Source organism: Enterobacter sp. P82 (assembly GCF_037053385.1).
Taxonomy (GTDB): Bacteria; Pseudomonadota; Gammaproteobacteria; order Enterobacterales; family Enterobacteriaceae; genus Enterobacter.
On record NZ_JBALHX010000003.1, the window covers coordinates 171,530 to 229,200 of the forward strand.

46 protein-coding genes and 3 tRNA genes (2 of these 49 running past the window's edge) are annotated in these 57,671 nt (G+C 53.8%); 17 read left to right on the top strand and 32 right to left on the bottom strand.

Annotated elements, in window-relative coordinates; translation table 11 throughout:
* Positions 1-705: the beginning of a GTP diphosphokinase gene (gene relA / locus WB237_RS16320; RefSeq protein WP_028016881.1), read on the bottom strand. Its footprint begins 1,527 nt before the window's first position; the window shows 705 of its 2,232 coding nt (coding positions 1-705); the start codon lies at positions 703-705; its stop codon lies off the left edge, out of view.
* A gap of 51 nt (positions 706-756) precedes the next feature.
* On the bottom strand, positions 757-2,055 hold the full coding sequence (rlmD, locus tag WB237_RS16325) for a 23S rRNA (uracil(1939)-C(5))-methyltransferase RlmD (protein ID WP_336214605.1): 1,299 nt from the start codon (positions 2,053-2,055) through the stop codon (positions 757-759).
* Between the two features lie 57 nt (positions 2,056-2,112).
* On the opposite strand from rlmD, the gene barA reads away from it, so the two are divergent.
* Positions 2,113-4,872 (top strand): two-component sensor histidine kinase BarA, encoded by a 2,760-nt coding sequence (gene barA / locus WB237_RS16330; RefSeq protein ID WP_028016883.1) that lies wholly within the window; start codon positions 2,113-2,115, stop codon positions 4,870-4,872.
* A 43-nt stretch (positions 4,873-4,915) separates the two neighbouring features.
* Here the strand turns inward: barA and WB237_RS16335 are convergent, their stop codons facing one another.
* The 8 genes from WB237_RS16335 to syd all read right to left on the bottom strand — a co-directional run bounded on the left by WB237_RS16335 (position 4,916) and on the right by syd (position 13,229).
* On the bottom strand, positions 4,916-6,055 hold the full coding sequence (locus tag WB237_RS16335) for a glycerate kinase (RefSeq protein ID WP_336214606.1): 1,140 nt from the start codon (positions 6,053-6,055) through the stop codon (positions 4,916-4,918).
* Between the two features lie 77 nt (positions 6,056-6,132).
* Positions 6,133-7,470: a glucarate dehydratase gene (gudD, locus tag WB237_RS16340; protein ID WP_336214607.1), complete on the bottom strand. Its 1,338-nt coding sequence runs from the start codon at positions 7,468-7,470 to the stop codon at positions 6,133-6,135.
* 15 nt (positions 7,471-7,485) lie between these two features.
* Positions 7,486-8,826, bottom strand: a complete 1,341-nt coding sequence (locus WB237_RS16345; RefSeq protein ID WP_336214814.1) for an enolase C-terminal domain-like protein — start codon at positions 8,824-8,826, stop codon at positions 7,486-7,488.
* Positions 8,826-10,181 (bottom strand): galactarate/glucarate/glycerate transporter GudP, encoded by a 1,356-nt coding sequence (gudP, locus tag WB237_RS16350; RefSeq protein ID WP_028016887.1) that lies wholly within the window; start codon positions 10,179-10,181, stop codon positions 8,826-8,828. The genes WB237_RS16345 and gudP overlap by 1 nt, the downstream gene beginning before the upstream one ends.
* A 295-nt stretch (positions 10,182-10,476) precedes the next feature.
* Positions 10,477-10,926, bottom strand: a complete 450-nt coding sequence (locus WB237_RS16355; protein WP_028016888.1) for a flavodoxin — start codon at positions 10,924-10,926, stop codon at positions 10,477-10,479.
* 24 nt (positions 10,927-10,950) lie between these two features.
* Positions 10,951-11,727 carry a tRNA pseudouridine(65) synthase TruC gene (gene truC / locus WB237_RS16360; protein WP_028016889.1) on the bottom strand — a complete coding sequence of 259 codons (777 nt, stop codon included), beginning with the start codon at positions 11,725-11,727 and terminating at the stop codon, positions 10,951-10,953.
* On the bottom strand, positions 11,724-12,053 hold the full coding sequence (locus WB237_RS16365) for a YqcC family protein (protein ID WP_336214608.1): 330 nt from the start codon (positions 12,051-12,053) through the stop codon (positions 11,724-11,726). The genes truC and WB237_RS16365 overlap by 4 nt, the downstream gene beginning before the upstream one ends.
* A gap of 630 nt (positions 12,054-12,683) precedes the next feature.
* Positions 12,684-13,229: a SecY-interacting protein gene (syd, locus tag WB237_RS16370; protein ID WP_336214609.1), complete on the bottom strand. Its 546-nt coding sequence runs from the start codon at positions 13,227-13,229 to the stop codon at positions 12,684-12,686.
* A 69-nt stretch (positions 13,230-13,298) separates the two neighbouring features.
* Between syd and queF the strand changes: the two genes are divergently transcribed.
* The 5 genes from queF to xni all read left to right on the top strand — a co-directional run bounded on the left by queF (position 13,299) and on the right by xni (position 19,725).
* Complete coding sequence (gene queF, locus WB237_RS16375; protein ID WP_336214610.1) at positions 13,299-14,141, top strand: NADPH-dependent 7-cyano-7-deazaguanine reductase QueF; 843 nt, start codon at positions 13,299-13,301, stop codon at positions 14,139-14,141.
* A 116-nt stretch (positions 14,142-14,257) separates the two neighbouring features.
* Positions 14,258-15,622, top strand: coding sequence for a nucleotide 5'-monophosphate nucleosidase PpnN (ppnN, locus tag WB237_RS16380; protein ID WP_336214611.1), 1,365 nt, complete (start codon positions 14,258-14,260; stop codon positions 15,620-15,622).
* Positions 15,623-16,136: 514 nt separating this feature from the next.
* Positions 16,137-17,426 (top strand): HAAAP family serine/threonine permease, encoded by a 1,290-nt coding sequence (locus tag WB237_RS16385; protein ID WP_336214612.1) that lies wholly within the window; start codon positions 16,137-16,139, stop codon positions 17,424-17,426.
* A gap of 63 nt (positions 17,427-17,489) precedes the next feature.
* Entirely contained in the window at positions 17,490-18,857 is a 1,368-nt protein-coding gene (gene sdaB / locus WB237_RS16390; RefSeq protein ID WP_114978599.1) for an L-serine ammonia-lyase II, read from the top strand.
* A 112-nt stretch (positions 18,858-18,969) separates the two neighbouring features.
* Positions 18,970-19,725 (top strand): flap endonuclease Xni, encoded by a 756-nt coding sequence (gene xni, locus WB237_RS16395; protein WP_336214613.1) that lies wholly within the window; start codon positions 18,970-18,972, stop codon positions 19,723-19,725.
* A gap of 60 nt (positions 19,726-19,785) precedes the next feature.
* On the opposite strand, the gene rlmM is transcribed toward xni, so the two are convergent.
* The 4 genes from rlmM to WB237_RS16415 all read right to left on the bottom strand — a co-directional run bounded on the left by rlmM (position 19,786) and on the right by WB237_RS16415 (position 22,806).
* Complete coding sequence (gene rlmM, locus WB237_RS16400) at positions 19,786-20,886, bottom strand: 23S rRNA (cytidine(2498)-2'-O)-methyltransferase RlmM (protein WP_336214614.1); 1,101 nt, start codon at positions 20,884-20,886, stop codon at positions 19,786-19,788.
* Positions 20,879-21,274, bottom strand: a complete 396-nt coding sequence (locus WB237_RS16405) for a DUF423 domain-containing protein (protein WP_028014272.1) — start codon at positions 21,272-21,274, stop codon at positions 20,879-20,881. Before WB237_RS16405 ends, rlmM begins: the two co-directional genes overlap by 8 nt.
* A 39-nt stretch (positions 21,275-21,313) precedes the next feature.
* Positions 21,314-22,231, bottom strand: coding sequence for a glycine cleavage system transcriptional regulator GcvA (gene gcvA, locus WB237_RS16410; RefSeq protein WP_028016898.1), 918 nt, complete (start codon positions 22,229-22,231; stop codon positions 21,314-21,316).
* A gap of 347 nt (positions 22,232-22,578) precedes the next feature.
* Positions 22,579-22,806 (bottom strand): YgdI/YgdR family lipoprotein, encoded by a 228-nt coding sequence (locus WB237_RS16415; protein ID WP_114978596.1) that lies wholly within the window; start codon positions 22,804-22,806, stop codon positions 22,579-22,581.
* A 192-nt stretch (positions 22,807-22,998) separates the two neighbouring features.
* On the opposite strand from WB237_RS16415, the gene csdA reads away from it, so the two are divergent.
* Both csdA and csdE read left to right on the top strand, forming a co-directional pair.
* Positions 22,999-24,204: a cysteine desulfurase CsdA gene (csdA, locus tag WB237_RS16420; protein ID WP_336214615.1), complete on the top strand. Its 1,206-nt coding sequence runs from the start codon at positions 22,999-23,001 to the stop codon at positions 24,202-24,204.
* A complete protein-coding gene (gene csdE / locus WB237_RS16425; RefSeq protein ID WP_336214616.1) occupies positions 24,204-24,650 on the top strand; it encodes a cysteine desulfurase sulfur acceptor subunit CsdE in 447 nt (148 codons plus the stop codon). Before csdA ends, csdE begins: the two co-directional genes overlap by 1 nt.
* Here the strand turns inward: csdE and tcdA are convergent.
* Together tcdA and mltA are read right to left on the bottom strand one after the other, a co-directional pair.
* Positions 24,641-25,447 carry a tRNA cyclic N6-threonylcarbamoyladenosine(37) synthase TcdA gene (tcdA, locus tag WB237_RS16430; RefSeq protein WP_336214617.1) on the bottom strand — a complete coding sequence of 269 codons (807 nt, stop codon included), beginning with the start codon at positions 25,445-25,447 and terminating at the stop codon, positions 24,641-24,643. The genes csdE and tcdA overlap by 10 nt on opposite strands.
* 76 nt (positions 25,448-25,523) lie before the next feature.
* Positions 25,524-26,621 carry a murein transglycosylase A gene (gene mltA / locus WB237_RS16435; RefSeq protein WP_336214618.1) on the bottom strand — a complete coding sequence of 366 codons (1,098 nt, stop codon included), beginning with the start codon at positions 26,619-26,621 and terminating at the stop codon, positions 25,524-25,526.
* Between the two features lie 208 nt (positions 26,622-26,829).
* On the opposite strand from mltA, the gene WB237_RS16440 reads away from it, so the two are divergent.
* The 3 genes from WB237_RS16440 to WB237_RS16450 all read left to right on the top strand — a co-directional run bounded on the left by WB237_RS16440 (position 26,830) and on the right by WB237_RS16450 (position 27,148).
* Positions 26,830-26,906: transfer RNA gene (locus WB237_RS16440), tRNA-Met, on the top strand.
* Positions 26,907-26,950: 44 nt separating this feature from the next.
* Positions 26,951-27,027: transfer RNA gene (locus WB237_RS16445), tRNA-Met, on the top strand.
* Between the two features lie 44 nt (positions 27,028-27,071).
* Positions 27,072-27,148 (top strand) — tRNA-Met (locus WB237_RS16450).
* Between the two features lie 89 nt (positions 27,149-27,237).
* On the opposite strand, the gene amiC is transcribed toward WB237_RS16450, so the two are convergent.
* Positions 27,238-28,491 carry an N-acetylmuramoyl-L-alanine amidase AmiC gene (gene amiC, locus WB237_RS16455; protein WP_028016904.1) on the bottom strand — a complete coding sequence of 418 codons (1,254 nt, stop codon included), beginning with the start codon at positions 28,489-28,491 and terminating at the stop codon, positions 27,238-27,240.
* Between the two features lie 227 nt (positions 28,492-28,718).
* On the opposite strand from amiC, the gene argA reads away from it, so the two are divergent.
* Positions 28,719-30,050, top strand: coding sequence for an amino-acid N-acetyltransferase (argA, locus tag WB237_RS16460; RefSeq protein ID WP_028016905.1), 1,332 nt, complete (start codon positions 28,719-28,721; stop codon positions 30,048-30,050).
* 34 nt (positions 30,051-30,084) lie between these two features.
* On the opposite strand, the gene recD is transcribed toward argA, so the two are convergent.
* From recD to rppH, 12 genes are all read right to left on the bottom strand, one after another.
* Positions 30,085-31,905 (bottom strand): exodeoxyribonuclease V subunit alpha, encoded by a 1,821-nt coding sequence (recD, locus tag WB237_RS16465; RefSeq protein ID WP_336214619.1) that lies wholly within the window; start codon positions 31,903-31,905, stop codon positions 30,085-30,087.
* The gene (recB, locus tag WB237_RS16470) at positions 31,902-35,444 is read right to left on the bottom strand and encodes an exodeoxyribonuclease V subunit beta (RefSeq protein WP_336214620.1); all 3,543 of its coding nucleotides are present in this window, start codon (positions 35,442-35,444) and stop codon (positions 31,902-31,904) included. Before recB ends, recD begins: the two co-directional genes overlap by 4 nt.
* The gene (gene ptrA, locus WB237_RS16475; RefSeq protein ID WP_336214621.1) at positions 35,441-38,323 is read right to left on the bottom strand and encodes a pitrilysin; all 2,883 of its coding nucleotides are present in this window, start codon (positions 38,321-38,323) and stop codon (positions 35,441-35,443) included. Before ptrA ends, recB begins: the two co-directional genes overlap by 4 nt.
* A 139-nt stretch (positions 38,324-38,462) precedes the next feature.
* Positions 38,463-41,837, bottom strand: a complete 3,375-nt coding sequence (recC, locus tag WB237_RS16480) for an exodeoxyribonuclease V subunit gamma (protein WP_336214622.1) — start codon at positions 41,835-41,837, stop codon at positions 38,463-38,465.
* A 12-nt stretch (positions 41,838-41,849) separates the two neighbouring features.
* The gene (locus tag WB237_RS16485; protein WP_336214623.1) at positions 41,850-42,173 is read right to left on the bottom strand and encodes a prepilin-type N-terminal cleavage/methylation domain-containing protein; all 324 of its coding nucleotides are present in this window, start codon (positions 42,171-42,173) and stop codon (positions 41,850-41,852) included.
* Complete coding sequence (locus tag WB237_RS16490; protein ID WP_336214624.1) at positions 42,158-42,559, bottom strand: DUF2509 family protein; 402 nt, start codon at positions 42,557-42,559, stop codon at positions 42,158-42,160. Before WB237_RS16490 ends, WB237_RS16485 begins: the two co-directional genes overlap by 16 nt.
* Positions 42,556-43,116: a prepilin peptidase-dependent protein gene (locus WB237_RS16495; protein ID WP_336214625.1), complete on the bottom strand. Its 561-nt coding sequence runs from the start codon at positions 43,114-43,116 to the stop codon at positions 42,556-42,558. Before WB237_RS16495 ends, WB237_RS16490 begins: the two co-directional genes overlap by 4 nt.
* Positions 43,107-43,571, bottom strand: a complete 465-nt coding sequence (locus WB237_RS16500) for a prepilin peptidase-dependent protein (RefSeq protein ID WP_336214816.1) — start codon at positions 43,569-43,571, stop codon at positions 43,107-43,109. Before WB237_RS16500 ends, WB237_RS16495 begins: the two co-directional genes overlap by 10 nt.
* Positions 43,572-43,755: 184 nt before the next feature.
* Positions 43,756-44,550 (bottom strand): thymidylate synthase, encoded by a 795-nt coding sequence (gene thyA / locus WB237_RS16505; RefSeq protein ID WP_014885081.1) that lies wholly within the window; start codon positions 44,548-44,550, stop codon positions 43,756-43,758.
* A 6-nt stretch (positions 44,551-44,556) separates the two neighbouring features.
* Positions 44,557-45,432 carry a prolipoprotein diacylglyceryl transferase gene (gene lgt / locus WB237_RS16510; RefSeq protein ID WP_114978582.1) on the bottom strand — a complete coding sequence of 292 codons (876 nt, stop codon included), beginning with the start codon at positions 45,430-45,432 and terminating at the stop codon, positions 44,557-44,559.
* Between the two features lie 193 nt (positions 45,433-45,625).
* A complete protein-coding gene (gene ptsP, locus WB237_RS16515; RefSeq protein WP_028016914.1) occupies positions 45,626-47,872 on the bottom strand; it encodes a phosphoenolpyruvate--protein phosphotransferase in 2,247 nt (748 codons plus the stop codon).
* Between the two features lie 12 nt (positions 47,873-47,884).
* Complete coding sequence (rppH, locus tag WB237_RS16520) at positions 47,885-48,415, bottom strand: RNA pyrophosphohydrolase (protein WP_013098553.1); 531 nt, start codon at positions 48,413-48,415, stop codon at positions 47,885-47,887.
* A 683-nt stretch (positions 48,416-49,098) separates the two neighbouring features.
* Here rppH and mutH point away from each other — a divergent pair.
* The 3 genes from mutH to WB237_RS16535 all read left to right on the top strand — a co-directional run bounded on the left by mutH (position 49,099) and on the right by WB237_RS16535 (position 51,311).
* Positions 49,099-49,791, top strand: coding sequence for a DNA mismatch repair endonuclease MutH (gene mutH / locus WB237_RS16525; protein ID WP_336214626.1), 693 nt, complete (start codon positions 49,099-49,101; stop codon positions 49,789-49,791).
* A 128-nt stretch (positions 49,792-49,919) separates the two neighbouring features.
* Positions 49,920-50,138 (top strand): YgdI/YgdR family lipoprotein, encoded by a 219-nt coding sequence (locus WB237_RS16530; protein ID WP_114978579.1) that lies wholly within the window; start codon positions 49,920-49,922, stop codon positions 50,136-50,138.
* A 132-nt stretch (positions 50,139-50,270) separates the two neighbouring features.
* Positions 50,271-51,311, top strand: coding sequence for an NADP(H)-dependent aldo-keto reductase (locus tag WB237_RS16535; RefSeq protein WP_336214627.1), 1,041 nt, complete (start codon positions 50,271-50,273; stop codon positions 51,309-51,311).
* Between the two features lie 47 nt (positions 51,312-51,358).
* Here the strand turns inward: WB237_RS16535 and lplT are convergent, their stop codons facing one another.
* Positions 51,359-52,552: a lysophospholipid transporter LplT gene (gene lplT / locus WB237_RS16540; protein ID WP_028016918.1), complete on the bottom strand. Its 1,194-nt coding sequence runs from the start codon at positions 52,550-52,552 to the stop codon at positions 51,359-51,361.
* The gene (gene aas / locus WB237_RS16545) at positions 52,545-54,704 is read right to left on the bottom strand and encodes a bifunctional acyl-ACP--phospholipid O-acyltransferase/long-chain-fatty-acid--ACP ligase (protein WP_336214628.1); all 2,160 of its coding nucleotides are present in this window, start codon (positions 54,702-54,704) and stop codon (positions 52,545-52,547) included. The genes lplT and aas overlap by 8 nt, the downstream gene beginning before the upstream one ends.
* A 425-nt stretch (positions 54,705-55,129) precedes the next feature.
* Here aas and galR point away from each other — a divergent pair, with 425 nt between their 5' ends.
* The gene (gene galR / locus WB237_RS16550) at positions 55,130-56,146 is read left to right on the top strand and encodes an HTH-type transcriptional regulator GalR (RefSeq protein WP_336214629.1); all 1,017 of its coding nucleotides are present in this window, start codon (positions 55,130-55,132) and stop codon (positions 56,144-56,146) included.
* On the opposite strand, the gene WB237_RS16555 is transcribed toward galR, so the two are convergent.
* Positions 56,107-56,592, bottom strand: coding sequence for a GNAT family N-acetyltransferase (locus WB237_RS16555; RefSeq protein ID WP_336214630.1), 486 nt, complete (start codon positions 56,590-56,592; stop codon positions 56,107-56,109). The two genes, galR and WB237_RS16555, sit on opposite strands and share 40 nt — an antisense overlap.
* Before the next feature lie 233 nt (positions 56,593-56,825).
* On the opposite strand from WB237_RS16555, the gene WB237_RS16560 reads away from it, so the two are divergent.
* Positions 56,826-57,671 carry the 5' portion of a LacI family DNA-binding transcriptional regulator gene (locus WB237_RS16560; protein ID WP_336214631.1) on the top strand. 192 nt of this gene lie beyond the right edge of the window, so the window shows 846 of its 1,038 coding nt (coding positions 1-846); the start codon lies at positions 56,826-56,828; its stop codon lies beyond the right edge, outside the window.

Below are 57,671 nucleotides of genomic sequence, written 5' to 3' on the forward strand. Positions count from 1 at the left end.
CCCGCTGACAAACTCCTCGATATAATGCTCGCGGTCGATACGGCGCTCATGCAGCAGTTTGGCAATGCGTTTATATTCCGCCGGGTGCAGGTAGCGGAAGCAATAATCTTCCAGTTCCCACTTCAGCTGACCAATCCCTAAACGGTTTGCGAGCGGCGCATAGATGTTTGTACACTCTTTGGCGGCCAGCACGCGCTCGTCTTCCGGTGCATCCTTCACTTCACGCAGATGGGCAATACGCTCGGCAAGTTTGATGACCACACAGCGGAAGTCATCCACCATGGCCAGCAGCATGCGGCGAACGTTATCGACCTGTTCTGAAGAGACAGAATCAGTGTGCGCAGCCTTAAGCTGGCGGATAGCCGCCATATCGCGTACGCCGTGGATCAGCGCCACGACCGATTTTCCGACGCTTTCGCGCAGCACGTCTTCAGTGACGACGTCCGCATCGGCAAGCGGGAACAGAAGCGCGGCCTGCAGCGTTTCGATGTCCATGTTCAGCATGGATAAGATTTCAACCATCTCCACGCCGCGCCATAAGAGAAGATCGGCATCCTGATGCCCCTGCGTGGTGCGCAGACAATAGGCCCAGGTTTCGGTTAAGCGTTCACACGACTGCTGGCTGGAAATTCCCAGACTTGCGATCCATTTTTGTGGGTCAAATTCCCCAGCTTTATTAAGATGTGCACTTCTTACCGCAACCATTGTCCTCTCCTTTAGGGACCAGGGCCTGTCGAAGTCGACAAGCCAAACAAATTAGATGTGCTCGAACAACACCATCGATTCCAGATGTCCAGTGTGCGGGAACATGTCCAGCATTGCCAGACGCCGAATCTGGTAACCCGCACTGATTAATGCCTCACTGTCACGGGCAAGCGTTGCCGGGTTACAGGAAACATAGACCACACGCTTCGGCGCGAGTTTAATAATATGTGCCATGACACCCGGTGCACCGGCACGAGCCGGGTCGAGTAATATTTTATCAAAGCCCTGCTTCGCCCACGGCTGTTGGGTGACATCTTCCTCAAGATTTTGATGAAAGAAGGTCACATTTTGCAAGCCGTTCTGCTCTGCGTTCTCCTGCCCTTTAGCCACCAGCGCCTCAACACCTTCCACGCCGACGACGCTCGCGGCTTTTTGCGCCAACGGCAGCGTGAAGTTACCCATTCCGCAGAACAGATCGAGCACCCGATCGCTTTTCTGAACATCCAGCCACGCCAGCGCTTTCTCAACCATCTGCTGGTTAACGCCATCATTTACCTGAATGAAATCCCGCGGGCTGAACGTTAAGCGTAGTCCGTTTGACGCATACCAGGGCGCGTCACCTGTAACCTGCTCAAGTATCTCGCTTTGTGGTGCCAGAAAAAGCGCCAGGTCGTGGGAATGCGAAAAGTGTTCCAGTTTTTCGCGATCTTTTTTCGACAGCGGCGCGGTGTGGCGCAAAACCATCAGCGGGCCATTATTTGCCATGACCAGTTCGACATGCCCAAGGTGGCGAACGCCATCCAGCCCGGAGAGACAAATGCGCACTTCTGGAAGCAATGCCTCAAGATGGGGCACCAAAACGGGGCAATGCTTCACATCAACGATATCGCTGGAGCCGGCTTTGCGAAACCCCATCTCCAGCCGCTCAGTTTTTGGTTGAAAGCTGAGACTCAGGCGCACACGGCGGCGATAACCCCACGGCTCATCGGCAATAATCTCACTAACGTCATGTTTAAGCAGACGCGCCAGGGCGCTACTTTTGCTTTTTTGCTGTAATTCTGTGCTCGCATGCTGTTGCTGACAACCTCCACAGACACCAAAATGCGGGCAACGAGGTTCCACACGCTCCGGGCTATCGTTGAGGCGACGCTTCACCTGTCCACGGGCGTACTGCCGTTTATCTTCTGTCAGCGTAATTTCTGCTCGTTCTGTTGGCAGTAAACCTGTTATAAACAGAGTCTTACCATTATGTCGAGCGACCCCCTGGCCAAAAGGATCCAGGTCCGTAGCTTCAACAGTGATGATTTGACGCGTCGTCACGCGTCGTTTTGCAGAGTAGAATTGCGCCATCGCCGAGATTTTTCTCACATAAACATAATTATCTTAATTGTCCCATAACGGAACGCCATGACCAACTACAGCCTGCGCGCGCGCATGATGATTTTGATCCTCGCCCCCACCGTTCTTATCGGTTTGCTGCTGAGTATCTTCTTTGTGGTGCATCGCTATAACGATTTGCAGCGTCAACTGGAAGGTGCTGGCGCCAGCATCATCGAACCGCTGGCCGTGTCCAGTGAGTATGGGATGAACCTGCAAAACCGCGAGTCCATTGGTCAGTTAATCAGCGTACTCCACCGTCGTCACTCGGACATTGTTCGTGCCATTTCCGTTTACGACGAACATAACCGTCTGTTTGTCACCTCTAATTTTCATCTCGATCCGGCGTCCCTGAAAATCCCTGACGGCACACCGTTCCCGCGCCAGCTCACAGTGCTTCGGCGCGGGGATATCATGATCCTGCGCACGCCGATCATTTCAGAAAGTTATTCACCCGATGAGTCTGCGCAATCTGACGCCAAATCCAGCAATAATATGCTGGGATATGTCGCACTGGAGCTGGATCTCAAGTCGGTACGGCTACAGCAGTACAAAGAAATTTTCATCTCTGGCGTGATGATGTTGTTCTGCATCGGTATTGCACTAATCTTCGGCTGGCGTCTGATGCGCGATGTGACGGGGCCCATCCGCAACATGGTCAACACGGTTGACCGTATTCGCCGGGGTCAGCTCGACAGCCGCGTTGAAGGGTTTATGCTGGGCGAGCTGGATATGCTGAAAAATGGCATCAACTCGATGGCGATGTCTCTGGCGGCGTATCACGAAGAGATGCAGCACAACGTTGACCAGGCCACGTCTGACCTGCGCGAAACGCTGGAACAGATGGAGATTCAGAACGTTGAGCTGGATCTGGCGAAAAAGCGTGCGCAGGAAGCAGCACGTATTAAATCTGAATTCCTTGCCAATATGTCACACGAGCTGCGTACACCGCTCAATGGTGTGATCGGCTTTACCCGCCTGACGCTGAAAAGCGAGCTTAACCCGACTCAGCGCGACCATCTGCACACTATCGAGCGCTCCGCTAACAACCTGTTAGCGATCATTAACGACGTGCTGGACTTCTCCAAGCTGGAAGCTGGCAAGCTTATTCTGGAAAGTATTCCGTTCCCGTTGCGGAGCACACTGGATGAAGTGGTCACGCTTCTCGCACACTCCTCGCACGATAAAGGGCTGGAGCTGACACTTAACATCAAGAACGATGTGCCGGATAACGTCATTGGCGACCCGCTACGTCTGCAGCAGGTTATTACTAACCTTGTCGGAAATGCCATTAAGTTCACCGAAAGCGGTAACATCGACATTCTGGTGGAAAAACGTTCTATCAGTAATAACAAGGTTCAGATTGAAGTGCAGATCCGCGATACCGGCATCGGTATCCCTGAGCGCGATCAGTCGCGGTTGTTCCAGGCGTTTCGTCAGGCAGACGCCAGTATCTCCCGCCGTCATGGCGGTACTGGTCTGGGGCTGGTGATCACGCAGAGACTGGTGAATGAGATGGGCGGAGATATCTCTTTCCACAGCCAGCCGAACCGCGGTTCAACCTTCTGGTTCCACATTAATCTGGACCTCAACCCGAACGTGCTGACCGATGGTCCGGTGACAGACTGCCTGAAAGGTAAGCGTCTTGCCTACGTCGAGCCTAACGCGGCGGCGGCGCAATGTGCGCTTGATATTTTAAGCACCACGCCGCTGGAAGTGGTCTACAGCCCAACCTTCTCAGCCCTTGCCGTTGAACACTACGACATTCTGCTGATGGGGATCCCGGTCACTTTCACCGGCGAACTGACCATGCAACAGGAACGGCTGGCGAAAGCCGCGTCAATGACCGACTATCTGCTGCTGGCGCTCCCTTGCCATGCCCAGCTCAATGCAGAAGAGTTGAAGAATGACGGAGCCGCCGCGTGTCTGCTAAAACCGCTCACCGCGACCCGACTGCTGCCAGCGTTGACGGAATATTGCCGTCTTAGCCAGAATGCCCTGCCACCGATTGACAATGAGCAAAAATTGCCGATGAGCGTGATGGCCGTGGATGATAACCCGGCCAACCTGAAGCTCATTGGCGTATTGCTTGAAGACCAGGTTCAGCATGTTGAACTGTGTACCAGTGGCACGCAGGCGGTTGAACAGGCTAAACAGATGCAGTTCGATTTAATTCTGATGGATATTCAAATGCCGGGTATGGATGGCATTCGGGCCTGTGAGCTGATCCATCAACTCCCGCATCAGCAGCAGACCCCGGTGATTGCGGTCACCGCGCATGCGATGGCCGGTCAGAAAGAGAAGCTACTGAGTGCCGGGATGAATGATTATCTGGCAAAACCTATCGACGAAGAGAAACTTCATAACCTGTTGTTACGCTATAAACCGGGGCATTCAGGCGGGACGTACACGCCATCTGCCGAGCCGGTTGAGATTAGCGTCAATCAGAACGCGACTTTTGACTGGCAGCTTGCGCTGCGCCAGGCAGCAGGAAAACCCGACTTAGCGCGCGAAATGTTGCAAATGCTGGTCGCGTTTCTACCGGAAATTCGCAATAAGGTTGAAGAGCAACTGGTGGGTGAAAACCCGGACGATCTGCTGGAAGCGATCCACAAGCTTCACGGTAGTTGTGGGTACAGCGGCGTGCCGCGGCTGAAAAATCTCTGCCAGTTGCTGGAGCAGCAACTGCGTGCCGGCACGCCAGAATCTGAGCTTGAACCGGAATTCCTGGAGCTGCTGGATGAGATGGATAATGTGACGCGGGAAGCGATGAAAGTGCTGGGAAGCTGAGGTAAAAGCCGGGTGGCAGTTTCGCCTTACCCGGCAATCACAGCTAAAATGCCTGCCCTATTTTCAGCGCCGCGGCGATATTCCTTGCGGCCATCTGGACATTTTCACTGGCATTTTCCAGCGCGTCTTCGAGTGAGCAGATGGTGTAGATCACGCTAAACACCGCATCAATGCCGTGTTCGTGTACCACGCCAACATCCGCCGTCAGACTCCCCGCAATACCGATGACAGGTTTGTTAAAGCGTTTGGCCACTTTCGCCACACCTACCGGGACTTTGCCGTGGATCGTCTGACTGTCGATGCGTCCTTCACCTGTAATCACCAAATCCGCATCGGCCACCTGCTCGGCCAGGTGTAGCGCATCGGTCACGATCTCAATCCCCTGGCGTAACTGCGCACCGCAAAAAGCATACAGCGCCGCCCCCATGCCGCCCGCTGCGCCACCGCCAGCAAGGTTCAACACATCAATATCCAGATCCCGGGCAATGACCCGCGCATACTGAGCAAGCGCGTTGTCCAGGGTGACAATCATCTCAGGTGTGGCCCCCTTTTGCGGACCAAATACGGCTGACGCACCATCCTTTCCGGTGAGCGGATTAGTTACATCACAGGCCACCTCAATCCGGCACTCCGCCAGACGTTTATCCAGCCTGCTCAGGTCTATACGCGCGAGTTTTCCCAACTCGCCCCCGCCCTGCCCAAGAGGCTCTTCACTCGCATCGAGCAATTTAGCGCCCAGCGCCTGCACCATCCCTGCACCGCCGTCATTGGTGGCACTCCCGCCAATGCCAATAATGATATGCTTAACGCCCGCATCCAGCGCATGACGGATAAGCTCACCTGTTCCCCAGGAGGTGGTTCTCAGAGGGTTACGCTGCGAAGGCGCAACCAGCTCCAGGCCGCTGGCCGCTGCCATTTCAATAAAGGCACTCTGCTTATCACCGGACAAACCATAAAACCCGTCCACGTGCTCGCCCAGCGGGCCGGTCACCGGAACATGCATAATGCTTCCCTGCGTTGCCGCGATCATCGCCTCAACCGTCCCTTCGCCACCATCTGCGACCGGCAGTTTGACGTAAACTGCCTCGGGGAAGATCTCGCGAAAACCACGCTCTATCGCTGTCGCAACCTCAAGCGCACTCAAACTTTCCTTATATGAGTCCGGTGCGATAACAATTTTCATAAGCCATCCTTACGCATCGTTGTTACGTTAAGCATACACCACGCAAATGACCAGCAATGGGAGCGTTCCCTGCACATTTATCGCACCATGCACGGACGTTTATTATCAAATGACCAGCCCGGGATGAGATACTGCATCGCCATCGCATCATCGCGCGCACCCAGGCCATGTTTCTGATACAGCTCGTGAGCTTTCATAACCTGATCCATATCCAGCTCAACACCTAACCCCGGTGTGGACGGCACCTGCACCATGCCCCCTTTGATCTCAAACGGCTCTTTGGTCAGGCGCTGATTGCCTTCCTGCCAGATCCAGTGCGTGTCGATCGCAGTGATCGTACCCGGTGCAGCAGCGGCAACGTGAGTGAACATTGCCAGCGACACATCGAAGTGGTTGTTGGAATGCGAGCCCCAGGTCAGGCCAAACTCATGACACATCTGCGCCACGCGCACTGAACCCTGCATCGTCCAGAAGTGCGGGTCAGCCAGCGGAATATCGACAGATTGCAGAGAAAGCGTATGCCCCATCTGGCGCCAGTCGGTTGCTATCATGTTTGTTGCCGTTGGCAAACCTGTTGCACGGCGGAATTCCGCCATCACTTCGCGGCCGGAGAAACCTTGTTCAGCCCCGCACGGATCTTCCGCATAGGCCAGCACGCCTTTCAGCTGTTTACCGATTCTGATCGCTTCATCAAGAGACCAGGCCCCATTTGGATCGAGCGTTACGCGCGCTTGCGGGAAACGTTTCGCCAGCGCAGAGATGGCTTCCGCCTCTTCTTCGCCCGCCAGCACGCCCCCCTTCAATTTGAAATCGTTGAAGCCGTACTTCTCATAAGCGGCTTCCGCCAAGCGCACTACCGCATCCGGGGTCATCGCCTCATCGTGGCGAAGTCGATACCAGTCGCATTGTTCATCTGGCTGACTTTGATACGGCAGAGGCGTCAGTTTGCGGTCGCCGACAAAGAACAGATAGCCCAGCATTTCCACTTCGCTGCGCTGCTGGCCATCGCCTAACAGTGACGCGACGTTAACGCCCAGGTGCTGGCCTAACAAGTCCAGCATTGCCGCTTCGATACCGGTCACCACATGGATAGTGGTACGAAGATCGAACGTTTGCAGCCCACGTCCAGCCGCATCGCGGTCAGCGAAAGTATTGCGCACGGTATTCAGCACATTTTTGTACTCGCCCAGCGTTTTACCGACTACTAATGGAATGGCATCTTCCAGCGTAGTACGGATCTTCTCCCCACCTGGAATTTCGCCTACACCGGTATGACCGGAGTTGTCTTTGATAATCACGATATTGCGGGTAAAGAATGGCGCATGCGCACCACTCAGGTTCATCAGCATGCTGTCATGGCCCGCAACCGGAATGATCTGCATGGTAGTGACTACGGGGGTAGAAAAAGTGCTCATCGTTCAATCCTTTTATCAGTGACGTCCGAAAACAGGGCGCTTACGGTCAAATGTCCAGCCGGGGATAAGATACTGCATCGGTCCTGCGTCGTTACGCGCACCACCAGGCAGTTTTTTATACGCCTCATGGGCTTTATGAACCTGATCCCAGTCAAGCTCTACACCCAGCCCAGGCGCATCCGGCACAGCAATTTTGCCGTTTTTGATCTCAAGCGGATTTTTGGTCAGGCGAGCTTCACCCTCCTGCCAAATCCAGTGGGTGTCGATAGCGGTGGGGTTACCCGGTACCGCCGCGCCAACGTGGGTAAACATCGCCAGCGAAATATCAAAGTGGTTGTTGGAGTGGCAGCCCCAGGTTAGCCCCCAGTCATCGCACAGTTGCGCGACACGTACTGCACCTGAAAGCGTCCAGAAATGTGGGTCTGCCAGCGGAATATCGACAGCGTTCAGCATCACAGCGTGACCCATTTCACGCCAGTTGGTGGCGATCATGTTCGTGGCGACTGGCAACCCGGTGGAACGACGGAACTCTGCCATCACTTCGCGACCCGAGAAGCCTTGTTCAGCTCCAACCGGATCTTCCGCGTAGGTCAGGACATCCCCCAACCCTTTGCACAGGGCGATCGCTTCGTCCAGCAACCATGCGCCGTTAGGGTCAACGGTGATACGCGCCTCCGGGAAGCGTTTTTTCAGCGCCCGGGCCGTTTCAATCTCCTGCTCACCTGACAGTACGCCGCCTTTAAGCTTGAAATCTTTAAAACCGTAACGATCCTGCGCCGCCTCAGCCAGCCGGACAACGCTTTCACCGGAGAGCGCTTCCTGATGACGCAGGTGATACCACTCGTGGCTGCCCGGCGAGTGAGCCAGATAAGGCAGGTCGGTTTTGTTGCGATCGCCAACATAAAACAGATAGCCGAGCACCGTCACCGCATCGCGCTGCTTGCCGGGCCCCAGCAATTCGCAGACCGGGACATGCAAGGTCTTGCCCAGTAAATCAAGCAGGGCGGCTTCCAGAGCGGCGACAGCATTGACGCGCAGTTCAAACGTCCACGCCCCTTTTCCGAAGGTATCAAAGTCTGCCGACTGATTTCCCTTATGTACCTGCTGGACCACCCTATTCAACCGGGCGATCTCCTGACCCATCACCCGAGGTATGGCATCGACCAGCGTCTGATAAATCACCTCTCCGCCGGGCGCTTCGCCCACGCCGGTATTCCCTGCGCTGTCTGTCAGCACAACGATATTACGGGTAAACCAGGCGTGATGTGCGCCGCCAATATTCAACAGCATACTGTCCTGCCCAGCCACCGGGATGACTTTCATCTCAGTGACGATTGGGCTTGATTGCGTTGTCATCATCCACGCTCCGCAACAGGTTTAAGTTCAACGCGTTTGATATCGCCCACCAGCACCAGATAGCTCAGTACCGCCACCAGAGCGTGAACCCCCACGTAAATCAGCGCACCGTTGAAAGAGCCCGTCGTGCCGACGATGTAGCCGATAGCGATGGGGGTGACAATCCCGGAGATGTTGCCGAACATGTTGAACAGACCGCCGCTCAGACCACTGATCTCTTTTGGCGCAGTATCTGCCATCACCGCCCAGCCCAGCGCACCGATCCCTTTACCGAAGAAAGCCATCGCCATGAAGCCGATAATCATCCACTCGGTATTTACGTAGTTACAGAACACCATGGTCATGGAGAGCAGCATGCCGAGCACAATCGGCGTTTTTCGCGCGATGTTCAGGGAACCGGTGCGGCGCATCAGCCAGTCGGAAATCACCCCGCCGAGCACACCCCCAACGAAGCCGCAGATTGCCGGAACAGAGGCGACAAACCCCGCTTTCAGAATCGACATACCACGCGCCTGCACCAGATAAACCGGGAACCAGGTGATAAAGAAGTAAGTTAAGGCGTTGATGCAATACTGGCCAAGATAGATCCCGATCATCATCCGCGAGCCGACAAGCTGTTTGATCTGCGCCCATTTCTGACTGAACGGGACTTTTGCTTTTGCTGATTTTTGATCCATGTTGATCAGCGCTCCGCCTTCGGCAATGTACTCCAGCTCTTTCTTGTTCACGCCGGGATGCTGATTAGGTTCGTGGATCACTTTCAGCCAGATGAAGCTGATGACGATCCCAAGCCCGCCCATGAAGAAGAATACGTGCGACCAGCCCACTTCATGCGTCAGCCAGCCCATGATTGGCGCGAAGATCACCGTTGCGAAGTACTGTGCGGAGTTGAAGATCGCTACCGCCGTTCCCCTCTCCTGCGCCGGGAACCATGCCGCCACAATGCGGCTGTTGCCCGGGAAGGAAGGCGCTTCCGCTAAGCCTACCAGGAAGCGCAGCGTGAAGAGCGCCACGATAATGCCGAAGCCGCTGAAGATATCGACGAAACCCTGCAGCAGGGTGAACATCGACCAGATAAAGATGGACCAGAAATAGACGCGTTTAGATCCAAAACGGTCCAGCAGCCAGCCGCCAGGAATTTGCCCGATAACGTAGGCCCATGAGAATGCAGAGAAAACGTAACCCATGCCCACCGGATCAAGGCCGATGTCTTTTGCCATTTCCGAGCCGGCAATCGACAGCGTGGCGCGGTCACCATAGTTAAAGGACGTGACGATAAACAGCATCACCACTATCCAGTAGCGGGCATTGGTGCGCTTCTCAGCGCTGCTCGCTGCGTGGCTTAATGTACTCATTGTTGCACTCCTGAAACATAGCTTTCGCCAGGTTCATTCTGTACAGCACCGGTAGGGTAATCAGAATGAGATTTGTGTTTTGTCGTTTTGGTACGGCCTGACGCCGTTTTATAGTGACCGGAAAAGTATATGAAGGAGTGACACGTTCTCTCACCGTGCAAAGACACAGTATTGAAGGGGGTATGATAGGTTGTTTATGGCATAAGCCCAGGAGAGTGGAAGATGGTTCACGGAATTGGCGTTTGGTGCGGGGTGTACTGCCGGGTGGCGGCTACGCCTTACCCGGCATACAGAACTATTTAAGGAGCGTCGCCCAGTGTTCAACCCATGGGTTCGACTCACTTTCAGGCTCAGGGTGTTCGCCCGCATCAATCAGCAGCATCTCGCCGACGCGTTGGGCGCTTTGCTCCTGCAAAAGAGCATCGAACTGCTTACCGCCGCCGCAGAAGTTGGCGTAAGAGCTATCGCCCAGCGCAATGATGCCGTAGTGAACGTCCGGCTGATAGCCGAGCTGGTCTTTAATTCCCTGGAAAAGCGGCACGATGCTGTCCGGAAGATCGCCCTGTCCGGTGGTGGAGGTCACCACCAGAATGTATTTATCTTGATACTTTTTCCAGTCTGCCAGTTCCGGGTCTTCATAGACCGTGGCTTTGTGGCCCTGGCTGGCGAGTATTGCCTCAGCCTCTTCTGCTACCAGCAGCGAGTTGCCGTACATTGTGCCGACAAAAATGCCTACTTCAGCCATGATATTTTCCCATATTGAATGCGTTTACTGTTCATCCTGAACGTTGCCCGATACAAACTCAACCCTTTCATTTTCGGGGAGTTGTCCCAGCCAGCCAAACTGTGACAGCGCCTGCATCCAGACGTCGTCCAGCCCCGCGCGGATAGTCAGCGGTTCGCCGGTAAACGGGTGCGTCAGGTTTAGCTCGCTGGCGTGCAACATCAGACGATGGCAACCAAAGTGTTCGGCCGCGCTGCGGTTCTGGCGCAGATCGCCGTGTTTGCTGTCGCCAATAATCGGGTGGCGCAGGTGTGCAAGATGGCGTCGCAGCTGGTGCTTACGCCCGGTTTTAGGCAGAAGCTCAACCAGGCTGTAGCGTGTGGTCGGAAATTTACTGGTTGCCACCGGCATTTCGGTAGTCGCCATGCCACGATAATCCGTCACCGCGGGCTGCGGGCCTTTGTCATCACGGGCAAATTTATCGGCAATTTTGTCCAGCTCCTCCACCAGCGGATAGTCCAGTGTGGCACTTTCCGTCAGCCAGCCACGGACAATCGCGTGGTAGCGTTTCTGGATCTGGTGCTGTTCGAACTGCTGTGCCAGCAGGCGACCTGCCTCGCTGGACAGCCCCATCAGCAGAACGCCGGAGGTCGGCCTGTCCAGACGATGGGCAGTAAAAACATGCTGGCCAATCTGGTCGCGCACGGTTTGCATCACCACGACTTTCTCGTCGCGATCCAGCCAGCTTCGGTGCACCAGCCAGCCGGACGGTTTATTCACCGCCACCAGCCACTCATCCTGATAGAGGATCTCAAGCGTCATGCATCTTCACCGGCAAACAGGGCATCCAGCTTTTCCAGTTCGACCAGCATCACGTCGCGCGCAGGGTGCGTCGCCTCCAGCGCCATTTCATAATAGGGAGAAACAGCAAAGGCGTGTGGCAGCGGATGACCGCCTTCCAGCAGTGCGTGCATACGCGGAATTAATACCCACTGGAGCCACTCGAACGGTGCCAGCGTATCCAGGCAGAATGGCTGGGTGCTTGCGAACGCTTCTGGCTGCGGCGCAGTCTCCTGCCACAGCTGATGTTGGCGCAAAAGGGCTTCGATGGCGTGCAACCGGGCACGAACGCGATCGTGTTGCGTCATAGTAACCTCAACTGAAAAAGTGAACGGCGCGCAGCATAGCATTGCGGAAGGCAGAAATAAAAAAAGGGAGCACTGTAAAAACAGTGCTCCCGATTCGTTTCGCAGCATTCCAGCTACAATTCGTGCTCCCTGCTCATCCGTGACAACTTTTCCTGATGCCCGTAGGCCTGGTCATCCGTAAACCGATGCATCCTGCACATATCGTCCTGATATGTTTGTTTCATCCTGAAACATCCTGGCCTTCCTGACCCACCGCTCATCCTGACCGGTTCTCATTCTCCTTCCTGGAGGTGTCCCTTACGCATCCTGCGTTATCCTTTTGCTTCATCCTGAAGCCTTCCTGCAGCGCCATCCTGACGTGTCCTGAGTAAGAAACGCCATCATCCTGATGTTCGTTTCTCGTGTCGGCGTCCTGTCGACGGAGATAGAATCCGCTATTCCGCTTCGTCTTACAACCCACCCTGTCCGCTGTGTAAGTCGTAAGAAAGCGCTATAAGTCATGCAATGAACAAGTAATCCATTGAAAAACAGAGTAATATTAATCTTAATTAAATAAGGTAATACTGAATGTTCCAGCGATCTCTCACAAACCTTGTAAGAGATCTCTCACACGCGCTGTAGCATCACGGATTACAGAAGTGGCTCAATTCGGGTAAGGAAATCCGCAAGAGAGGGGGCGAGGATCTCGCGATTGCGGGTTCCGATTGTCTCTTTAACCACTTCACCAGACAGGTTGCAGACGGATATCACATCCAGTTCGCTATCCAGCGTGGCAATAAAGAGTGTCGGAGAAAGCTTAAGGCGCTTTTGCGTAACCAAATGACCAATCAGGTTTTCCTGAACACGCTGCAGATCGTCTTCACTCCAGGTCTGCAACAGGGTCAACGTAATATCAGCAAAGCGTGCAGGCATATCCCCTGCAAATTGCGTGGTATAAAACGCATGAACGGCAGGTTGTATCACAATATCCATTGCCCGTTCAACCGCATTTACATTTTGCTCACCGGTGTTGGGCTTTGGCTGCCAGATAACGTAATCATCCAGAGAAGAGATAATGCACGGTGACGGCACGCCATATAAATCAGCACTTTGCGGCCATGTGCCGTGCTTTTCATGCCATCCATCGCAATAACGGGTCGTGAAGGTAGTGAGGGCATTTGCAGTTTCGATGTCCACCGATTTCTCTCTTCTTGTAAGACAGGATAAACTCAGGCCATAAGTGTACCTGTAAAGTGGCTATGAAACATGTCTTACGAAAATCATCAGGCGTTAACTGGCTTAACGTTGGGTAAATCGACCGATTACCGCGACACCTACGATGCAAGCCTGCTGCAGGGTGTGCCGCGAAGCCTGAATCGCGATCCTCTGGGTTTGCACGCGGATGCACTGCCGTTTGTCGGCGGAGATATCTGGACGCTGTACGAACTCTCGTGGCTTAACGCTCGCGGTTTGCCGCAGGTGGCGGTGGGCCATGTTGAGCTGGATTACGCCAGCGTTAATCTCGTTGAGTCCAAAAGTTTTAAGCTCTATCTCAACAGTTTTAACCAGACAAAATTCAACAGCTGGGACGACGTTCAGCACACCCTGGAACGTGATTTAAGTGCCTGCGCTCAGGGCAACGTAAGCGTTTCATTGTATCGTCTGGATGAACTCGAAGGGCAGCCGATTGCCCACTTCAACGGTACCTGCATCGACGATCAGGATATCGAGGTGAACAGCTACGAATTCAGCACTGATTACCTCGAAAACGCGGCAAGCGGAAAGATGGTCGAAGAGACGCTGGTCAGCCATTTGCTGAAGTCCAACTGCCTGATTACCCATCAGCCGGACTGGGGTTCCGTGCAGATCCAGTATCGTGGCCCGAAAATTGACCGGGAAAAACTGCTGCGCTATCTGGTGTCGTTCCGTCATCACAATGAATTCCACGAGCAGTGCGTGGAGCGCATCTTCAATGATATTCAGCGTTTCTGTCATCCTGAGATGCTGAGCGTTTACGCGCGTTATACCCGCCGTGGTGGGCTGGATATTAACCCGTGGCGCACCAATACCGATTTTGTGCCTGCGACTGGCCGTCTGGTGCGTCAGTAACATAAATATTTTCATAATATGCGGGCGGTATTCCGCCCGAAGTGTTGTGAAATCTCATAAGCCAGGGCTATTGTAATCAACAGGGAAAGACGATAATCGTCCCGTAAGGAGCTCACTTGATTACACATATTAGCCCGCTTGGCTCAATGGATATGTTGTCGCAGCTGGAAGTGGACATGCTTAAACGCACGGCCAGCAGCGATCTTTATCAACTGTTTCGTAACTGTTCACTTGCCGTACTGAACTCCGGAAGCCTGACAGATAACAGTAAAGAACTACTGTCCCGCTTCGAAAGCTTTGATATCAACGTGCTGCGCCGTGAGCGTGGCGTGAAACTTGAAGTGATTAACCCGCCAGAAGACGCCTTTGTCGACGGGCGCATTATTCGCTCACTTCAGGCCAACCTGTTTGCCGTGCTGCGTGACATCCTGTTTGTTAACGGGCAGATCCACAACGCGGGCCGTTTCCAGCATCTCGATCTGGAAAGCTCTGTCCATATCACCAACCTGGTGTTCTCGATTTTGCGAAATGCTCGTGCCCTGCACGTCGGCGAAGCACCGAACATGGTCGTTTGCTGGGGTGGTCACTCCATTAACGAAACCGAATATCTTTATGCCCGTCGGGTTGGAACGCAACTCGGCCTGCGTGAACTGAATATCTGTACGGGCTGTGGCCCAGGAGCAATGGAAGCGCCAATGAAAGGTGCCGCGGTTGGGCATGCACAACAGCGTTACAAAGAGGGGCGGTTTATCGGTATGACCGAACCGTCAATCATTGCTGCTGAGCCACCTAACCCGCTGGTTAATGAACTGATTATCATGCCGGATATCGAGAAACGTCTTGAGGCGTTTGTCCGTATCGCCCACGGGATAATCATCTTCCCGGGCGGTGTGGGGACAGCGGAAGAGTTACTTTATCTGCTGGGCATTCTGATGAACCCGGCCAATAAAGATCAGGTTCTGCCGTTGATCCTGACCGGGCCAAAAGAGAGCGCCGACTACTTCCGCGTGCTGGACGAGTTCATCGTGCATACGCTGGGGGAATCCGCGCGTCGTCACTATCGCATCATCATTGATGATGCAGCAGAAGTGGCTCGTCAGATGAAAAAATCGATGCCGCTGGTGAAAGAGAATCGTCGTGATACCGGCGATGCTTACAGCTTCAACTGGTCAATTCGTATTGCACCGGACCTGCAGATCCCATTCGAACCTACGCACGAGAATATGGCGAACCTGAAACTCTATCCGGATCAACCGGTGGAAGTCCTGGCTGCCGATCTGCGTCGTGCCTTCTCCGGAATTGTGGCGGGGAACGTGAAAGAGATGGGCATCCGCGCAATAGAGCAATATGGTCCGTACAAAATTCACGGTGACCGGGAGATGATGCGTCGTATGGATGACATGCTGCAAGGCTTTGTCGCCCAACACCGCATGAAGCTGCCAGGATCAGCCTACATTCCTTGCTACGAAATCTGCACTTAACGCTTAGCGTCTTCTCTTAAAAGCCGGGGCGTCGTACAACGTGTCCCGGCTTTTTTATTACCGAAACAATTCATATAGATCGCTTATGTCTTTTACAAATCACACCTGGACGCAAACGATTACCTTGATTTTACAACCGTAAATTATCAGCCTTAATCTAACTTACCTGCCATAAAATCCTATAAACCCATTTCTTTACAGCGTAAGACTCGTATATCACGGGCCTCTCTTTCAGCCTGCATGTTGTTGGTGGTAGCCTTCGCGCCCGTAAATTCTATTTGATGTTTTTTTAACAGATAAATGGTCTAAAGATGCCCACATCATAAGTGGATTATTGCATTTGAGATCACGATCACTGATAGATTCATAACGAGAATGTATCTTTCCGCCCGCCAATAGTTACGGGTGAAAATTATTAAAAAACCGTCACTGAACGAATTTCATATTACCGTCAGGCACTTTTTCATCGGATTTGACTTAAAACCTGACAATTCGCTTCCTCCAGGAGATACAGATGGAAACCACTCAAACCAGCACCGTTGCTTCGATTGAATCCCGAAGTGGTTGGCGCAAAACGGATACCATGTGGATGCTTGGCCTTTACGGCACAGCAATCGGCGCTGGTGTACTGTTCCTTCCTATCAACGCAGGCGTCGGCGGTCTGATCCCGCTGATCATCATGGCCATCATTGCTTTCCCGATGACCTTCTTTGCACACCGCGGTCTGACCCGCTTCGTGCTGTCCGGTAAAAACCCGGGCGAAGACATCACTGAAGTGGTTGAAGAGCACTTCGGTATTGGCGCAGGTAAATTAATTACTCTGCTCTACTTCTTCGCGATTTACCCAATCCTGCTGGTTTACAGCGTGGCAATCACCAACACCGTTGAAAGCTTCATGACGCACCAGCTGCACATGACGCCGCCTCCGCGTGCAATTCTGTCTCTGATCCTGATCGTAGGCATGATGACTATCGTGCGCTTCGGTGAGCAGATGATTGTTAAAGCAATGAGCGTACTGGTCTTCCCGTTCGTGATTGCTCTGATGGTACTGGCCTGCTACCTGATCCCACAGTGGAACGGTGCAGCACTGGAAACCCTGTCCCTGAGCAGCGCATCTGCGACCGGTAACGGCCTGCTGATGACCCTCTGGCTGGCGATTCCGGTAATGGTCTTCTCCTTCAACCACTCCCCAATCATCTCCTCCTTCGCAGTGGCGAAGCGTGAAGAGTACGGCAACGGTGCAGAGAAGAAATGCTCCAGCATCCTGGCACGTGCGCACATCATGATGGTACTGACCGTGATGTTCTTCGTCTTCAGCTGCGTACTGAGCCTCTCCCCGGCGGATCTGGCGGCAGCGAAAGAGCAGAACATCTCTATTCTGTCTTACCTGGCGAACCACTTTAACGCACCAGTCATTGCGTGGATGGCACCTATCATCGCGATTATCGCCATCACCAAATCCTTCCTCGGCCACTACCTGGGCGCACGTGAAGGCTTCAACGGTATGGTGATCAAATCTCTGCGCGGTAAAGGCAAGAGCATTGAAATCAGCAAGCTGAACAAAATCACAGCGCTGTTCATGCTGATCACCACCTGGGCCGTTGCGACTCTGAACCCAAGCATCCTGGGCATGATTGAAACCCTGGGTGGCCCGGTTATCGCGATGATTCTGTTCCTGATGCCGATGTACGCGATTCAGAAAGTGCCTGCGATGCGTAAATACAGCGGCCACATTAGCAACATCTTCGTTGTCGTGATGGGTCTGATTGCTATCTCCGCTATTTTCTACTCGCTGTTCAGCTAATACCTCCTGCGCCGTCCTCGGGCGGCGCATTCTTCCTCTCTGACTGAAAGCAATGGACGCATCATGATTAGCGTATTCGATATTTTCAAAATCGGTATTGGTCCTTCCAGCTCTCACACCGTCGGACCAATGAAAGCCGGTAAGCAGTTCACGGATGACTTGATTGCACGCGGCCTCCTGCACGACGTAACCCGCGTGGTTGTTGATGTTTACGGTTCTCTTTCCCTGACCGGGAAAGGCCACCATACCGATATCGCCATTATCATGGGCCTGGCGGGAAACCTGCCGGATACCGTTGATATTGACGCGATCCCTGGCTTCATCCAGGACGTTAATACCCACGGTCGCCTGCTGCTGGCAAATGGCGAACATGAAGTGGAATTCCCGGTTGATCGCTGCATGAATTTCCATGCTGACAACCTGTCGCTGCACGAAAACGGTATGCGTATCACTGCGCTGGCCGGCGACAAAGCGGTATACAGCCAGACTTACTACTCTATCGGCGGCGGTTTTATCGTCGACGAAGACCACTTTGGTCAAACCAGTAACTCTTCGGTCGACGTGCCTTATCCGTACAAAACTGCGGCGGACCTTCAGCGTCACTGTCAGGAGACAGGACTTTCCCTCTCCGGCCTGATGATGAAAAACGAGCTGGCGCTTCACAGCAAAGCGGAGCTGGAACAGCACTTTGCTAACGTCTGGGAAGTGATGCGCGGCGGTATTGAGCGCGGGATCACCACCGAAGGCGTTCTGCCTGGCAAGCTTCGCGTGCCACGTCGTGCAGCAGCGCTGCGCCGTATGTTGGTCAGCACCGACAAAACGACAACAGACCCAATGGCAGTAGTCGACTGGATCAACATGTTCGCGCTGGCAGTAAACGAGGAGAACGCCGCAGGTGGCCGCGTGGTCACTGCGCCGACCAACGGTGCCTGCGGTATCGTTCCGGCCGTGCTGGCGTACTACGATAAGTTTATCCGCGAAGTGAACGCTAACTCTCTGGCGCGCTACCTGCTGGTCGCCAGTGCGATTGGTTCCCTGTATAAGATGAACGCGTCCATTTCTGGTGCGGAAGTTGGCTGTCAGGGTGAAGTCGGTGTGGCTTGCTCTATGGCGGCGGCGGGTCTGGCTGAGCTGTTGGGTGCAAGCCCGACGCAGGTGTGCATTGCCGCAGAAATCGGCATGGAACATAACCTGGGGCTGACCTGTGACCCAGTTGCCGGACAGGTACAGGTGCCGTGTATCGAGCGTAACGCGATCGCTTCCGTGAAAGCGGTGAACGCTGCACGTATGGCCCTGCGTCGTACCAGCGAACCGCGCGTCTGTCTCGATAAAGTTATCGAAACCATGTACGAAACCGGGAAAGATATGAACGCCAAATACCGCGAAACCTCTCGCGGTGGTCTGGCGATGAAGATCGTTACCTGCGATTAAGCCTCTCAGGAAGCCTCGTTTTGCGAGGCTTCTTCCTGTTTCCCCTCACACTATTCGTTTCATCCTGCCGACAGTGTTACCCTTTACCCATCAGATTTAAGGGAGAATCTCTGTGGCTGTTCATTTGCTTATTGTCGACGCACTCAACCTGATTCGCCGGATCCATGCGGTACAAGGCACACCCTGTAAAGACACTTGCCTGCACGCACTGGAGCAACTTATCCGCCATAGCGAACCGACTCATGTTGTGGCCGTGTTTGACGACGAAGCGCGTAACACTGGCTGGCGTCACCAGCGCCTGCCTGATTACAAGGCCGGACGTGCCCCGATGCCAGACGATCTGCATGACGAGATGCCCGCCATTCGCGCCGCCTTTGAACAACGCGGCGTCCCTTGCTGGGGGGCGCATGGCAATGAAGCTGACGATCTGGCGGCAACCCTTGCGGTTAAAGTTGCCAGCGCCGGGCATCAGGCGACGATTGTTTCAACCGATAAAGGCTACTGCCAGTTGCTCTCGCCTACGATCCGCATCCGTGATTACTTCCAGAAACGCTGGCTTGATGCCCCTTTCATTGCCAGTGAGTTTGGCGTCTCGCCTGAACAGCTACCAGATTACTGGGGGCTGGCGGGGATCAGCAGCTCGAAGGTGCCGGGTGTCGCGGGTATAGGGCCAAAAAGTGCTGCTCAGTTGCTAACGGATTTTCAGAGTCTGGAAGGGATTTACACCAGGCTGGATGAGGTGCCGGAAAAATGGCGCAAGAAGCTTGAAGCACATAAAGAGATGGCCTTTATCTGCCGTGATGTGGCGACGTTACAAACGAGTTTACAGCTGGACGGGAATTTGCAGCAGTTAAGGCTGGAACGTTAATACAATTCACGATTTGTCTGCCCGGTAAGCGCAGCGCCACCGGGCAAAACAAAGCACGCACTATCGCTCGTCGCGACGTCCACCAACAGCGGCCCACCAGCGACGAATATGCACCGTCACCTCTTCGCGGTCGTGATACAGCTGACGCGCCTGGATCTCCACGTTAATGCCATTCTCATCCAGTTGCTGCTGAATATAAGCCAGATTCTGCGATACTTCCTCATAGCGCTTTTTCATTGGCAACTTGAGGTTAAAGATCGTCTCACGACACCAGCCGTTCACCAGCCAGGAAGCCATCAGCGCGGCCACTTTTGCCGGTTTCTCAACCATATCGCACACCATCCAGGAGATGTTGTTACGGTTCGGACGATAGCGGAAGCCATCTTCACGCAGCCAGGTAACCTGCCCGGTATCCATCAGGCTTTGTGCCATCGGGCCGTTATCAACAGATGAAACCCACATGTTGCGTTTCACCAGTTGGTAGGTCCAGCCGCCCGGGCACGCACCAAGATCGACGGCGTACATGCCGTTTGCCAGACGCTCGTCCCACTCATCCGCCGGGATAAAGACGTGGAAGGCTTCTTCCAGCTTCAGCGTTGAACGGCTCGGTGCATCGGCCGGGAAGCGTAAACGCGGGATACCCATAAAGAAGGGAGAGTTGTTGGTGGTGTATGAATACCCCGTATAGCAGCAGCCCGGTGCGATAAAGAAGATATGCACCACCGGACGTTTAGGTGTTTCATAGTTCGTCAGAATACCCGCATCACGCAGCGCCGCACGCAGCGGTACGGTAAATTTGCGGCAGAATTTCATCAGCTCTTTGCTTTCATTGGTATCCGCCACTTCAACGCGCAGATCCCCGCCCTTCTCGACCACGCCCTGCAGCATGCCGACAATTGGGGTGATACGGTCTTCCGGCGGAAGATCCTTCAGCAACTCACCCGCGACAAACATCTGGCGGGCAAAGATCAGCGAGCTGAAAGGGAGTTCACGCGCCAGCTTATCCGCGTCTTCAGGCTGATAGCATTCAAATACCACATAGCCTGCATTCTCTTTAACACGCGCAAAGCCGAAGACCTCGCGCTTTGCCGCTTTATCGGTAATTTCCGCGGCACACTCTTTCTCAAACCCCGGGCGACAATATAAAACAACCTTATTCATGAACAACGCCCTTGCGTTTCAGACGGATAGCTCCGATAAACATTAATACCCAACCCGCCAGGAAGCTGACGCCACCGACAGGTGTAACAAACGCCCACAGGCGCAAATGCGAAAGTGCCAGACAGTAGAGACTGCCACTGAAAAGCACGGTGCCCAACGCCATAAAGACGCTGCTCCAGTAAAACCAGATACTGATACGGCGCTGCATCGCCACCGCCAGCCCAAAAATAGCCAACGTGTGGAATGCCTGATATTCAAGGCCGGTCTGGATCCAGCCCATCTCTACTGCACCCAAAGACTTGCTTAATACATGTGCGCCAAAAGCGCCCAGTGCAACAAAAATAAAGCCACTCACCGCGGCAAAAATCAGCATGAATCGGCTGGTCATGTTTAAGTCCTGAATTGATGCGTGCCCGGCACACAAACGTTATTGTTCATACCTGAAGCGGAATTTTTCTTGCTCGCTTGCCGCTTTCGCCAGTATCCACTGCCGGAAAGCGGCTATTTTACCCAGTTCTGCCTGACTGTCATGACAAACCAGATAAAACGCATTCTTGCTGACCAGAACATCATTAAAAGGGCAAACCAGGCGGCCCGCCTCAATTTCGGACTGCGCCATAACGTTGTTCGCCAACGCTACGCCCTGCCCGTGAATAGCAGCCTGTAACACCATCGCACTGTGGCTAAAAATGGGTCCCTGCTGCACGTTTATATGAGTAAGACCTAATTGACGGGTATAAGTTTGCCAGTCACGGCGAGACGCATCATGTAAAAGTGTATGTTGCGCCAGGTCAGCAGGTGTCTTCAGCGCCTTTTCACCCGTTAATAACAAAGGCGAACAGACCGGCAGGAGATATTCTGCGTATAATTTTTCGACGCGCAAGCCCGGCCAGTTACCGCGACCGTAAAAAATGGCGACATCTACGTCATCTGCCAGCTTGTCTTCCTGACGATCTACCGCCTGGATTCGAACGTCGATTCCCGGATAAGCTGAGTTAAAGCTTGAGAGTCTTGGCACCAGCCATTGAATGGCAAAACTGGGCAATAAACTAACAGTCAGAGCACCTTTTGCACTTCGGGCCTGCAGCTTACGCGTGGCCTCCGTGAGCTGGGAAAAAATCTCTTTAATATCCTGAAAATAGCTCTGCCCCTCTTCGGTCAACAGCAACGAACGGTTGCGTCGACGAAACAGCTTAAGACCCAGAAAATCCTCCAGGGACTTGATTTGGTGACTTACTGCGGCCTGTGTCACAAAAAGCTCATCTGCTGCACGGGTAAAGCTCAGGTGACGTGCTGCTGCATCAAAAACACGTAATGCGTTAAGGGGTGGCAATCGCTTCGACATGGTTATCTGGCTTAGATGTTAACGAATTTTAACAAACAGGAAACAACGTTTAACCTATTAGTTTTTTTTATCTGAGACATTATAATTTGTCCGTTGAGGAACTACCAGCAAATACCTATAGTGGCGGCACTTCCTGAGCCGGAACGAAGAGCTTTTTTTGGAATGCGTGTTCTGAAGGGCTTTTGGCTTACGGTTGTGATGTTGTGTTGTTGTGTTTGCAATTGGTCTGCGATTCAGACCACGGTAGCAACGCTACCAATTTTTCACTTCCTGTACATTTACCCTGTCTGTCCATAGTGATTAATGTAGCACCGCCAATTTGCGGTGCTTTTTTTTCGCCTGCGATCTTAGTGCTGAATCTCAACCATCTCTTTAACATCGCTTCGGTTGATCTGCTGCTTGTTCCCGTTGGCATCTTTGTATGAAATCATCCCGGTATCATTATCAGTTGACGGTTTCCCTTCCGAAACGATGGAGCGGCCATCATTAGTATGCATCACGTAGTTGTTACCGGAACAGGCGCTCAGAGCAAGGGTAAACACACAGGCCGAAATGATTGCAGCTGTCTTTTTCATGATTCTTCTCCTTTAGCAATTAATGCTACTCAAACCTCGATTTAAAACAGGCTTAAACATTCGCCTAACACTATTTAGCATAACCTGCTTTTTCAGGGTCATCAGGATAAGCAGACGAATCTGATAGATATCAACCTCCTTGCCCTGCAGCTGAAATTGCGCGACGATCTTGCTATTGAAATGAGGAATCCCATGAACGCTTTCAGTCCCGCACATTTTCGCGAACAGTTTCCGGCGCTGGCTGATGCCGGTATTTATCTTGATAGCGCTGCCACCGCCCTGAAGCCACAGGCGGTTATTGAAGCGACGCAGCAGTTCTACAGCATGAGTGCCGGTAACGTGCATCGCAGTCAGTTTGCGCAAGCACAGCGCTTAACCGCGCGCTATGAAGCCGCACGCGATCAGGTCGCACGTTTGATCAATGCCGAAAGCGGGAAAAACATCGTCTGGACGCGGGGTACTACCGAAGCCATCAATATGGTGGCCCAGTGCTACGCACGCCCGTTGCTCCAGCCCGGAGATGAGATCATCGTCAGTGAGGCAGAGCACCATGCCAACCTGGTACCGTGGTTAATGGTGGCCGAGCAAACGGGGGCACGTATTGTGAAACTCCCACTGGGACCAGATCTCCTGCCCGACGTGGCTCACCTGCCAGAGTTGATTACCCCGCGCAGCCGCATTCTGGCACTCGGGCAGATGTCGAACGTTACGGGGGGATGTCCGGATCTGGCTCAGGCCATTCGCATCGCCCATGCCAGCGGCATGGTGGTGATGGTCGATGGCGCACAAGGGGTCGTGCATTTCCCTGCTGATGTGCAAAAGCTGGATATTGATTTTTACGCTTTCTCTGCACACAAGCTGTACGGCCCAACCGGCATCGGAGCGTTGTACGGTAAGCCGGAACTGCTGGCGCAAATGACACCGTGGCTCGGTGGCGGCAAAATGATTACCGAAGTGACCTTCGACGGCTTTAAAACCCAGGAGATTCCCTATCGCCTTGAAGCCGGTACGCCAAACGTTGCCGGCGTCATTGGCCTGAGTGCCGCTCTCGAATGGCTTGCTGAAACAGATACTGCTCAGGCTGAAAACTGGAGCCGCGGTCTGGCAACGCTGGCGGAGGAAGAACTCAAAAAGCGCCCGGGTTTCCGATCATTTCGTGTGCAAGACTCGAGCCTGCTCGCCTTCGATTTTGCAGGCGTTCATCATAGCGACATGGTGACGCTACTTGCCGGGTATGGTATTGCCCTGCGTGCCGGACAGCATTGTGCCCAGCCGCTCCTCGCGGCGCTCGGCGTTAACGGTACGCTACGCGCCTCGTTTGCGCCATATAATACCCAAAGCGATGTTGATGCGCTGGTCGCCGCCGTCGACCGCGCCCTTGAAATACTGGTGGATTAATGACTAGCGCTGCTTTAGCCGGACATCCGTTTGGCACTGTGATCACAGAAGAGACCTTAAAACAGACCTTCGCCCCTCTCTCACAATGGGAAGATAAATATCGCCAGTTGATCCTTCTCGGTAAACAGTTACCGACCTTGTCTGACGAACTAAAAGCGCAGGCAAAAGAGATCGCTGGCTGCGAGAACCGCGTCTGGCTGGGCGTAAGCGTTGCTGGCGAGAAGCTGCATTTCTTTGGCGACAGCGAAGGACGTATTGTCCGCGGGCTGTTGGCGGTACTGTTAACCGCCATAGAGGGGAAAAGCGCGGCGGAGTTGTTGACTCGCTCGCCGCTGGCGCTATTTGATGAGCTTGGGCTGCGCGCGCAGCTCAGCGCCTCGCGCGGTCAGGGGTTGATCGCGCTCAGCGACGCGGTACTGGATGCCGCACGTCAGGCTCAGGCCTGACGTTCCGCCTTCGCCATCATTTTCTTGAGGGCGTGAGACACCGCCACAAAGCCGAAGGAGGCGGTCACCATGGTGGCCGCACCAAAACCTGAGGCGCAATCCATTCGTTTTGGCCCTTCCGCCGTGCTTTTCATCGCGCAGACTGAGCCATCAGCCTGCGGGTACACCAGCGCTTCTGTAGAAAACACGCAGTCAACGCCAAGCTTACCTTTGCTGTTCTTCACCACATTGAAGTCGCTTTTCAGGCGTTCACGCAGCTTAGCGGCCAGCGGATCCTGAATGGTTTTCGCCAGATCGGCCACCTGGATCTGCGTAGGGTCGATCTGCCCTCCTGCGCCACCAGTGGTAACCAGAGGAACCTTGTATCGACGACAGTAAGCGATCAGCGCGGCTTTAGGGCGTACGCTGTCAATGGCATCAATCACATAGCTGTAGCCTTTATTCATGTACTCCGCGACGTTGTCGGCTGTCACGAAGTCGTCAATGACCGTCACCTGACATTCCGGGTTGATCAGACGAATACGCTCCGCCATGACCTCAGATTTTGCCAGACCGACGTTATCACGCAGGGCATGGATTTGACGGTTGGTGTTGGTGACGCACACGTCGTCCATATCAATCAGCGTGATTGCGCCAATACCGGTTCTTGCCAGCGCTTCTGCCGCCCAGGAACCCACACCACCAATACCCACAACGCAGACATGCGCATCCGCAAACAGCTGCAGGGCTTTTTCACCATAGAGACGTGCCGTGCCGCCAAAACGCTGACGCCAGGCATCGCTGATTACCACTGACATAAAACCTCAGATGTAAAAAGGGTGAGGTTTCTCCTCACCCTGAACATGAATCCGTATTGCGTTCAGAATACCACAATCAACCGCTGAATACGTTTCCGGTGCCAGATGCTGCTTTGAGCACCCATACGCGTCCGTAGTGGTTATACCAGCCGGCACGGTGGCCAGCATCCGGACCAATCCCCTGATAGATATCGAAGTGCTGGCCTTTAATCGCCCCACCCACATCCAGCGCTACCATCAGACGTAGCTCATACTGGCCGTTAAATTTGCCATTATTATCCAGCAGAGGCACTTCCGCGAGCAGCGTAGTGCCAGCAGGAATAATTGAACGATCCGATGCCACAGACGCACGACCAATCAGCGGTACAGCGCTCGCCCCTTTCACCGGAGCAAAGTTTTGCGGTTTAAAGAAGACAAACGACGGGTTCTGTTCCAGCAGCTCGCGCACCTCGGCTTCACTGTGTTTTTCGCCCCACTCGCGGATCGCCTGCATCGACATATCTTCTTTCTTCACTTCGCCGCGGTCGATCAACACCTTACCAATACTGCGATAGGCATGGCCGTTTTTACCGGAATAGCTGAAGAAGTTAAGCGGCGAACCATCACCGAAATCAATATAACCACTGCCCTGAACATCCATGATGAAGTTATCCATCAGTGAATTGCTGTAAGCCAGGACATAGTTTTCACTCAACGCACCAGAGTAGATTTCCGCACGGGACGGCAAGCGGCCGCGTTTTGGCGGCATACGATAAATTGGATACTGGAATTCGCCCTGGCGAGAGTGCCGCGCCTGAATCACTGGCGTGTAATACCCCGTGAACTGGACGTTCCCGTAGTTATCCGCCCCTTCCATCTGCCAGGCGTCGATACCAAACTGGCGCATATTGCGCGTATCGCCGCCCGCGCGCAGCCAGTCCTGTACTGCACTGTAAACGTTGTTTTGTGAGCTATACAGGCGCGGTGACGCATTGCGGATCTGATAGACCTGCTCGGAGAAATCTCCGGCGTTAATCGGTGCGCCAACAGCATCAGGCTGGTTAACTAAGGAGAAAGGCTGGGATAATTTCCCGTCTTTATACTGTTGACCGCGATCGGTCGGTTTGGAAGAGCAGGCCGCAAGAATGGCTACCATTGCGCCCGTCATCAGATACTTCGCCCAACGTCCTTTCATTATATCTCGTCTTTAAGTTGCCCATTTCCGCGTGATGAAGATAACAAACCGCCAGGGCTAATGAAATGCGATCGCATTACCTTTGGCAAATTTTGCGCAAAAAATAGTCCAAACAGAGCCATGTCGTTCAATTTGCATACAAAATCATGATTTATGTGAAAAAGGGGTTGCATCACAAACCTATCCGAGTATAGTGCGCATCCACGGACGCGGGGTGGAGCAGCCTGGTAGCTCGTCGGGCTCATAACCCGAAGGTCGTCGGTTCAAATCCGGCCCCCGCAACCAATTAAAATTTGATGAAGTATCTTCTACAACAGTAGAAAGACGGACGCGGGGTGGAGCAGCCTGGTAGCTCGTCGGGCTCATAACCCGAAGGTCGTCGGTTCAAATCCGGCCCCCGCAACCAATCAAATTTGAAGAAGTAAGTTTCTACAGAAGTAGAAAGACGGACGCGGGGTGGAGCAGCCTGGTAGCTCGTCGGGCTCATAACCCGAAGGTCGTCGGTTCAAATCCGGCCCCCGCAACCAACACTTCTTAAAACAATAAACACCCTTAAGGGTGTTTTTTTGTATCTGTCGTTTGTGAATTTGCCGGGTATCTCACCCGGCTGAAAGATTTACCCACGTCTCGCCAGCGTCGCCCCGTCAGAGAAATACGCCCGGATCCCTGCCAGAATCGACTCCGCTACCTCCTGCTGGAATTTTGCCGTCTTGAGCTTGCGCTCTTCTTCAACATTACTGATAAAAGCCGTCTCAACCAGAATAGACGGAATATCCGGTGCCTTCAGAACCGCAAACCCGGCCTGCTCGACACTGTTTTTATGCAGCTTGTTGATATTACCCAGCTTGCCCAGCACCGCTTTACCAAATTTCAGGCTGTCGTTGATGGTCAGTGATTGCACCATATCGAACATGGTGTGATCGACATAACGGTCGCCGCTTTTGCCCACACCACCGATAAGATCCGAGGCGTTCTGGGTATCCGCGAGATATCTCGCGGCAGTACTGGTCGCCCCTTTGGTTGAGAGCGCAAACACCGAAGAACCGCTTGGCTGGCGGCTGGTAAACGCATCCGCATGGATAGACACAAACAAATCGGCGCGCTGCTTCTGCGCTTTTGCCACGCGAACTTTCAGCGGAATAAAGACATCTTCATTACGCGTCATATAGGCGCGCATATTGCCTTCTTTATCGATCAACGCCTTCAGACGACGAGCGATTTGCAGCACCACGTCTTTTTCGCGGGTACGATATTTTCCGACTGCCCCCGAGTCTTCCCCGCCGTGCCCCGGATCCAGCATGATCACAATCGGACGATCGCGCCCTGCTTTACCCGGCTGTGGACCACTTTGCGCAGGTGGAACCTGCTTCTCGAGATTGCCCTGGTTATAATCTTCCAGTAACGCCAACAGAGGATCCTGAATATCCGTCGCATTCGCCGGGTAGAGATCCATTACCAGACGCTCTTTGAAGGTCGCAACGGGCGCGAGAGCAAACAGTTGAGGCTTAACGTTCTGCTTCAGCTCAAACACCATACGCACGGTTTGCGGATCAAACTGCCCGACGCGCGCCGATTTAATAAACGGATCGTCACCGCGGATCTGCGCCGCCATCCCCTTCAGCACGGAATTGAGATTCACCCCTTCGAGATCCACGACCACGCGTTCAGGATTGCTTAAGGCAAATTGCTTATATTTCAACACGCGGTTGGATTCAACCGTCACGCGCGTATAGGTCGACGACGGCCAGACGCGAACCGCCACCACCTGACTTGTGGCGGCTAATCCTACCTGACTGACGCTAAGCAACCACATTGCCCCGGCCCCTTTTAACAAACGGCGACGGCTTATTGCTGAGTTGGATCCCGACATGCTTCTCCCGAGCAAGAAAACTGACTGATATACATAATGTCCAAATTGACCGAAAACTTTAACGAATGACGCATAAACTGTCATCTATAAAAGGGTAAACAATCATACGTTAACGCACGGATTACTTATTAATTTCTGTGGGTCGCGGAAAATTTGCGCTTGCACACACGCCCACAATCGAATAAAAATACATAAATTACGAATAAACATTCATTAAGGGTTGTGCCATGGTGAAGGAGCGTAGAACCGAACTGGTCCAGGGATTCCGCCATTCTGTTCCCTATATCAACGCCCATCGGGGAAAAACGTTTGTCATCATGCTTGGCGGCGAAGCCATTGAGCATGAAAATTTTTCCAGCATCGTCAATGACATTGGCCTGCTACACAGCCTCGGGATCCGCCTGGTGGTGGTCTATGGCGCGCGCCCGCAGATCGACGCCAACCTGGCCGCACACCACCACGAGCCGATTTACCACAAACATACTCGTGTGACGGATGCGAAAACCCTGGAACTGGTGAAGCAAGCTGCGGGTCTGTTGCAGCTGGATATTACGGCTCGCCTGTCGATGAGCCTGAACAACACGCCATTGCAGGGCGCGCATATCAACGTCGTGAGCGGTAACTTCATCATTGCCCAACCGCTCGGCGTGGACGATGGCGTCGATTACTGCCACAGCGGCCGTATTCGTCGTATTGATGAAGAAGCTATTCACCGCCAGCTGGACAGCGGTGCCATCGTGCTGATGGGCCCGGTCGCCGTTTCCGTGACCGGAGAAAGCTTTAACCTCACCTCAGAAGAGATTGCTACTCAACTGGCGATTAAGCTGAAAGCGGAAAAGATGATAGGGTTTTGCTCTTCCCAGGGTGTCGTAAACGATGAAGGGGTGATTGTGCCCGAACTCTTCCCTAATGAAGCCCAGGCCCGCGTAGAAGCACTGGAAGCTGAAGGTGACTACCATTCTGGTACCGTGCGTTTTCTGCGTGGTGCGGTGAAAGCCTGTCGCAGCGGCGTGCGCCGCAGCCACTTGATCAGTTATCAGGAAGATGGAGCTCTGTTACAGGAGCTGTTCTCCCGAGATGGTATCGGCACGCAGATTGTGATGGAGAGTGCTGAGCAAATCCGCCGTGCCACCATCAATGATATCGGCGGTATTCTGGAACTGATCCGGCCGCTGGAGCAACAGGGTATTCTGGTGCGTCGTTCGCGGGAACAGCTGGAAATGGAGATCGACAAATTCACCATTATTCAGCGCGATAACCTGACCATTGCCTGTGCCGCACTCTATCCATTCCCGGAAGAGAAGATCGGCGAAATGGCCTGCGTGGCGGTGCATCCTGATTACCGCAGCTCCTCACGCGGTGAAATGCTGCTTGAGCGCGTAGCAGCGCAAGCCCGCCAGATGGGCCTGAGCAAGCTGTTCGTCCTGACGACACGCAGCATTCACTGGTTCCAGGAGCGTGGATTCACGCCGGTGGATATAGATTATCTGCCAGAAACGAAGAAAGAGATGTACAACTATCAGCGCCGTTCAAAAGTGCTGATGGCTGATCTGGGATGATACGATGCCCTCACCGTCTGGTGAGGGCTTTCGCTTAAAGAGACTCAAATATCGCGCTCAGTCCGCTCCGGCGCTCTGTACGGGTGGCAATGGCCTGCACCAGCACACGTTCATCGGTATAGAGTGACAAGCGCTGACGCGCGCGCGTAATCGCGGTATAAATCAGCTCGCGGGTAATAACAGGTGAAAGCTGTGTCGGCAGGATCAGCGCCGCATGGTTAAACTCGGAGCCCTGGGATTTATGCACCGTCATCGCCCACGCGGTTTCATGCTCAGGCAAACGGCTGGGCTGGAAAGACTTCACGCTACCGTCCGGCAACTGGAACCAGACGCGCAGCCCCTGGCCGCGATCGAGCGCAATCCCGATATCCCCGTTAAACAACCCCAGCGCACTGTCGTTGCGGGAGATCATTACGGGTCGTCCTTCAAACCAGCGCGAATGCGGCATCCGGTTGATTTTGTGCTTCTGAACAAGAAGCTGCTCCAGCCTGTCGTTCAGCCCACTGACGCCAAACGGCCCTTCCCTCAGTGCGCACAGTAACTGGTACTCACCAAAGGCGGCAATGACCTGCTCTGGTGAGTTGCGCTGTTGGATACATGCAAGGAAATGCTGATACCCCTCCAGGGCGTCATCCAGCATCACCTGATACTCTTCTCCGCTTTGCAGTGATTTTTTCTCGATGTCGGTAAACGTACCGTCAAACACCGCACGCGTACTGTGCCGATCGCCACGGTTTACCGCGGCAGCCAGTTGGCCGATACCGGAGTCGCTGCCGAAACGATAGCTTTTTTGCAGCAGGCACAGGCTATCGCGTAGCGCTCCCGCCACCGGCGAGTTATCGGGTTCAAGTACGCATCCGGTCAAACGCTCCAGCTCCTGAGCACGCGCGGTGGTGTAGCCAAAGCTGGCGTAAGTACAAATATCCCCCAGCACCGCCCCAGCTTCCACTGAAGCAAGCTGGTCACGATCGCCCAGAAAAATGACGCGCGCATGGGGCGGCAGAGCATCAATCAACCGCGACATCATCGTCAGGTCGATCATCGATGCTTCATCTACCACCAGTACGTCCAGATGCAGCGGGTTACCCGCATGATATCGCAGACGCTGGCTACCTGGCTGAGCACCAAGCAGTCGGTGCAGCGTGCTGGCTTCATTTGGGAAAAGCGCACGTTGCTCCACGGTGAGCGGCAGCTTTTGCAATGCCCCACCTAATGATTCCGTCAGACGAGCCGCCGCTTTGCCAGTGGGGGCCGCCAGACGAATACGGCACTTGTGCTCGCCCGATAGCTGGATCAACGCGGCAAGCAGTTTTGCCACGGTGGTCGTTTTCCCGGTTCCCGGGCCGCCAGAGATAACCGAGATCCGCCGCGTCAACGCCACGGCTGCCGCGACTTTTTGCCAGTCTGTCGCCTCATCAGAGGTAAACAGCGTATCCAGCACCTGCCGGAGTTGCGCTTCATCGCAAGGCAGCGGCGCATTCGTCTCGCTGAAGAAACGCGCCACCGTCAGTTCATTGCGCCACAGCCGGTTAAGGTATAAACGTTCGCCGCTCAGGATCATCGGCGTCCCGGTATCGGCTCCGCTCACGGCGGGCGAGCCGAGTAATATCGCCTGCCAGTCCACTGCGTCATCCAGCAACGCGAAACAAGCCTGTATAGCCGGAGGCATTTTCTCATCAACAACCAGACGCGACAGCGGCAGGCAGACATGCCCCTCTCCCGCGTCTTTACTCAGGATTGCGGCGGCGAGCATCACAGCGGGTTCATCGCCTGCCACCATCATGGCAAACTGTACATCAAGGTGGCGCAGTAATCGTTGTTCTACCGCTTCCAGCAATAGCGCCTGCATCGTCATGCCACCTCCTCTGTGTTTGCGGCAAACAAGTTATCCATTTTTTCAATCAGCTCTACAGCCGGGCGCGTACTAAAGATGCCAGAGCGCGGATCGTTAGCATCCACTCCACGCAGAAAGAGGTAAATGACGCCGCCAAAATGGTCTTCGTAACGGTAATCGGCAATGCGATGCCGCAGGTACCGATGCAGCGCCAGGGTATAGAGCTGATACTGCAGATCGTAGCGATGTGCTTGCATGGCTGATGCCATCGCCTGCTGGGTATAGGCTTCGCTGTTTTCACCCAACCAGTTCGATTTGTAGTCCAGCAGGTAGTAACGCCCTTCGTGGCGGAAAACCAAGTCGATAAACCCTTTTAACATTCCCTGCACCTGGCGGAAGTTCAGCGCTGGGCAACCGGCAGATAACGGATCATGCTCGCGGATCAACGCATCAAGCGCGTCGGCCCTGAGCGGGCTGGCAATAGGAAGATAAAACTCCATCTCCACCTGTTTATCTTTGGCACTCAACTGGCTCAGCGAGATCCCTTGAGCCGTGAGTGGGGCGTGCAGAACCGTGCTGATCCAGTCTGTGAGAACCGGTTGCCACTGTGCGTCATAGCCTCCACTCTGCAACATCTTCAGCACCCACTCCTCAGAGACTGGCTGGGTAAAATCCAGCTCTTCAAACAGGCTATGTAAAAATGTGCCTGGTGAGGCGCCACGCGGGAATTGATGCGGAGTGAGCACTGGCTCAACAGGTACGCTACCGGTCCCTGCTGCATCGACGTCCAGTTTTGGCATCAGATCCTGGGCAATGCTCTGCCCGTGCTGCTGTAAACCGGAATAACTCGTCACACGCCAGTCGTCAGCAATTGTGCGCACAACCTGGCGGGCATGGAGCTCAGACTCGCGGAGCTCCGGTAATTGCCAGCGGCTATTATCGGGCTGCGACGGAATGTGCAGGGCAGTATGATCCCCACAAAGTGATTCGATGCACTGGCGCAGGCCTGCTGCATCTTTGGGTTCGCCGAGCTGAATAAGCCTCCCCAGCGCACTCAGATGAAAATCGCTCTCCCCGCTCTTCTCACCACGGCGACGAAACAGCGGGGCGACACCCATGCTGCAGTGCCAGACCGAACGGGTCAACGCCACATAGAGCAGGCGTAAATCTTCCGCCAGACGTTCGGCCTCTGCCAGTTCAACGCTGGACTCAGCTTTACTGAGATCGAGCACCGCCTCAAATGACTCGCGATCGTGGTAAAAAGCCTGATCCTGCGCGCGGTAATTGGCAATAAACGGCAACCAGACCAGCGGATACTCCAGGCCTTTCGACTTGTGAATGGTGACGATCTGCACCAGATGTTTATCACTTTCAAGACGCATCTGCTGACTGGACGAATTACTGTTCGGGTCGGCAATCTGTTGCGCCAGCCAGCGCACCAGAGCGTGTTCACTCTCCAGTTGCGTGCCCGCTTCCTGCAGTAGCTCACTGATGTGCAAAATGTCGGTCAGACGACGTTCACCGCCCGCTGTCGCGAGTATATTCTCCGCAATGTGACGCTGCGCCATGAGCTCACGCACCATCGCCATTACACCGCGTCTGTGCCATTTATCCCGGTAGTAAACAAACTCTTCCACTACCGCATCCCACGCGTCTTCGTCGTTGTTGAGCGCATCAATATCACGCGCATTCAGCCCGAGCATCGCGCTGGCTAACGCGCTGCGAAGCGTGCTCTCCCTCTCCGGGGCCAGCACCGCCTGCAGCAGCCATAACATCTCCTGCGCTTCCAGCGTTTCGAAAACACTGTCCCGGTTTGAGAGGTAGACGGACGGAATGTTCAGCAATGTCAGGGCATCGCGGATAAGCGCGGCCTCCTGACGGCTACGCACCAGCACCGTAATATCCGATGCCTTTACAGGGGTTGACTCCTCGCCCCTCCAGAGCACCGCCTCGCCACGTGCCCCCGCACTGAGCCAGTCACGGATTTGCGCGGCACAGTGCTGTGCCATGGCATTTTGATAGTCCGCAACGCCACAGCCTTCTCCGTCCAGCAGCCAGAAGTTCATGGCGGGCTGAGTCGTACCGTTGAATTCGAAGCGCAATGAGGCATTTTTTGTCGCAAATTTTACCGGCTGGAAAGGGATCTCCCGGAACATAAATGCCGTATCCATGCGGCTGAAAAGCGCATTGACGCTCTCTACCATCCCGGGAGATGAACGCCAGTTGGTATCCAGTGTGTAATGTGCGTCAACTTCGCTGCGGGCTTTCATATAGGTGAAAATGTCCGCACCACGAAAAGCGTAAATAGCCTGTTTAGGATCGCCAATTAACAACAGCGCGGTATCAGGCTGTTGTCGCCAGATACGGCGGAAAATGCGGTACTGCTGCGGGTCGGTATCCTGGAACTCGTCAATCATCGCAACCGGGAAGCGGTTACGAATAGCCGCGGCAAGTGCTTCACCATTTTCGCTGCACAACGCGGCATCCAGGCGGCTCAGCATATCGTCAAACCCAAGTTCACCGCGGCGACGCTTTTCACGCGAGACGGTTTCACGGATCTCCGCCATTGCGCGGGTGATCATCAGGTCATTGAGCGTTAACGGTTCGGCCAGCAGGGCTTCGATAGCCACAAACAGCGGATGCTCCGGCACAATGCCATCGGCTTTGGTTCGTTCAACCAGAAAACACTGAGAGAATTTTTCCAGCGCATCCGGGAGTTGATACCCTCGCGTCTCTTCCTGTGCCCAGGCGCTGATCTTATCGATCCATTTCCCCTGATTTGCACAGTTAAATTTACGTCTGTCGATCCCGGAATTTTCGATAATCGCCTCAATCTCGCCGACCGACGCATTCCACTTTTGCTTGATGGCCGCAATTTTGGCGGTAATTTTTTCATGGCGAGAAGCGAGAGTTTCATCTGCTGGCGGCGGAGATTTGATTACCGGCGCTTCACCCTGAAGATAGCGATCGATGGCACGCAGAAGCTCCTCGGGGCCCTTCCATAACGCATGTACCGCTTCTGCGATATCTCGCGGTAAGGGGTAGCAGTGGCGACGCCAGAAATCCGCACAAGCCTGATAGCGAAGCACGGATTCATCTTCAATGAGTTGCTGCTCGAACAGCATGCCGGATTCAAACGCATTCAGGCTCAGCATGCGCTGACAAAAACCGTGAATGGTGAAGACGGACGCTTCATCCATCTGTCGTTCAGCCAGGAGCAACCACTGGGCGGCCTGTTGCTTATCAGCAATCTCTTCCAGAAGGCTCGCGTAGAGAGGGTTATCCGTACTCTGACGCAGACAGGCGATACGCAGCTCATGGATATTGGAACGAATACGACCGCGCAACTCCGCGGTGGCAGCCTCGGTGAAGGTGACGACCAGCAGCTCTTCCACGCTTAACGGACGTGGAAAAGCCGCGTTACCGCCAAGCCCTAACAGCAGGCGCAGATAGAGCGCGGCAATGGTGAAGGTTTTTCCCGTTCCCGCTGAAGCTTCAATCAATCGTTCACCCTGTAGAGGTAAACGTAAGGGATCAAGAGGCTCAGCGGTATCGGTCATTCTTTCTTACTCCAGGGCATAGTTTGCTGCAGCGCGCTGACGCTCTTCCAGACTTTCCAGCCTTTCGGGTTCACGTACTCCGTTTTCCCGTTCTGGCTCCCGGAAACCTGAGACAGGATGGTCATTCCCTGCGGCTTAATCACCGCCTGATGGAAGAACTCGGCAACCTTCTGAGGCGTCAGCTGTTTTATCTCGGCCACTACTTTATCACGCGAATCAAAGTTCAGATTACCGCGATCAAAATCTTTGCTGAGCTGTGACGCTTCTTCACCCAATGTCTGCGGTGGCTGCATCACCTGAGCGATGACGGCCTGCTGGATCTGGGCAAATTCGTCCGGTTTCATGGCGCGCAGTTTTGCTTCCACTTTTGAGAAGAAAGCCTGATAACGCTGCCAGAGATAAGCCGGTTGTTTATCGCTACTTTGCAGCAGGAAACCCAGCCCCCACTGACGGCCAACGTTCATGGAGAACGCAAAGACCGCATAGCCAAGCTGCTCTTCTGTACGTAGCTGGTTATAGAACCACGGCTGAATAATCTGTCCCAGAACGGCACTCCGCGCTGAACTGGAGAATTCATCATAACCCGTTGGTACAAACACCGCTGCCAGCGCAGAATCCGTACTAGTGCCCGCCTTTTCAAAAATCACATTCTGTTTTTTCTCAACCAGCACATCCTGGTTGCGGCACCACTCGTCACCTTTCGAGCCGAGCTGGGTGCGTACATTCTCCGCCAGCGTTTTGGCCTGCTCTTCACTCATGTTGCCGACGATCAGGAACTCGGGACGCGTGTTGGTTTTCAACGCATCACGATAAGCGAGGACATCTTTCAATGAGATAGAAGGCAGTAACGCGCGGCGATCTTCACGCTGGAAATAAGGAATTTGCGACAACATTTGCGCTGGCATAAGCGCAAGATCGTAAGCTTTGCCCTTCTCCGCAGAGTCCATCATCTGCGCATACCAGGATTTGGCCTGCTCAAGCTGCTCTTCCGTCGGCGTGTAACTAAAATAGCCCTCAAGCAGCGCCTGGAACAGCTGAGGGAGGCGCTGAGTGTAGCCATTTGCATTGACCATCAAACCGTTATTGGCATTGGTTGAGAAGCTGATCCCCCCCACGGCCGCCTGATTGCTGAGCTGATCGAGCGCGATGCCAGCAAGATAGTCATTCAGGGCGAACATCACCTGATTTTTTGCGCTATTCATCGCCTTAGGGTTACGCAGAACGACGCTGACATCGGCTTTTGGCTCATTCGCAAAATAGCGGCTTGGGGTATACACCACGCGCAACGTCGGTTCATCAATAATCAGCTCCGGGTGCGGATAGTCCTTCGTGGTTTTGATCAGCGAGAAATCATCCGGAATGTAGGGGTTCAACTCCGGCAGTTTCAACGCAATTTCCCCGGCTCTTTTCTGCCAGTCGGCGAAGGTCTGGGCGCTGATTTTGTCTACCTGATAAGGGGCGTCTACAAAATAGGCCGTTTTGTTATGGGGTTCATTCGGGCTGATGTACCAGATGCGAGCATTCTGCGGGGTCATCATCGCCAGGCGGGCTTTTACGGCGTCAGCATCATATTGATCGGCGATATTGACCGCATCAAGAGTATGTTCCACCGGCACGCGGATCATGGTATCCGCCAGCCACTCCACATAGTCCATGTCACGGGTAATGGACGGGTAACGGAAATCGAGATCCAGCACGTGAGCCAGTTCATCAAAGTAGCGTTTATCGACGCCTTTATCACGCAGCAGAGAAAGGTAGCTAAATATCGCCGCCACCACTTCATCACGGTTTGCCTGCCCTTTGTCGGTCAGGGTCGCAGATATCGCCAGCACACCGCTATTGCCGTTCACCACAGGATCGGAGTCGGCTCGAATCCCTTCCACCAGCCCTTGTTTTTGCAGCCAGTCAGAAAGCGTACCCGGGCTACGGTTGCCAATCAGATAGGTCACCAGCTCGTCGGTTTTACTGCGAAACTGTGCCGTGTTGTTATCAATGCGGAATTCAACACGTAACACCTTGCGCGGCAAGGCGGGCACGTAGTGGATAACAATCCCTTTTTGGGCGTCCGTGACCACCGGAACGGTTATCTGAGGTACGTCGATATTTTTATTCGGCACACGACCAAACGTCTGAGCGGCCATGCTTGCCAGCTCTGGCAGCGGTTTGTTGCTGTAAATAACCGCTTTCATCAGGTTCGCGGAGTAATATTTGTCGCGAAACGCATGCAGCGCATCAAGAACAGGGCTGTTTGGCTTATCGCTTAATGTTTCCAGGTTACCACCGGAGAAACGCGAACCCGGATGCGCCGGGTTAATGGTTTCGGCGCTCACCTGGGCCATGCGCATACCGTCTCGCGTACGGGCAAGGGTTAACTCAGCATTAACGGCATTGCGTTCACGTTCAGCATATTTTTTATCCAGCAGCGGTGCAGCGATGGAATCAGCAAGACGATCGACCGCCCCTTCCAGGGCATCATTTTCGACTTCGAGATAAAAAGCCGTACGGTACGGTGCTGTACTGGCGTTGTGACTACCGCCGTGCATTTTCAGAAATTCGGACAGGCTATCTGGCTGCGGGTATTTTTTAGATCCCATCAGCGTCATATGTTCCAGATAGTGAGCAAGCCCAGGATGGGCATCAGGATCTTCCAGTGACCCAATCGGCACCACCAGCGCCGAGAGGGATTTCACCGCCTGCGGATCGGAAACCAGCAGCACGGTCATGCCGTTATCAAGGCGAATAGCCTGATACTGACGGGTATCTTTTTCGCTCTTACGGATAGTTTCCTGAACAGGTTGCCAACCGGAGTCTGCTTGAGTGAAGGGAGCCCAAAGGGCGACAAACAAAACCAACGCTTTAAACAAGGTGCTGCCTGGCATTACGACCTCTTTATCACGGCTACATCATTAACAAACTGCGTGCTGGACACGCCAGCATCTCTTTCTTTGAGTACATCAGTCCGTGATAACAGGTGCATCATAAATGAACACCCTTTCCTGTGCAATTTTTATACAGCACTCAGGACTGATTAAATTTGAACAACGGTAACAGGTAACGCTGTGCCTCTTCCGTGATCGTCTCGAAGTACTCTGGTTCAAGCGTGCGCCATAAGCGCTGATACCAGACGTCTTCACCTTCGCCACGTACCATCATGTTTCCTTCATAGGCTTGTATAAATTTACTTCGCGCTTTCTGCAGTGACACCTCATCCGTTAACATTGCATCATTCTGTACGTCATAACAGGCTTTTATCCATGCGCCGCCACTCTCAGGCAGTAACAAAAGTGGTTTGTTCATGCCCTGACTGTAGCCCTCAATATACAAAGACAGATAACGTAACGCCTGTTCAGACTCCATCGGCGGGAAGCGCCATTCGCCCTCTTTGCGCACGAATATCCGGCTTTCACCTTTATTACCCACCGCACTGTAGACAAGATGTTCCAGCCAGAGTTGCAACCCTTGTGAAACGCTGAGCATAGAAGGTCGCCAGCGTAGCAGCCCGTCCAGCTGAACCTGGGTTAGCCAGCCCGTCAAATGAACGCCGTTACAGTTGAGATCAATTTCAATGTTTTTTCCGGGTTGTCGGCACTCCCTTACGCGCTCCGCCAGCGCTGTCATCTCCTGGCACTGCGCCTCCCAGACAATTTCACCAAACGCTCCATAAGGCAGTTGACCTGCTGCGCGGTAACGGCGAAAAAGTTTGTCAGCATCTTCCTGCTCAACCAGCGCATTCAACAGTTGCAGGTTTAACTGATAGCGCTCCAGCCCTTCCAGCGTAAAGGGCTCCGCATCGGGAATTTCGTTCTCTTCAGAGCGGAAATTGACCTGTAATCGCTGCTGGAAAAAGGCCCGCACCGGGTGCGCCCAAAACCGCTGAAGCTGTTCAAATGTCAGTGTGTCAATGGACAGAGGGTCAAGCACCTGAATGAAATCGGTATGCGCAGTTCCCTCTTTTTTCGCCGCAGGAAGCCACTCGTGAGCATAGCTCTGGTGCTCACTCACCACGTAGTTCACCGGGTCAAACGGCATGCGGCTGTGACAACAGGTGATATGCGCTTTCACCCGCTTGTCACTTTCATCGCAGTTACGTTCTTCATCCCCCGGCAGGTAGTGGCTCTGTCCGATATAATCCACCAGCTCCTGCACCAGAACAGAAGGGAAACGCTCACTGTTGTCCTGAATTGAACGGCCGATGTAACTGATATAGAGCTTACTCTGGGCGGAAATGAGCGCTTCCAGGAAGAGATAGCGATCGTCATCACGACGACTACGGTCACCCCGCTTTGGATTAGCACTCATCAGATCAAATCCCAGTGGTGCCAGTGCACGTGGATAAATACCGTCATTCATGCCAAGTAGACACACCACTTTGAACGGGATAGAACGCATTGGCATCAGGGTGCAGATATTCACCGGGCCCGCCAGGAAACGCTGACTGATTCGCTCCTGGTCAAGCCGCTGCGTCAACTCATCCCTCAGCAGTGACAAGGGGATCTCTTCGTGATAATGGGAGTTCACGCCCTCGTCGACGATAGCCTGCCACTGCGTTTCAATGAGCGCCATTGCGGCTTCAGTGTCACTGTCTGGCAGGAAGAAATCATTGAGCAATGCCCTGCAAACCGGGAGCCATTCTTCCAGAGTACGCGGTTGCATTAACTCACTTCTCCAGCGGTTAAGCTGCATCAATAGTGAAGCCAAATGCCCCACCAGTTCAGCAATTAACCCGCTGGTCTCATCGTAAGGCAGTACCTCATTCCACTCCCCCTGACTGCTTTCCATGGCATAACCCAACAACATACGTGTCAGGCCAAACCGCCAGGTATGCTGCCCGGTTGGGGGGAGCCCGAACGCCTGGACGTTATCGTCATCGATCCCCCAGCGAACACCCGATTCGTTAACCCACTGGCGAAGGTAGCGTAGCCCCTCTTCATTGATGTTGAAGCGTGCAGCCAGAACTGGAACATCCAGTAACGCCAGAACATCTTCGGAGATAAACCGGCTATCAGGCAGTGACAACAGGGTGATAAATGCCTGCAATGCCGGATGAGACTGACGGGCACGACGGTCCGAGATAGCGTAAGGCAGGTATCGTTCACCCATCGCACTGCCAAAAACGGCCTGAATGAAGGGACTGTAATTGTCGATATCCGCCACCATCACCACGATATCGCGCGGCGTCAGCTCAGGATCATCCTGCAGCATGTGCAACAGCTGGTCATGAAGGATTTCAACTTCACGCTGCGGGCTGTGGCAAACGTGGATGGTGACACTGCGATCGTCAGGATCCAGCCTCCGCTTCCTGTCGCTGCGTTCAAACTCTTGCGCCGTAACACCCATGACGGCACGGTTCTCCAGCTCCAGAATATCTAACTGAATATTATGCAGCAGGCTATCCGGGGAGATCTCAACAAAGGCATCCACATCCCCTTCACCAGACGAGGTGATGTCTGAAAGCATGTGAATGTAATCACGCCCCAGCTTCCCCCATGAGGCGAGCAGCGGATTAGGCAGGTTCTGGATACCTTCTTCATCGAAAAGTTGCCCGGCAGTCGAGCCGTCTTTAAACAGCGGGATGGTTCGTTCTTCAAAAAGGCGTTTTCGTTGGCGAGTCACCAGCCGCGAAAGCCAACGTTCGTCGAGGATATCCCCCCAATATTGCCGGCACGGGTTGGTAAACAAAATATGAATATCAATATGTTTACCCAGCGCATTCAACGCCTTGAGATAGACTGGGGGTAATGCAGATATTCCACAGATAAACACGCGTGATGGCAGTCGGGCTGGTCGCTCCGACGTATTTTCAAGTATGGAGATAAACCGATCGTACAGATTGGCACGGTGCCACTTAGGCTGGCCAAGTTTCTCCGTGTGCTCCACCAGCGCTTTCCATAGTGGCGCCTGCCAGATTTGCGCCTCCGGTAACCCCTCCACCAGCTCACCTGCTTCCCAACGAATTAACCAGTCAGAACGATAAACAAGATATTGATCGTAGAGATCGGCGGTACGAGACGCGAGCTGGAACAGCTTGCGTTTATCGGTATCGTCATTGAGATAGTGGTTCAGCATCGCGAACTCATCGCGCTGAAGCATTTCCGGCAGCAACGCCATCAGCTTCCAGCTCATGCTTTGCTTGTTGAACGCACTTTGCTCCGGGATATCCGGCAACACGCGGACAAACATCTCCCAGATAAAGCTCGCGGGTAGTGGGAACTCAATGTTCGCGGCAATGCCAAATTTGCGGGAAAGCGACATTTGCAGCCACTGTGCCATACCGGTACTCTGCACCAGCACCATTTCAGGCTCAAAAGGATCGTCAAGCCGCTCGCGCTCAACGATATATTCCATCAGTGCTTCCAGCACATCCAGACGATTTGAGTGGTAAACCCTTAACATAGACGCTCCCGACTACTGGCTAACCGGGCAATGCAGACGCGTTATCTCACCGCGCCGCCCCAGAGGAGAAATAAGTGTAACCGTGATGCTGACACATCCGGCGAGCGTTGTCTGCCCCCGGTTGGCCTGCCAGCCTTCCGGTAGCGCATTTGTTGAGAGCTGGGACTGGTTCCAGGCATGGTGCCAGAGCTGACGATATTGGCTAAACAAGCTGAACCGCGTCGCCAGTGCCCGCTGGTAACCTGACAGTGCGGTCACGATTATCACCATCAGCATCATCGCCAGGAGAACCTCAACCATGCTAAACCCTCTTTCTTTGTTCATGGCAACAGGCATAACACACTCCCCTTTAGCGGACAAAAATCACTCCAGCCGTGAGGCGAGAAGCGAATCTTGCCGTCGATTATCTCTCCTGTGCGCCAGAGCAGCAGGTCGTTGACTCCAGCAATAAGCAAAACATCCTTCTCACTTAATAACCGTAAACAAACTCGCCATGACGATGCCTTTTTGCACTGAATCTGGGGCTCTGACGACCAATCCTGAACGCGTCCCCACTCAAGTGCAGATTGCACAGACGCCTGCTGCTGGAGTGAACGGCTCTCATCGCCAACGAGCGTACTAAACGTTGTCAGTTGCTGGTTGAGACCCGTGAGGATCAGGGTACCGAGCACCAGTAAAAGCAAAACCAACGCCAGCGAAGACATTCCGCGTTGCCGGTTCACAAGTTATACCCCGTGACCCCATATAAAGCCTGATATGGCTCCCCCTGCTGACCTTTACGACTGGCGGTCAGCTCGATATTCAACTCTGGTGCAAAACCGGCATGCTCAACTTTACGCATCATAAAGTGCAGGATCACAAGCTTGTCCGGTTCGGTGAGCTTTTCCCATCCCTTTCCTTCACACGAGGTTGCCCCACGCAGCGTTTCCAGCGCACCTGCTTCCAGACGAAAACCGGTGCTGTCATTTTCTGATGCAGTGTTATCCCAACTGCCGTTACTGTTGGCATCCCACCGTACAATGACACAGCTCCCTTCCCTGCCAATCACCAGGCCTGGTCCCTGACAGTTTCCGGCGCAATATCCTGCGCGCTGAAGGTGCTTACCGAGAGCAAACAGGCGCTGCCAGACCTCCTCTTCCAGCTCTCGCTGGCCGGATTGCAGTAATACAGCCCGCTGCAACCCGGGTAAAAAACGCGATGTGCTGACCAGCAAAAGGCTGCTGATCGCCATAGTAATCAGCACTTCAATCAGTGAGAAACCGCGCTGTCTCATTGACATGAACCGTCCCCTGAACTCTTGCACATCCTGATACGTCCTCCACTTGAGACAATAATCAGCCATTCTCCTGCTCGGCTTTGTACGCGTATCCGCCCTGCCCATGCCGTATCCTTTAATCCATAAAACCCTAATGACGGTGTTAGCTCACTCACCGTGACTTCAGGCCAGAGTGGCATCAGTACAAAGGGATTCCCCTTCTCGCAGCCTTGCATAACAGAGCTCACCAGACAGTCCCTGCCTCCAACCCGCTGAAGGGTTACCTGATGGTCGCGGTTGTGCCGGTTGGCATTGTTGCGCAGAAACACCAGGTAATCGCGAACCTGGCTGGCGGTTTGCCACAGCCGCTGCTGCCGTTTCCAGCTGTCCCAGCCGTACAAACCTGACGCACTGAGGATGACAATCAACGAAATCGCTACCAGTGTTTCGATAAGCGTAAAACCGTTCTCTTTTTTCATAATGGGAGTGTGGCGAAGTGCCGTGAAGGTGACGAGCAACGGATTACTGTTTCCCGAGTCGTTATCCAGAGAATTGACCAAGTTGCAGCGTGTTGCACGCCTTCTGGATAACGCTTCGTGAAACGGGATAAAGGCGAAAAAAAACCGGCGCTAAAAAGCACCGGTTGTGTCACGCTTTACTACATCAGATAGCGACGGGCGCTTTGATGCCTGGGTGCGGGTCGTAGCCCTCAATCTCAAAATCATCAAAGCGGTAATCGAAGATAGACGCCGGTTTGCGTTTGATAATCAGCTTCGGCAGCGCACGCGGTTCGCGAGTCAGCTGGAGATGCGTCTGTTCCATATGGTTACTGTAGAGATGGGTATCCCCACCGGTCCAGACGAAATCACCCACTTCCAGGTCGCACTGCTGCGCCATCATGTGAACCAGCAGCGCATAGCTGGCGATGTTAAACGGCAGGCCGAGGAACACGTCGCAAGAACGCTGGTAAAGCTGGCAGGAGAGCTTGCCGTCTGCCACATAGAACTGGAAGAACGCATGGCACGGGGCCAGTGCCATTTTATCCAGTTCACCCACGTTCCAGGCTGAAACGATAATACGGCGCGAGTCCGGATCGTTTTTCAGCTGGTTCATCACGGTGGTGATCTGGTCAATATGGCGTCCATCAGGCGTTGGCCATGCGCGCCACTGTTTACCGTAAACCGGACCCAGATTGCCGTTTTCATCTGCCCATTCGTCCCAGATTGAGACGTTGTTTTCGTGCAGATACGCGACGTTGGTATCGCCTTGCAGGAACCAGAGCAGTTCATGAATGATCGAGCGCAGGTGGCAGCGCTTTGTTGTCACCAGAGGGAAGCCTTCTTGCAGATTGAAGCGCATCTGGTGGCCAAAAATGGAGAGCGTGCCAGTACCGGTACGGTCATTTTTCGGCGTGCCCTCATCAAGCACTTTTTTCATCAATTCAAGATACTGTTTCATGGTTCCTCAGGAAATTTGTTGCTGTGAACGACGACGATACGCCCAAATCATCATAATGGCACCCGCGACTATCATCGGAATGGAGAGAATTTGCCCCATGCTGATGTACTGCACCCATTCGCCGGTAAACTGTGCATCCGGCTGGCGGAAGAACTCGACGATGATACGGAACGCACCGTAGCCAATCAGGAACAGACCAGAAACAGCCCCCATCGGGCGCGGTTTGCGGATAAACAGATTCAGGATGATAAACAGCACCACGCCTTCCAGCGCCAGTTCGTAAAGCTGGGACATATGGCGCGGCAGAACGCCGTAGGTATCGAAAATGGACTGCCACTCCGGGTGTGATGGCAGTAGCGCGATATCTTCTGCACGGGAGCCCGGGAAGAGCATCGTGTACGGCACGCTTGGGTCAACGCGTCCCCACAGTTCACCGTTGATAAAGTTGCCCAGACGACCAGCCCCCAGACCAAACGGGATCAGTGGTGCGATAAAATCTGAAACCTGGAAGAAGTTGCGTTTGGTGCGTTTGGCAAAAATCACCATCACCAGAATCACGCCAATCAGGCCGCCGTGGAAGGACATACCACCATCCCACACGCGGAAAAGATAGAGCGGATCGTTCAGGAATACCGGGAAGTTATAGAACAGCACATACCCAATACGGCCACCGAGGAACACGCCGAGGAAGCCCGCATACAGCAGGTTTTCAACTTCGTTTTTGGTCCAGCCGCTGCCAGGACGGCTGGCGCGACGGCCAGCGAGCCACATGGCAAAAATGAAGCCCACCAGGTACATCAGACCGTACCAGTGAAGCGAAACAGGTCCTACTGAGAAAATGACCGGATCAAATTCCGGAAAATGCAGATAACCACTGTTCATCTGTCACCACAAGATGTTGTTATTCCGCTGAAAGTGGACAGCGGTAGAAATGCGATTCTGCCGTAAGCAGAGGCTCCAAAGTTGCGAATCATAGCATAAGGCGGGCGCGGAGGATGCGCCAGAGATGTAAAAGATGTGTATAGGGTTTTATGCGCGCTGGCGCTCTCTCCATATGGGAGAGAGCGAAAGACGATTAGCGGCCGCCGCGGATCAGGCCGCCCATACCGCGTCGTTCCATAAACGCAGCAACCTGATGACGGACTTCAGTAGCCAGTTGCGCTTCCAGGCTGCGTTCAGCCAGCTCTCGGGCATCGTCGATTTCAATATGCCGCAACAGGTACTTCACACGTGCAACGGCGCGACCGTTCATAGACAGATGGCGGTATCCCAGACCAATCAGGATCGCGACGCACATTGAATCCCCGGCCATTTCACCGCACAGGCGTAAATCAATCCCGTACTGTTCCGCATCACGAGCGATCATCGCTAACGCGCGGATTATCGCCGGGTGCAGGCTGTCGTAGATACTGGCGACACGGGTGTTGTTACGGTCGACGGCCAGGATATATTGCGTCAGGTCGTTCGTGCCGACGGAGATAAAATCAACACGGTTGGCCAGTTGCGGTAGCATGAAGACCATAGACGGCACTTCGAGCATCACCCCAATCCGCGGTTTCGGGATCGCGTAGCCAATCATCTCTTCGACTTCACGACCAGCACGTTCGATCAAGCGTCGTGATTCGTCGATCTCATCAATGCTGGTGACCATCGGCAGTAAAATGCTGAGATTGCCCGTCGCGGCATTCGCGCGCAGCATCGCACGCACCTGGATGAGGAAGATCTCAGGCTGGTCGAGCGTAATACGGATCCCGCGCCAGCCCAGGCACGGGTTCTCTTCGCTGATCGGCATATAGGGCAGCTGTTTATCCGCACCCACATCCAGGGTTCGCAAGGTGACAGGTTTGTCGTTAAACATCTGCAGCATCCCCTGATACTGCGCAACCTGCTCTTCTTCTGAGGGGAAACCACTTTGCAGCATGAACGGGATTTCGGTGCGGTATAAGCCGATACCATCAATGCGACTGCCAAGCTTTTCTTCGTGCTCAGGGCTTAAGCCGGCGTTGAGCATGACTTTGATCCGCTCACCGCTCTTAAGCTGTGCGGGCAGGTTAACGTCATCTTCTGCCAGCTTGCTTAATTCATTCTCTTCGCTGATAAGACGCTGGTACTCCTGGAGCAGAACCGGCTCAGGATCAACCAACAGTTCACCGCGATAGCCATCAACCACCAGCGTACGACGGTGCAGTACCGACGGCTGGATATCCGCTCCCATCACGGTAGGAATACCCAGTGCACGCACCATAATGGCAGCGTGTGAGTTGGCGGCACCATCGCGCACTACCACACCAGCCAGCCTGTCCTGAGGCAGCTCAGCCAGCGTCGTCGCGGAGAGTTCATCGGCGACCAGCACAAACCGTTTTGGCCAGGCATTTGGCCCCTGAATGGTGTCATCCAGATGGAACAGCAGTCGTTGTCCCAGGGTCCGGAGATCTCCCGCTCGCTCTTTCAGGTAACCATCAGTCAGTGCCGCAAATTGCTCGGCAAATTTTTCGATAACCTTTTTAACGGCCCACTCCGCGACCGAGCCTTTATCCACTTCCGCAAAAAGCTCGCGACGCAAACGCGCATCGGAGAGCAGGTGCGAATAGAGATCAAAAATGGCCGCCGTCTCTTTTTGCGCACCTGCGGCAAAGCGTTTGCTGTAACGACGAAATTCATTCGCCGCCTCTTCCAGCGCAGCAGTAAGACGCTCGCGCTCAAGCGCTTCATCAAGCGTTGAGGCTTCGTAAACCTGCTCCATTAACGGCAGCGTGGCGTCCATCCAGCCTTCTGCAATCGCCACACCTGGCGACGCAGGAAGGGCGCGAATGCGCGTATGGCGATACTGACCGAAAAGAGCGGCAAGCTGAGACTGGGAGAGGATCGCCGCCATCTGCGTGGCCAGGGTAACGAGGAAAGACTCTTCGCTTTCATCGTACTGACGCAGCTCACGCTGCTGAACAACCAGCACACCAAGCAACTGGCGACGCTGGATAATCGGCACGCCAAGAAACGCGCGGAAGCGCTCTTCTTTTACGGAAGGGATGTATTTAAAGCTGGGGTGTTTTTGCGCATCGGCAAGGTTGATAGGTTCAGCCAGCCGCCCAACCAGACCCACGATACCTTCATCAAATGCGAGCGTTACGGTGCGTCCGCGTGGTTTTTTCAAACCACGGGTCGCCATCAGGTAATAGCAGCGCCGATCGTGGTCGGCCAGATACACCGAACAGACCTCGGTCTCCATCGCAAGACAGATGTCAGTGACCAGAATGTTCAGCGCCTCATTGAGACGCGGAGCACTGGCCACCTTCTCGACTATTTCTCGCAAGCGGGTGAGCATGATTTGCGTAGCTTAACCTCTTTTACGTCGCCAGGCAGGTGCGCTCTGCGGCTTAGGGGGGATCTCCTGAAGCTGCATTACCACACTTGCGAACTCTTTCATCACCCTACGGTAAACATCGCGTTTAAATGACACGACCTGACGAACAGGATACCAATAGCTTACCCAGCGCCAACCATCAAACTCCGGCGTACTGCTGGTTTGCATATTGATGTCTGAATCGTTGCCCACCAACTGCAACAGAAACCACTTCTGTTTCTGGCCGATACAAACCGGCTTTGTGTCCCAACGCACCAAACGTTTCGGTAACTTGTAACGCAACCAGTTGCGGGTCGAAGCCAGGATGCGAACATCTTTCCGGCTTAAACCGACCTCTTCAAAAAGCTCCCGGTACATCGCTTGTTCTGGGGACTCTCCTGGGTTGATCCCGCCTTGCGGGAACTGCCAGGAGTGCTGACCATATCGCCGGGCCCACATTACCTGGCCCTGACGATTACAAATTACTATTCCTACGTTCGGGCGGTAGCCATCGTCATCAATCACCGGACTACCCCAAACTAAACCTTATATATGAATGATTGTTTCACACTACAGGAAGGCGGTAAACCACTCTCTTACAGGCCTGCAACCTAATAACAATTGAATAACTCACAAATAAGTGCTGAGTTATAAACAGATAAGAGCCAGCAAAGGGATTTTTATTCACCTTTTCTGTGGATATAGTTGTGAAAAAGTGTCTGATTACCGATGAACAACCTCAATCCCCGTCTGCGCCCCGCTTTCATCAATATTATATAATGACATTATTTTCATGTAGTTAAGCGTGTTATTACAAACAAAATACAGAATAGCGTGACGATCATCACATCAGGGATCGTCGCGCTGATGAAAGATCGAACAGCGTCGGTTTTATCCACAGATTGTGCCAATAAGTTAGGCACAAATTGTCTGAAAATTCGATTTTCATCGCACGTCAAGGCTGTAAATTGAAACAGTAGTCAGGGTTATGCCCAGTTATCCCATTTTTCTGTGGATAACATGGTGTAAGATCCTGTTCATTGTCAGTGACCAGATTTGAACAACCGGTTTTTCTTCTCAGGTGAAACGATTTCAAACTAATAAAAAAACCTATAAATCATACACATGGAATATTCGTACAGAAAAAGTTAAACTCTATCCACAGGGGACAATTTCTTCGTTTATTTTTTAATCAAAAGGTTATCTTCATGCATCCGCTTACACCCTTGCTTTCACCTCCTTCCAGCGAAGGCCAGTTGCTCCAGCAGGCTCAACGCCTGGCTGGCTTTTCGCTGGGCGAGCTGGCGGCAATGGCCGGGATTCCGATCCCGAAGGATCTGAAACGGGATAAAGGCTGGACAGGCATGCTGCTTGAACTGTGGCTGGGTGCCAGTGCGGGGAGTAAACCAGAGCAAGATTTTGCGGCTCTTGGCGTAGAGTTAAAAACCATTCCCATAGACAGCCAGGGGAAGCCACTTGAGACCACCTTTGTCTGCGTTGCGCCATTAACCGGCAATACCGGTGTGACATGGGAAACCAGCCACGTTCGTCATAAGCTGAAACGCGTGCTTTGGGTACCGGTTGAAGGTGAACGCCACATTCCCCTGGCCGAGCGTCGCGTTGGCGCACCGCTGCTCTGGAGCCCGAATGAAGAGGAGGAGCATCAATTGCGTCTGGACTGGGAGGAGCTGATGGATATGATCGTTCTTGGACAGGTAGAGCGCATCACAGCCCGACACGGGGAAGTGTTACAGCTGCGTCCGAAGGCAGCCAACAGTAAAGCGCTTACCGAGGCGATCGGTGCGCAGGGCGAGCCAATACTAACGTTACCGCGCGGCTTTTATCTCAAAAAGAATTTCACCGGTGCGCTGCTTGCACGCCATTTTTTACTGAAAACATAGTTTTTTACTCATTTTGAGAGATCCCAAACATAATCATCTGGTTTTTAAGATTTTACCGCTTCCTCCTGTCGGTATATCGGGTTAATACTACACTATGATTTGATACCAGCCAGGTGAGGACGATAACGATGAAAAAATGGGCAGTGTTAATTTCAGCAGTCGGCTTAGCGTTTGCAGTATCGGGCTGTAGTAGTGATTATGTCATGGCGACAAAAGATGGTCGGATGATCCTGACCGACGGCAAACCCGAAGTCGATGATGATACCGGTCTGGTCAGCTACCGTGACCAGGAAGGTAATAAAATGCAGATTAATCGCGACGAAGTCTCACAAATTATCGAGCGATAAACAGAGAGAGGTCAGTCACTTGCTGGCCTTTTTGATTTTTCTCTTCCCCTTTTGCTTCCCCTCTGCCATGTTTATATTCCTTTGTCGGGAAGTTCCTGACGCGGTCTACATGTCTATTGAAGGAAGCCGGCTATGCATTATCACCGTATCCCCCACAGCTCTCTGGAGATAAGCCAACTGGGGTTGGGCACGATGACATTTGGTGAACAAAACAGCGAAGCCGATGCCCATGCACAACTCGATTATGCCGTCAGCCAGGGCATTAACCTGATTGATGTCGCAGAGATGTACCCTGTACCACCCCGTCCGGAAACACAGGGGCTTACCGAAACCTACGTCGGTAACTGGCTGACAAAACGTGGCAACCGAGAAAAGCTGGTCATTGCGTCGAAAGTCAGTGGCCCCGCGCGAAATAACGATGCCGGGATCCGTCCAAATCAGATCCTCGATCGCAAGAATATCCGTGCGGCACTGGATGCCAGCCTGAAGCGCCTGCAAACAGATTATCTCGACCTGTACCAGGTTCACTGGCCTCAGCGTCCAACAAATTGCTTTGGTAAACTCGGCTACAGCTGGAATGAGAGCGCCCCTGCCGTTACGCTACTGGAAACGCTGGAAGCACTGACCGAGTGCCAGCGAGCGGGTAAAATCCGCTACATCGGCGTATCTAACGAAACGGCCTTTGGTGTGATGCGTTACCTGCACCTGGCGGATAAACACGATCTGCCGCGTATCGTCACCATCCAGAATCCGTACAGTCTGCTTAATCGCAGCTATGAAGTGGGACTGGCCGAAGTGACGCAGTATGAAGAAGTGGAACTGCTCGCCTATTCCTGTCTCGGATTTGGCACGCTGACGGGGAAATACCTGAACGGCGCGAAACCGGCTGGCGCGCGTAATACCCTCTTTAGCCGCTTTACCCGCTACAGCGGCGAGCAGACGCAGAAAGCCGTTACAGCCTATGTGGATATCGCAAAACGTCACGGCCTTGATCCTGCGCAGATGGCGCTGGCCTTCGTACGTCGTCAGCCGTTTGTTGCGAGCACCCTACTGGGCGCGACCACTATGGAACAGTTGAAAACAAACATTGAGAGTTTCCATCTGAACCTGAGTGAAGATGTGTTAGCGGAGATTGAAGCGGTGCATCAGGTATATACATACCCGGCACCATAGCTGGACGCTTTTGCCGGGTGGCGGCTTCGCCTGACCCGGCAAAGAGATCAACGCCGACGCTGCCAGATCCACAAGCCGGCAATCGCCAGCGCAAATAGCCCACCAAACCCAACGCCAATCCCCACCACCGGCACGCCCACTTTTACCGCCAGCGAGTAAAGTCCCAGCATCAACAGCATCGCCAGGTTTTCACCCAGGTTTTGTACCGCAATGGCGTTGCCCGCACCGACAGTTTGCTTGCCACGTTCCTGCAGTAGCGCATTCAGCGGCACCACGAAGAATCCACCCAGAATACCAATCAGGATCAGGAGGGCATAAGCTGGCAATAGCGCGTGTTGCAGCGAGAAAATAAGCACGACGACGCCAATAAGGATCCCTGCCGGCATACAGCGCGCTACTGTCTCAAGCGTCACAAGTTTCGCTGCCGCCCCTGCACCAACAACAATCCCGATAGCGACCATCGCATTAAGGTAGGTTGGGGTCGCATTGTCGGTGATACCCAGCGCCACAGGCACCCATAGCACCAGCAGGAAGCGCAGCGTGACACCCGCTCCCCAGAACATACTGGTTCCCATCAGGGAGAAGCGCGTTTCACCGTTACGCCACAGAACACGACAGGCGTTGAAGAAACTGCCTGTCATCGGCTTAAAGCGCCAGGACTGTCCCGGGCGTGCCACTGGCAGCTTCGGGATAAACAGGTTAGCCACAACCGCCCCGCCATACACCACCGCACAGACCCCCAGAGCGGCCAGCACATGCCAGTCGGCAAGCACCCCACCCGCAACCGAGCCGAGCAGGATGGCCGCAATGGTGGAAGACTCCATCAGACCATTGGCTTTCACCAGCTTATCACCCGTTGTCAGCTCCCCGAGGATGCCATATTTCGCCGGGGAGTAAGCAGCAGCGCCAATGCCCACCAGCGTATAGCCAATGAACGGATTAAAACCAAAACAAATGCTTGCGGCACCCAGCAATTTCAGGCCGTTAGCAAACATCATCACCCGGCCTTTCGGGAAACTGTCCGCCACCTGCCCCACAAAAGGGGCAAAGATAATGTAAGCGCCCACAAACACCATCTGCAGGATCGGCTGGCTCCAGTCCGGATAAAACTCGGCTTTCAGCAGCGCCAGAGTGGCAAACAGCAGCGCGTTATCACCGAACGCAGAGAGAAATTGCGCGGCAATGACGGCCATCATGCCTTTTGACCGGAGCGATGTGTTAGTGTGTACTGACTCACGCATTTTGCTGTTCCGCCTCTTCAACCATGCTCTTCAGGGTCACGAAATCGGGCTTCCCGCTCCCTAGCACCGGGAGCTGCTTCAGGTAGCGAATATCGCGCGGCACTGCCAGTTCAGGAATACCATGTTCACGCGCATAGCTAAGTAGCCTGTCGCGCTTAAGCTCACTGTCAGTGGTAAACAGCACCAGCGCCTCACCTTTGCTGGCATCGCTCTTCACCACGGTCGCATGAATCTTATCGGCGGAGACGGCCGTCGCCAGTTGCTCAACCATTTCCAGAGAGACCATTTCGCCGGCAATTTTGGCGAAGCGCTTTGCACGCCCCTGGATCTGCACAAAACCTTGTTCATCAAAACGGACAATATCGCCGGTGTCGTACCATCCCGTTTCAACCTCACCCTTAACGTTTTCCGCCGTCGGCGCTTCCAGCACACCCGGGTTTTCCACGCGCAGATAACCGTTCATCACGTTTGGCCCTTTCAACTGCAGACGGCCACCATCCTCAATGCCCGGCACGGCCAGCAAGCGCGCATCCATCCCCGGGAGAATTCGGCCAACCGTACCCGGTTTTGCCGCCATCGGCACGTTAATCGAAACCACCGGTGCGCACTCGGTCACACCATAGCCTTCAAGAATGCGCAAACCAAACTTGTCCTGCCAGATTTGACGCGTGCTCTCCTGCAGCTTTTCTGCGCCAGCTACCACATACCGCACGCGATAAAAATCATACGGGTTGGCAAAACGCGCATAGTTACCCAGGAAAGTAGATGTCCCGAACAGGACGGTGCAGTTACGGTCATACACCAGCTCCGGCACAATGCGGTAATGCAGCGGGCTTGGATAGAGGAACACTTCAGCACCGGTCAGCAGCGGCGTAAACAGCCCCACCGTCAGACCAAAGGAGTGGAACAGCGGGAGCGCGGACATAAAACGGTCATTCGCAGTAAAGTCAGCAATGCTTTTGATCTGCTCGACGTTCGCCAGAATACTCTTGTGACTGTGGACGACACCTTTCGGGTTGCCCTCTGATCCCGAAGTGAAGAGGATAATCGCATCATCTTCCGGCTGCTGTTTGACCTGCGCCAGACGCGGCATCAGCAGATGAGCAAAAATCCACAGCTTGTCGCCGGTGGTCACGTCCGCTTTCAGATCTTCCAGGAAGACCCAGCGCACCTGGGTGAGCTGTTCAGGAAGATGCCAGAGCTTGCCTTTATCCAGGAACTGTCGAGAGGTAAAAACAGTGTTAATCTGAGCGGCGGCGATGGCGCTGGTCAGCCCCTTCACACCCGCCGTGTAGTTCATCATCGCCGGTATACGGCCCCGAGAAACAGCACCAAAAATCACCGCCGCGCTGATGCCCGCGTTAGGCAGCATCAGACCAATCTTTTCACCCTTCTTACTGTATTTTTCCAGAATGCGGCCCACAAACAGGGTCTTAGTCAGCAGTTTGCGATACGTATCTGGGGTAAAGTTGATGTCTTCGATACAGTTTTTCTTCGCGCCATAGCGGTGCTGTGCCGAAAGAAGAGATTCATACAGCGTTTCGCGCGGACGAACAGCCATACGCGCTTCCATCATAATCTGATGCAGCATTTCACCTGCGATTTTACGACGATCCCGGGCACGCGGCGCGTCAGGCATCGGTAACGAGGTCGGCGGCAGAATATGCAGCGTGATTTTGGGGAACAGGCGTTGCTTTACCAGCCCCTTAAGACGGCTGAAGTGGGTTAACTCCGCCCCTTCAATACGCAGTGGTACCACGGTAGCCTTTGACTTCGCCGCCACAAACCCCGCGCCGTCGTAAATTTTCATCAGCGAGCCTGTCACCGAAATGCGTCCCTCAGGGAAGATGACCACCGGACGCCCCTGCTCCACCAGACGTACCAGATGTTTAATCATCATCGGTTTTGTCGGGTCGAGCGGCACGAAATCAATCAGCGGTGTGAGCCAGCGCATGTACCACTGCTGGCTGACGGAGGTATAAACCGCAAACACCGGACGCACAGGCAAAAACAGCGCCAGTAAAATGCCATCTATAAAGGACACATGGTTTGGTGTGATAAGAACGCGTTCGCCGCGAAGCGCCTGGGCATCGCCAGTGACGCGGATTCGAAAAAGAATACGGAAAAGTGTACGGAAGAACCCAAATAGCATCTCAACTCCCTTTGCCAGCCAGTGTGAAGGGTTGATAGTAAATGGTGGCAGATTACACGAGAAGTGATACAGGAGCGACAGCTAAAGTGGAGGCGAAAAAAAACCTGCGCATCCGCGCAGGTTGGTGCAAGAGATGAGTACGAAACCGTACTAAGAATTCTCACCAATCAATACCTCTGGGATCTCAACTCTATCAACCTCTTTAACGTCCTCGCCATCGGACAATCGCAACAGCCTGAGGCAAAGTGTAACTAAAGGTTCAGATTGACATTATTCAGACATGACTGGTCGTGTAACGATTACACCGTCAGGGTTGTTCTGCGTCACGTTTGTGGAGAACTGAAATCCACTCCCCTTGAATGCGTACCGCTTTTCCGCAACACTATCGGGTGTGTAAACGCTTACCCCCACTAAGAAGGTAATTAATGGCGACAATAAAGGATGTGGCCCGTCTGGCAGGAGTTTCGGTGGCAACCGTCTCGCGCGTGATTAACGACTCGCCTAAAGCCAGTGACGCATCACGCCAGGCTGTGCAAAGCGCCATGGAATCCCTGAACTACCATCCCAATGCCAATGCCCGCGCGCTCGCCCAGCAGTCCACTGAAACCATTGGGCTGGTCGTGGGTGATGTGTCTGATCCCTTTTTCGGTGCGATGGTTAAAGCGGTGGAGCAAGTGTCTTATCAGACAGGCAATTTTTTGCTGATTGGTAATGGCTACCATAATGAACAAAAAGAACGCCAGGCCATTGAACAGCTTATCCGCCACCGCTGCGCGGCGCTGGTTGTTCACGCCAAAATGCTTCCCGATGCTGAACTTATTCATCTGATGAAGCAGATCCCCGGCATGGTGATCATCAACCGTATTATTCCCGGGTTTGAAAAACGCTGCGTGGCGCTCGACGACCGCTATGGTGCCTGGCTCGCTACCCGTCATCTGATTCAACAGGGACACACACGAATTGGTTATCTCTGTTCAAACCACCCCATTTCTGATGCGGAAGATCGACTGCAAGGCTACTACGATGCCTTGCGCGAAAACGATCTACCGTGTAATGACCGCCTCGTAGCCTACGGTGAGCCGGATGAGAGCGGCGGTGAGCAGGCCATGACTGAGCTGCTTGGTCGTGGACGAAATTTCACCGCCGTTGCCTGCTATAACGACTCCATGGCCGCCGGGGCAATGGGGGTGCTAAATGACAACGGGATTGAGGTGCCGTCAGAAATTTCACTCATTGGTTTTGATGATGTGCTGGTCTCCCGCTACGTGCGCCCGCGCCTGACCACGGTACGTTACCCGATCATCACGATGGCAACGCAGGCCGCAGAGCTGGCGTTAGCGCTGGCTGAGAAACGCCAGCCACCTGAAATTACCCATCTCTTCAGTCCGACTTTAGTGCGTCGTCACTCCGTAGCATCACCTGCAGAAGCAGGAGAGGAATAGCGGTAAAGGTGTACCGTTTTATTCGGGTACTCCAGTGCATCGCCAATATACTGCCAGCCGTAACGTTCGTAGAAGTCACGGCAGGCAGACCACAAATGCAGCTCGCGATACCCGGCCTGAGCAGCATAGGTCATAACATGCTGCTGGAGTTGCCCGGCTAACCCTTTGCCACGCGCCGCGTCGTCAACGTACAACGCCGCCAGCCACGGGAAGAGATCCTGCCGGGTGATCAGATCGCAGCGCCAGAGCCCCACCGTACCGAGAAGCTGTTCGTTTTGCACAGCAATAAAGGTCAATGGCAAGGCACCCGGCGTCTGGCTGTGCTCAACAATGCTATGAAAAAACGCCCGGGTAAGCCCCTCACCAAAGGCGTGCCAGATCCAGTCGGTCACTTGCTCCGCATACTGCGGTGCGGCGTAAAGCGGCAGAATGTCAGCCTTATCCATGTTTTACCTGTGTTTTTCAGTTCGATGTTCAGGCCTGATGCCCCCCGGCCAGTTTGTACACTATTTTACCAGAACCCGGTCATTTTCGTTGACTGCGGGCAGGCCGTTATGTCGACGGGCGGATCGTTACCAAAAAGCGTGATCGTGGCAGAAGTTTTGCGTCCCCCGCGTCGCTTATACGCTGCGAGGTCTGTGTTAAACTGCAGACCATTACGTGGAAGCAGGAATGTAGAATGGCAACAATGCTGGATGTCTCACTGCGCGCGGGCGTGTCGAAGGCCACGGTATCGCGCGTACTGAACGGCACAGGTCAGGTTAAAGAGAGTACGCGTCAGCAGGTGTTTGCTGCGATGGAAGAGCTGGGCTACCGCCCGAACTTTCTCGCGCGTTCACTGGCTAACCAGACCAGCAACAGCATTGGTCTGGTCGTCTCAACCTTCGATGGTTTTTACTTTGGTCGCCTTCTGCAACAGGCATCGCGGCAGACCGAAACCCACGGGAAACAGCTGATCGTCACGGATGGACACGACGCACCAGAGCAGGAAGAGCAGGCAGTGCAGATGCTGGCCGATCGCAAATGTGATGCCATTGTGCTGTACACGCGTTATATGAGCGAAAAAGCGATTATCAAACTGATGAATACCGTGCAAACCCCGCTGGTGGTCATCAACCGTGAAGTCAGCCAGGCGCCGGATCGCTGCGTGTTCTTCGAACAACAGGATGCTGCCTTTAAGGCAGTGGATTACCTGATCAATCAGGGTCACCGGGAGATCGCCTGTATCACCGTCCCGATCCATACCCCAACCGGGAAAGCGAGACTGATGGGCTACCGTAAGGCGCTGGAAAAGCACGGCATTCGTCTGGACGAACGCCGGGTAAAGTATGGCGATGCGGGAATGACGCGGGGATACGAGCTGTGTAAAGAGCTCATTGCCGATGGCGTGTCGTTTAGCGCCCTGTTTGCCTGTAACGATGATATGGCGCTGGGTGCATCCAAAGCGTTACACCAGGCGGGGCTTAAGATCCCGCAGGATATTTCGCTGTTCGGTTTTGACGATGCCCCAAGCGCGAAATGGCTG

What these genes read in the sequence shown, in the direction of transcription:
- rlmD (WP_336214605.1), bottom strand. Translation starts at nt 2,055, where the DNA reads ATGGCGCAATTCTACTCTGCAAAACGACGCGTGACGACGCGTCAAATC.
- barA (WP_028016883.1), top strand. Translation starts at nt 2,113, where the DNA reads ATGACCAACTACAGCCTGCGCGCGCGCATGATGATTTTGATCCTCGCC.
- WB237_RS16335 (WP_336214606.1), bottom strand. Translation starts at nt 6,055, where the DNA reads ATGAAAATTGTTATCGCACCGGACTCATATAAGGAAAGTTTGAGTGCG.
- gudD (WP_336214607.1), bottom strand. Translation starts at nt 7,470, where the DNA reads ATGAGCACTTTTTCTACCCCCGTAGTCACTACCATGCAGATCATTCCG.
- WB237_RS16345 (WP_336214814.1), bottom strand. Translation starts at nt 8,826, where the DNA reads ATGACAACGCAATCAAGCCCAATCGTCACTGAGATGAAAGTCATCCCG.
- gudP (WP_028016887.1), bottom strand. Translation starts at nt 10,181, where the DNA reads ATGAGTACATTAAGCCACGCAGCGAGCAGCGCTGAGAAGCGCACCAAT.
- WB237_RS16355 (WP_028016888.1), bottom strand. Translation starts at nt 10,926, where the DNA reads ATGGCTGAAGTAGGCATTTTTGTCGGCACAATGTACGGCAACTCGCTG.
- truC (WP_028016889.1), bottom strand. Translation starts at nt 11,727, where the DNA reads ATGACGCTTGAGATCCTCTATCAGGATGAGTGGCTGGTGGCGGTGAAT.
- WB237_RS16365 (WP_336214608.1), bottom strand. Translation starts at nt 12,053, where the DNA reads ATGACGCAACACGATCGCGTTCGTGCCCGGTTGCACGCCATCGAAGCC.
- queF (WP_336214610.1), top strand. Translation starts at nt 13,299, where the DNA reads ATGTCTTACGAAAATCATCAGGCGTTAACTGGCTTAACGTTGGGTAAA.
- WB237_RS16385 (WP_336214612.1), top strand. Translation starts at nt 16,137, where the DNA reads ATGGAAACCACTCAAACCAGCACCGTTGCTTCGATTGAATCCCGAAGT.
- sdaB (WP_114978599.1), top strand. Translation starts at nt 17,490, where the DNA reads ATGATTAGCGTATTCGATATTTTCAAAATCGGTATTGGTCCTTCCAGC.
- rlmM (WP_336214614.1), bottom strand. Translation starts at nt 20,886, where the DNA reads ATGAATAAGGTTGTTTTATATTGTCGCCCGGGGTTTGAGAAAGAGTGT.
- WB237_RS16405 (WP_028014272.1), bottom strand. Translation starts at nt 21,274, where the DNA reads ATGACCAGCCGATTCATGCTGATTTTTGCCGCGGTGAGTGGCTTTATT.
- gcvA (WP_028016898.1), bottom strand. Translation starts at nt 22,231, where the DNA reads ATGTCGAAGCGATTGCCACCCCTTAACGCATTACGTGTTTTTGATGCA.
- WB237_RS16415 (WP_114978596.1), bottom strand. Translation starts at nt 22,806, where the DNA reads ATGAAAAAGACAGCTGCAATCATTTCGGCCTGTGTGTTTACCCTTGCT.
- csdA (WP_336214615.1), top strand. Translation starts at nt 22,999, where the DNA reads ATGAACGCTTTCAGTCCCGCACATTTTCGCGAACAGTTTCCGGCGCTG.
- csdE (WP_336214616.1), top strand. Translation starts at nt 24,204, where the DNA reads ATGACTAGCGCTGCTTTAGCCGGACATCCGTTTGGCACTGTGATCACA.
- tcdA (WP_336214617.1), bottom strand. Translation starts at nt 25,447, where the DNA reads ATGTCAGTGGTAATCAGCGATGCCTGGCGTCAGCGTTTTGGCGGCACG.
- mltA (WP_336214618.1), bottom strand. Translation starts at nt 26,621, where the DNA reads ATGAAAGGACGTTGGGCGAAGTATCTGATGACGGGCGCAATGGTAGCC.
- amiC (WP_028016904.1), bottom strand. Translation starts at nt 28,491, where the DNA reads ATGTCGGGATCCAACTCAGCAATAAGCCGTCGCCGTTTGTTAAAAGGG.
- argA (WP_028016905.1), top strand. Translation starts at nt 28,719, where the DNA reads ATGGTGAAGGAGCGTAGAACCGAACTGGTCCAGGGATTCCGCCATTCT.
- recD (WP_336214619.1), bottom strand. Translation starts at nt 31,905, where the DNA reads ATGACGATGCAGGCGCTATTGCTGGAAGCGGTAGAACAACGATTACTG.
- recB (WP_336214620.1), bottom strand. Translation starts at nt 35,444, where the DNA reads ATGACCGATACCGCTGAGCCTCTTGATCCCTTACGTTTACCTCTACAG.
- ptrA (WP_336214621.1), bottom strand. Translation starts at nt 38,323, where the DNA reads ATGCCAGGCAGCACCTTGTTTAAAGCGTTGGTTTTGTTTGTCGCCCTT.
- recC (WP_336214622.1), bottom strand. Translation starts at nt 41,837, where the DNA reads ATGTTAAGGGTTTACCACTCAAATCGTCTGGATGTGCTGGAAGCACTG.
- WB237_RS16485 (WP_336214623.1), bottom strand. Translation starts at nt 42,173, where the DNA reads ATGCCTGTTGCCATGAACAAAGAAAGAGGGTTTAGCATGGTTGAGGTT.
- WB237_RS16495 (WP_336214625.1), bottom strand. Translation starts at nt 43,116, where the DNA reads ATGTCAATGAGACAGCGCGGTTTCTCACTGATTGAAGTGCTGATTACT.
- WB237_RS16500 (WP_336214816.1), bottom strand. Translation starts at nt 43,571, where the DNA reads ATGAAAAAAGAGAACGGTTTTACGCTTATCGAAACACTGGTAGCGATT.
- thyA (WP_014885081.1), bottom strand. Translation starts at nt 44,550, where the DNA reads ATGAAACAGTATCTTGAATTGATGAAAAAAGTGCTTGATGAGGGCACG.
- lgt (WP_114978582.1), bottom strand. Translation starts at nt 45,432, where the DNA reads ATGAACAGTGGTTATCTGCATTTTCCGGAATTTGATCCGGTCATTTTC.
- ptsP (WP_028016914.1), bottom strand. Translation starts at nt 47,872, where the DNA reads ATGCTCACCCGCTTGCGAGAAATAGTCGAGAAGGTGGCCAGTGCTCCG.
- mutH (WP_336214626.1), top strand. Translation starts at nt 49,099, where the DNA reads ATGCATCCGCTTACACCCTTGCTTTCACCTCCTTCCAGCGAAGGCCAG.
- WB237_RS16530 (WP_114978579.1), top strand. Translation starts at nt 49,920, where the DNA reads ATGAAAAAATGGGCAGTGTTAATTTCAGCAGTCGGCTTAGCGTTTGCA.
- WB237_RS16535 (WP_336214627.1), top strand. Translation starts at nt 50,271, where the DNA reads ATGCATTATCACCGTATCCCCCACAGCTCTCTGGAGATAAGCCAACTG.
- lplT (WP_028016918.1), bottom strand. Translation starts at nt 52,552, where the DNA reads ATGCGTGAGTCAGTACACACTAACACATCGCTCCGGTCAAAAGGCATG.
- aas (WP_336214628.1), bottom strand. Translation starts at nt 54,704, where the DNA reads ATGCTATTTGGGTTCTTCCGTACACTTTTCCGTATTCTTTTTCGAATC.
- galR (WP_336214629.1), top strand. Translation starts at nt 55,130, where the DNA reads ATGGCGACAATAAAGGATGTGGCCCGTCTGGCAGGAGTTTCGGTGGCA.
- WB237_RS16555 (WP_336214630.1), bottom strand. Translation starts at nt 56,592, where the DNA reads ATGGATAAGGCTGACATTCTGCCGCTTTACGCCGCACCGCAGTATGCG.